Here is a 56,636-nt window from a genome sequence, read left to right as displayed (position 1 = left end):
CGACCGTGTCGTTCATGAGCACGGCGGCGGAGCCGAGCAGCGCGACTGATCGGCCGTCGACCGTCGTGGTCACGAGGGAGTACCGGTCGCCGCTGCCGAAGCATCCGGTGGCCCCGCCGTCGACGATGCGGAAGGTGCCGCCCGCGCTCACCGAGCTCTCGTTGCCGGATGGCCGCGGATCGATGCTCTCGGCGCGAACCGCGGCCGGAACGGAGCACTCGGCGTCGACCGGACCGGATCCCGCGACGCCACCCGCCGCCCGCACGCCGGGAGCGAGCCGCTGCAGTGCCCGGTAGTCGGGCTCGACGACCACGATGGACGAGGCGATGGAGGTCAGCGCGTCGTAGCCGCTGTCGTCGAGGTTGGCGTCGGGATCGAAGACGAGCACCGTGGTGTCGTCGGTCGCCCCGTCGCGCACCTCCGCCAGGGTTCCGGCCGGCCGGACGTCGACGCCCTGCTGACGGAGCACCTCCGCGACCGCCTTGCCACCGACGAGCCCGGCGTTCGCCGGGTCGAGCGGCACGCCGGCCGAACGGTCCGCGCCGGTGAGCAGGATGCCCAGCAGCGCGACGAGCACCGCGATCGCGCCGAGCACGAGCCACGGGATGCTGCGGCGGCCCACCTGCCGCACCGACGGCGACAGCGCGTCCGCTTCGGTCGGCGGGGGAGCGTCCTGGCGCTCGAGGAGGTCGCTCATGCGCCCACCGGCTCGACCGGAGTGAAGGCGGGCCGGATCCGCTGCAGCGCGTCGTCGAGCGCGACGAGCTGCTGATACTGCCCCTCGGTTCCGGCTCGGCCGAGGTAGCGCACGTCGTCGAAGGAGCGCGCAGCGGCGACGAGCCGCTCACGTTCGGCAGGGACCGCGGCCGCCGCTCGCAGCGCGAACTCGGTGGCCGTCGTGCCGGGGCTGACCGTGACGATGGTGCGCTCGTCGAGCCCCTGCGCGACGGCGCGGAAGAGCTCCTCGATCGCCAGCACCCAGTCCGCCGCGCGGGCCGCCGCCGCCGCGGAGGCGCGGAGCTCCGCGGCCGACCGCAGATCGTCGTCGCCGAACAGCGAGCGTCGGCCCTCGGCGCCCCTGCGGTTCAGGCGCGGCACGCCGAAGATCACGAAGGCGGTGACGATGAGAGCGACGATCAGCACGATCACGACGGTCAGGAGCACGGGGCCGAACGCCCCGCCCGACCCCTGGAACAGCGAACCGAGCCAGTCCTGCACCGCTTTCGAGGCGATGTCGAACCAGGTGGGTTTCGCCGCCTGGTATTCGGGTTTGGCGAGCTCGCCGTCGATCCAGGACTTGGCCTCGGGAGAGCTCGGATCGACCGGCAGGTCGGCTCTGACGAGCATGAGCAGCACTCCGGTCATGCGGCGGGCGGCGGAGGCGGCGGGGGATACCACCCGGACGGCGGCTGCTGCCCGTAGGGCTGCTGTGCGAAGGGCTCCTGCGGCCGCGCCGGTGCGAGATACGGGTCGGGCACGTCGGTCCGGCCCGTCTGCCGGGCCTCCACGAAGCGGACCAACTCGAGGTCGAGTCCCTCTTTGCGCATCCGGAGATCGATGTAAAGGAGCGCGAGGGCTGAGGTCTTCACCACGGACATGATCGCACCGACGATCGAGGTGACGATGCTGGCGAGCACGTTGACGCTCAGCTGGCTCACGATCACCTGCGACACCTCGTTCGCCTGCGGATCGCTCATCGACGTCGGGGCGGCGATGCCGCCGATGATGCCGCCGATCAGCCCGAACGGGAAGGAGATGATCTGCGCCACCATGTAGGCGATCAGCGTGATCAGCGCGACGACGCCGAACGTCTTCCAGAAATATCCGCGGGTCAGCGACCAGGAGCGGGCCACGGCGGCGCGCAGGCTCAGCCGCTCGAGCACGAGGGCGCTCGGCACCATGACGAGCTTCGTGTTCACCCAGATGGCGAGCGCGGCGATGCCGAGACCGCCGATGAACAGCACCAGGATGCCGCCGACGATGGCGGCGGGGCCGCCGAGCGAGAACAGGACGACCGCGACCACGATGAGGAGCCCGACGACCACGCCCCAGCCGATCGCCAGCAGGAACGTCCAGCCGATCAGCGCCCCGATCCGGCCCTTCACCAGCTGCCAGAGTGCCCGGAAGGTGAGCTTCTCGCCGACGGTGCCACGGGCGACCTCACCGACGACGACGCCCTGGAGCAGCGCCTCGGAGACCGCCGAGACCACCAGCGACAGGAGGCCGAGCACGATGGAGCCGCCGATCGCGCCCGCCGTGAGGGTGCTCTGGTCGGCCTGATCGGCGTTGTTCAGCCGGCCGAGGAGCAGCGCGGCGCCGCCGAAGATGAGCAGGCTCGCCACGATGGCCGGGATGCCCTGGATCAGCAGGGCAGCACCGACGGTGATCTTGGGGTTGCGCCGCAATGTCTGGAACGGTGCGCCGATCAGGGTGCCGAAGCTGAGGGGGCGCAGCGGGATGAGACCGGGCTTGGGCGGAGGCGTCCAACTCGGCGGGGCATAACCGTAGGGGTTCTGCTGACCGTACGCGGGGAACTGCTGCCCGAAGCCGGGCGATTGCTGCCCGTAGACGGGGGGCGCAGGAGGCGGGACCGGCGGCGCGGCGCTGTGCTGCTGGTCGGATCCGGAGGCGCTCGGACGCGTGCCAGGCGCCTGCCAGTTCTGCTCGTCGGTCACGCCGTGCTCCTCTGCTCCCCGTGCGCGGTGCGTCGTCTCCCATGCTGGCATATCCGGGGCTCGCGCACTGCCCCACCCACAGGGCACGCAAGGCTCGTATTCACGGGCTCTGCAGGTGTCTCCACTACTCTTGTGGCGAGACTTGTGCGGCGTGCGCCGCGAGACGGACGTTGTGGGAAACGGGGAAATGAACAGTCGCATCCTGGTGGTCGACGACGACACCGCCCTCGCCGAGATGATCGGCATCGTTCTTCGCACCGAGGGATTCGATCCCGTGTTCTGCGAAGACGGGGCGCAGGCCGTCGACATCTTCCGTTCGTCGAAGCCCGATCTGGTGCTCCTCGACCTGATGCTGCCCGGTCTCGACGGCATCGAGGTGTGCGCCCGCATCCGCGCGGAGTCGGGCACGCCCGTCATCATGCTGACCGCCAAGTCCGACACCGCCGACGTGGTCAAGGGGCTCGAGTCGGGCGCCGACGACTACATGGTCAAGCCGTTCAATCCCAAAGAGCTCGTCGCGCGCATCCGCACCCGCCTCCGGCCGGCGAGCAGTGCGCCCACCGCCGAGCAGCTCCGCATCGGCGACCTCACGGTCGACGTCGCCGGTCACGAGGTCAAGCGCGGCGAGAGCCGCATCAACCTCACGCCGCTCGAGTTCGATCTGCTGCTGGCGCTCGCCTCGAAGCCCCAGCAGGTCTTCACCCGCGAGATGCTCCTCGAGCAGGTCTGGGGCTATCACTACAAGGCCGACACCCGACTGGTCAACGTGCACGTGCAGCGTCTGCGCGCCAAGGTCGAGCAGGACCCGGACAACCCCAAGATCGTGATGACCGTGCGCGGGGTCGGTTACCGCGCCGGCGCCGTCAGCTAGGACAGAGGCCGCGAGAGCGATGCGGTACCGGTGGTTGGACGCACAGTGGTGGCGGCAGGTGCCGTCGCACCTGGCGCGACTCTGGCGCACCTCGCTCCAGGTGCGCACCGTCGCGATCACCCTGCTGCTGACCGGCGTCGCCATCCTGGTCACCGGCGTCTACATGTCGCTGAGCATCAGCAACGACCTCTACCAGTCTCGGCTCGACCAGGCGCTGCGCGACTCCAGCCGCGCGACGACGGCCGGGCAGTCCGCGCTCAACGCCGCCGACGTCTCGCCGGGCGACTCCGGCAAGAACCTGCTGAGCAGCGCGCTCACCGCCGTTCTCGGCTCGACGTCGAGCCGCCTGATCGCCGCCTATCGCGTGCCGGGTCAGGACACGACCACGATCGCTCCGCCCGACCGGGGGAGCCCCAGTCTCAACGCGGTGATCACCGATCAGCTGCGCAAGCAGGTGCAGAACGGCGGGACGAAGCAGTACTACCAGTCGGTCGCGCTGCCCGCGGGGAACGGCTCGACGGATCCGGGGATCGTGGTGGGGACCCAGCTCACGCTGCCCGCCTACGGGCATTACGAGCTGTACATCGGGTACAACCTCAGCGACGCGGAGAGCACCCTTGTCTTCGTGCAGGGCACCCTGCTGCTCGCCGGCCTCGCGCTCGTGCTGCTGATCGGCGCGATCACGTACGTGATCGTCCGCTTCGTGGTGCAGCCCATCCGGGTAGCCGCCGAGACCAGCGAACGTCTCGCCTCCGGCGACCTCGCCGTGCGCATCCCTGAGCGCGGTGAAGACGTCTTCGCCTCGCTGGCCCGCTCGTTCAACGGCATGGCCGACAGCCTGCAGAGCCAGATCAACCAGCTCGCTGCGCTGTCGCAGCTCCAGCAGCGCTTCGTCTCCGATGTGTCCCACGAGCTCCGCACGCCGCTCACGACCATCCGGCTGGCCGGCGACGTCATCTACGACCAGCGCGAGTCCTTCCCGCCGGCGACGGAACGCACCGCCGAGCTGCTCCACACGCAGATCGAGCGGTTCGACCGCCTCCTCTCGGACCTCCTCGAGATCAGCCGGTATGACGCCGGCTCCGTGGTGCTCGACCCTGAGCCGACGAACCTCGTGCGGCTCGCCGACGACACGGTCGACGAGATGCGCACCCTCGCCGAGCAGAACGGGACGGAGCTGCGGCTCGAGGCGCCGGGCGGGTACTTCGACGTGGGGATGGATCCGCGGCGCATCCGGCGGATCGTGCGCAATCTGCTGGGCAACGCGATCGAGCACGGGGAGGGGCGGCCGGTGGTCGTCACGGTCGACAGCAACGAGAGCGCCGTCGCGCTCTCGGTGCGCGATTACGGCCTCGGCATGAGCCAGGCCGACGTCAACCACGTCTTCGATCGCTTCTGGCGCGCCGACCCGTCGCGCAAGCGCACGATCGGGGGCACCGGACTCGGTCTCGCGATCTCGCTCGAGGACGCGACGCTGCACTCCGGCTGGCTGCAGGTCTGGTCGTCGCCGGGGGCGGGCTCGTGCTTCCGGCTGACGCTCCCGCGCGTGCCGGGGCGTGAGATCACGTCGTCCCCCCTGCCGTTGCCGCCGCTCGACGCCGGCACCGCGCCGCATCCCTCGGCCGGTGCGGGTGCGCTGGACAACGGTGCCGAAGGGGCCCTCGAGGCCGAGACGGAGGCGCACGCATGAGCGTTCGAACCGCGCCGCGCAAGAGAGGGCGCATCCGGACTGTCGTCGTCGCCGCCGTCGCGATGGCCCTGCTCGGTGTGCTGGCCGCTTGTGCGAGTATCCCGGACTCCGGCGCCGTGCGCCAGGGCGGCCCGATCGCTCAGGTGAACGATCCGCTCGACCTCGACTTCAATCCGTCGCCGCCCGCCAAGGGAGCGACCCCCGAGCGCATCGTGCAGGGATTCATCGATGCGGCGTCGAGCCCGAAGAACGGCTTCTCGATCGCCCGTCAGTACCTGACCAAATCGATGTCGGCGACCTGGAACCCCGACGAGTCGGTGACCGTCGACGACGGCCGCAACCGCAGCTACGACCACGAGGGGAACCAGTGGACCGTCGATGTGAGTCCGGTGGCCAACGTCGACAGCGTGGGGGCCTACCATCCGGTCAGCAGCACGGCGCCGGTCAGTCTGCGCTACGAACTCCAGCGTGAAGACGACGAGTGGCGGATCGCCGTCGCCCCGAACGGTGTCGTCATCGACGACCCGACCTTCCACGCGGTCTACGCGCAGCAGACGCTCTACTTCTACAGCCCCGACTTCGCCTACCTGGTGCCGGATGCGCGCTGGTTCCCCGCCCGCGTCGCCAGCGCCGCCACCCGCGTCACGTCCGCCGTGCTCGACGGGCCGTCGAAGTGGCTCTCGCGGGCGGTGACGAACGCATTCCCCGACGGCACCAAGCTCGCCTTCCCGTCCGTCACGACGGAGGGCGGGGTCGCGAAGGTCGATCTGAGCTCTCAGGCCGGGCAGGCGGACACCCTCGGCCTGGAGCGCATGCAGCTGCAGCTGGAATCGAGTCTCGGGACCCTCGCGCAGTCGGTGCAGCTCTCGATCGAGGGCAACGTGCAGCAGATCCCGCCGATCAGCGAGAGCAACCGGCCGACGCAGGATCCCCCGGTCGACTCCCACCCCATCGTCGCGCGCGCCGGGGAGTTCGGCCTGCTCAACGGGTCGACCGTCACCCCGATCAGCGGGCTGAGCGACAAGATCGTCGCACTGCAGCCGTCGTCCGTCGCGCTCACGGCGTCGCGTGACGCCGCGGCCGTCCTCTCGCACGGCGCTGCATACCTGGTGCGCCGAACGTCGGATGCGCTGCGAGTGGACACCAGACCCGGCCTCATCGCGCCGTCGATCGACGGCGGCGGGTGGGTGTGGACCGTGCCCGGGAATGCGCCGGGGGCGGTGCAGGCGACGGGTTCCGACGGCGCGCACCACGCGGTGAAGACCGCCTGGCCGGCGGCGTCTCAGATCCTGTCGCTGGCCATTTCACGCGACGGTGCGCGCCTGGTCGCGCTGCTGAAGTCGGGGTCGTCGTACTCGCTGGTGGCGGCCGGGATCACCCGCGGCGAAGGCGGGGTCCCGACGACGCTCAGCGAGCCGCTCGAGCTCGCGCTCGGCACCGGCACGCCGCGATCGGTGACGTGGATCGGCGAGCTCGATGTCGCGGTGCTGAGCACCACCACCGGCAGTGGGACGTCGATCGCCGAGCAGACCATCGGCGGTCAGCTCGTGACGACGTCGGGGCCGGCCGGCGGCGTGACGATCGTCGGAGCCGGAGGGCTCTCCCGGTATCTGGTGCTCACGACGACCCAGTCGTTGCAGGCGCCGACAGGCACCGGATGGCAGGCCCAGACCGACAAGGTCAGCGCCGTGGCGGTGCAGCTGGGGCAGCCCTAGGCGACTCCACGTGGGCAGGCGACTCCACAGGGGGCGCTCGGCCGATGCTGTGCACGGAGCCGGTCGGAGGCGCACTGCGCAGAGCGCGGTGACGGGATGCTCGTCGCATGACCGTTGCCGAGCGACTCCGTCCGCACCTCCGTGCGCTGCTCCCCGTTCTGCTCCCTCCGCTGCGGGAGGCCCTGCTCGACGCCCTCTCCGTCGTCTCCCCGGTGACCTGCAGCGGGTGCGGCGCTCCGGACCGGTCCCTCTGCCGCGCGTGCCGCCGCGACCTCGAGCCGCGGCCGGCGCGGGTGCGCGACGTCGACGCGCCCGCACCGGTCTGGACCGCGCTGGGCTACGCGGGCGCCGTGCGTTCGGTGGTGCTCGCGTACAAGGACCACGGCAGAACGGACGCCGGCCCGACGCTTGCGCGCGCCCTCCGGGCATCCGTGCTGGCCGCGCTCGCCGATGCCGGGGTGGAGCGCCGGGAAGGCCGCGTGGTTCTGGTGACGATCCCGTCGACGCGGGCGGCCTTTCGGCGGCGCGGATATCACCCGACGGAACTGCTGCTGCGCCGCGCGCGGCTGCCGACCGCCCAGCGGCTCAGGCTCGTGCGGAAGAGCGCCGACCAGGCCGGATTGTCGGTCGCCGACCGTGCGCGGAACAGGTCGGGATCGTTCTCCGCCCCGCGCCGCTTGGCGGGTTCGGACTGCATCGTGGTCGACGACATTGTGACGTCCGGCGCGACGGTGCGCGAGGCAGCACGCGCCGTCGAGGCCGCCGGAGGAGTGGTCGTCGGTATCGCTGTGGTGGCCCACACGGCGCTTCGGGGACGGCGTCGCGGCCTTCGGTAGAGCCTCAGCGATTGCACAGCGAACCGATCGGCTCTACCTGTTCACATTCGAGCGGGACGGCACTACGGTGGTCGAAAAGGCGTGGATGACCCGCCCTTCGTGATCGGGCGAGTGACACGTCAGATCAGGGAGGTCGCAATGGACATCAACATCATCGGACGAAACCTGGACATCACTGATCGCTTCCGTGAATACGCCACCGAGAAGGCGGCGAAGGTCTCGCATCTCGCAGAACGGGCCATCTCGTTCGAGATCAAAGTGAGCCGGCACAACGAGAAGTCTGGCGGCCAGAACGGCGACGACCGGGTGGAACTGACCCTGGTCGGACCGAAGGCCGTCGTGCGGTCGGAGGCGACGGGAACGGACAAGTACGCGGCGTTCGACATCGCTCTCGGGAAACTCCTCGAGCGGGTGCGTCGTGCGAAGGACCGCCGCAAGGTGCATCGCGGGCAGCATCGCCCGACGTCGCTCCGCGAGGCCAGCACCGACGGCTTCAGCACCGTCGGCATCTCTGCTGCGCCGGTCGCCGTTCTCGACCAGGTTCGCACGGGGAGCATCCCCGTCGTGTCCGATGAGGCCGAGGCGGCCGTCGAGGCAGAGGACGAATACTGCCCGGTCGTGATCCGGCAGAAAGTGTTCGCCTCCGTGCCGATGACCGTCGACGACGCTCTCTACTACATGGAGCTCGTCGGCCACGACTTCTACCTCTTCATCGACCAGGAATCCGCGCGCCCGAGCGTCGTGTACCGCCGCAAAGGCTGGGACTACGGTGTGATCGCGCTCGATGAGGAGGCCGAGGAACTGCAGGAGGTGGCGACGGCCAGCCGCAAGCTCGGCAGCTGATCGGCTGCCTGCCCGACGCGCCGATGGGCGCCGCCCAGGCGGCGGTGCCCATCGGCGTCCGTTCTCAGGAAAGCACCTGGCCAACCCACTAGCATTGTGAGAGTTTCGTTCCCGGTCGAGCAGCGTCCGGACCGGCAAGATAGACAAGTGGAGTGCATAGGTGGCCTCAGTACTGGAAAAGGTCCTCCGAGTCGGTGAGGGTCGCACCCTCCGTCGGCTGGAGGCGTATGCCAAAGCGGTGAACGCGCTCGAAGACGACTTCAGCGAGCTGACCGACGAAGAGCTGATGCATGAGACCGTCGAACTGCGCGAGCGGTACAGCAACGGCGAGTCGCTCGACGACCTCCTGCCCGAGGCGTTCGCGGCCGTGCGCGAGGCCGCGAAGCGCACCCTCGGGATGCGTCACTTCGATGTGCAGATCATGGGCGGCGCCGCGCTTCATCTCGGCAACATCGCCGAGATGAAGACCGGTGAGGGCAAGACCCTGGTCGCGACGACCGCGGCCTACCTGAACGCCATCGCCAGCCGTGGCGTGCACGTCATCACGGTCAACGACTACCTCGCCAGCTACCAGTCCGAACTGATGGGCCGCGTCTACCGCGCCCTCGGCATGACCACCGGCGTGATCCTGTCCGGTCAGACGCCGGAGGAGCGCCGCGAGCAGTACGCGTCCGACATCACCTACGGCACCAACAACGAGTTCGGCTTCGACTACCTGCGCGACAACATGGCGTGGCAGGCGAGCGACATGGTGCAGCGCGGCCACTTCTTCGCGATCGTCGACGAGGTCGACTCGATCCTCATCGACGAGGCCCGCACGCCGCTGATCATCTCCGGTCCGTCCTCAGGCGAGGCCAACCGCTGGTTCAACGAGTTCGCGAGCCTGGCGAAGCGCCTCGAGCCCGACGTCGACTTCGAGGTCGACGAGAAGAAGCGCACCGTCGGTGTGCTCGAGCCCGGCATCGAGAAGGTCGAGGACTACCTCGGCATCGACAACCTGTACGAGTCGGCGAACACCCCGCTCATCTCGTTCCTGAACAACGCCATCAAGGCGAATGCGCTCTTCAAGCGCGACAAGGACTACGTCGTGATGAACGGCGAGGTGCTCATCGTCGACGAGCACACCGGCCGCATCCTGATGGGCCGTCGCTACAACGAGGGCATCCACCAGGCCATCGAGGCCAAAGAAGGCGTCGAGGTCAAGGCGGAGAACCAGACGCTCGCCACGGTCACCCTTCAGAACTACTTCCGCCTCTACAAGAAGCTGTCGGGCATGACGGGTACGGCCGAGACCGAGGCCGCCGAGTTCATGAGCACCTACAAGCTCGGTGTGGTCCCGATCCCCACCAACAAGCCGATGAAGCGCATCGACCAGTCCGACCTCGTCTACAAGAACGAGCAGGCCAAGTTCGCCCAGGTCGTCGAAGACATCGCCGAGCGGCACGAGAAGGGCCAGCCGGTGCTCGTGGGCACCACGAGCGTCGAGAAGAGCGAATACCTCTCGCGTCTGCTCGCCAAGAAGGGCGTGCGCCACGAGGTTCTGAACGCCAAGAACCACGCGCGTGAGGCGGCCATCGTCGCCCAGGCTGGCCGGCTCGGCTCGGTCACGGTCGCCACCAACATGGCCGGCCGTGGAACGGACATCATGCTCGGCGGCAACGCCGAGTTCCTCGCGGTCGCCGAGATGAACAGCCGCGGACTGTCGCCGGTCGACACCCCCGACGAGTACGAGGCCGCGTGGGATGAGGTATTCACCGCGGTGAAGGACACCGTCGCCATCGAGGCGGACAAGGTCATCGACGCCGGCGGACTCTACGTTCTGGGAACGGAGCGCCACGAGTCCCGGCGCATCGACAACCAGCTGCGCGGTCGTTCCGGCCGTCAGGGCGACCCCGGTGAGAGCCGCTTCTACCTGTCGCTCACCGACGACCTGATGCGCCTCTTCAACGCCGGTGCGGCCGAGAGCCTGATGGGCCGCGGAAACGTTCCGGACGACCTGGCCATCGAGTCGAAGGTCGTCAGCCGCGCGATCCGCAGTGCGCAGTCGCAGGTCGAGGCCCGCAACGCCGAGATCCGCAAGAACGTGCTCAAGTACGACGACGTCCTGAACCGCCAGCGCGAGGCGATCTACGGCGACCGTCGCCACATCCTGGAGGGCGACGACCTCCACGAGCGCACGCAGCAGTTCCTCACCGACGTGATCGACGACATCCTCGACTCGCACACCGGCGAGGGCAACGGAGACGACTGGGACTTCGACGCCCTGTGGGCCGAGCTCAAGACGCTCTACCCGGTGGGCGTGACCATCGACGAGGTCATCACCGAGGCGGGCAACAAGGGCAAGATCAACCGCGAGTTCATGCGCCGCGAGATCCTCTCCGACGCCCGCATCGCCTACCAGAACCGCGAGGAGTCGCTCGGATCGTCGGCGATGCGCGAGCTGGAGCGCCGCGTCGTGCTCTCGGTCATCGACCGTCGCTGGCGCGACCACCTGTACGAGATGGACTACCTCAAGGACGGCATCGGCTTGCGGGCGATGGCGCAGCGCGACCCGCTGGTCGAGTACCAGCGCGAGGGCTACGCCATGTTCCAGCAGATGATGGGATCCATCCGCGAGGAGACCGTCGGCTTCCTGTTCAACCTCGAAGTCGAGGTCAACCAGGCTCCCGGTGAGGTCGAGTCGCCCAGCGTCGCGGCCAAGGGTCTCGGCCGGGGTGAGAACGAGCCGCGCCTCAGCTACTCGGCTCCGAGCGACGCCGGCGGTGTCGAGGTGCGCAATCAGCGCGGCCAGATCGAGCAGGGCGCCACCGCCCGTGCACAGCGCGCAGCGCAGCAGGCCAACGAGCCCGCCGCGCCTCCCGCGCAGGGCGCCACGCAGCGCGGTGCCTTCGGTCAGAAGATCGACGGCGACCAGGCGGCTCCGACCAACCGCGCCGAGCGCCGGGCGCAGGAGCGCAAGCGCTAGAGAACGTCCACGTAGACGGGGTCGTCATCGGTTCAGCAACCGGTGGCGGCCCCGTTCTTTCGTTCCTCCCCTGCACGGAACCCGGCCGCCGCCGGGTGTGACGCGCCCGCCGCTGCCTAGCGTTGAGGCTAGGACGAGTGGCTCGTCGCCCAGCGAGACGGCGGGCGTCGCTCGCCCCGCAGCGTTGCATCGTGGGGTGAATCCGTCCCCGCGGGAACGCACGATCCCACGAGGAGGGCGAAGAACCATGAGCATCGTCGAGCACACCGGAACGCGTGCCGGAACAGACGCGGGGAGTGACGAGACGGGCGTCGCGGCGGCCTGGGAGGGCTTCGTCGCAGGGCCGTGGCGCGTCTCCATCGACGTGCGCGACTTCATCCAGCGCAACTATCAGCCCTACGACGGTGACCACCACTTCCTCGAAGGGGCGACGGCGCGCACACGGGGCATCTGGGGCAGGCTCTCCGAGCTGTTCCCCGAGGAGCGCGAGCGCGGGGTGTACGACGTCGACCCCCACACTCCGTCGACGATCACCTCGCACCTCCCCGGTTACATCGACCAGGAGAACGAGCTGATCGTCGGCCTTCAGACCGACGCGCCGCTCAAGCGCGCGATCATGCCCAACGGCGGCTGGCGCATGGTCGAGGGCGCGCTCAAGACATACGGCTACGAGGTCGACCAGGAGGTCGCCTCGATCTTCACGCGCTACCGCAAGACCCACAACGACGGCGTCTTCGACGTGTACCCGTCGTCGGTGCGGCGTGCGCGCAGCAGCCATCTGATCACCGGACTGCCGGATGCCTACGGCCGGGGCCGCATCATCGGCGACTATCGCCGCGTCGCCCTGTACGGGGTCGATGCCCTCATCGCGGACAAGAAGCGGGAGCGCGCCGAGCTCGACGAGGAGTTCACCACCGAGACCGTGATCAGGCGCCGGGAGGAGAACGCCGAGCAGATCCGCGCTCTGAAGGAGCTGACGGTGATGGCGGCGGACTACGGCTTCGACATCTCCCGCCCGGCCGAGACGGCGCACCAGGCCGTGCAGTGGCTGTACTTCGCGTACCTCGGTGCGGTCAAAGAGCAGAACGGCGCGGCGATGTCGTTCGGGCGTAACGCGGGATTCCTCGATGTCTACATCGAGCGCGACCTGGCCCGCGGTCTGCTCACCGAGAACCGGGCGCAGGAGCTCATCGACGATCTCGTCATCAAGCTGCGGATCGTGCGCTTCCTGCGGACGCCGGAATACGACGCCCTCTTCAGCGGCGACCCCACCTGGGTCACGGAGTCGATCGGCGGCACCGGCGACGACGGTCGCACCCTGGTCACCAAGACGGCCTTCCGGATGCTGCAGACGCTCTACAACCTCGGGCCGGCGCCAGAGCCGAACCTCACCGTGTTCTGGTCGGCAGCGCTCCCGGAGGGGTTCAAGCGGTTCTGCGCACAGGTCTCCATCGATACCAGCGCCATCCAGTACGAGTCGGATGCGCTCATCCGGTCGGCGTGCGGAGACGATGCCGCGATCGCCTGCTGTGTCTCACCGATGACCGTCGGCAAGCAGATGCAGTTCTTCGGGGCGCGGGTGAACCTCGCGAAGGCTCTGCTGTACGCGCTGAACGGCGGTCGCGACGAGCTGACCGGCACGCAGGTCGCTCCGAAGTCGGCGCCGTACGCCGGTGACGTGCTGGACTACGAGAAGGTGCGTCCGGCCTTCAACCGCACGATGGAGTGGCTCGCCGAGACCTACGTAGACGCCCTCAACGCCATCCACTACATGCACGACAAGTACGCCTACGAGCGGCTCGAGATGGCGCTGCACGACGGAGACGTCAAGCGCACACTCGCCTGCGGCATCGCCGGGCTGTCCGTCGTGGCCGACTCGCTCTCCGCGATCAAGCACGCCACCGTCTCGCCCGTTCGCGACGAGAGCGGCCTCATCGTCGACTACCTGATCGAGGGCGAGTTCCCGGCCTTCGGGAACGACGACGACCGTGTCGACACCATCGCCGTCGAGCTGGTCGAACAGTTCATGGAGATGATCCGCCGCCATGAGACGTACCGCCAGGCCGAGCACACCCAGTCGGTGCTCACGATCACTTCGAATGTCGTGTACGGCAAAGCGACAGGCAACACCCCCGACGGCCGCCGTGCCGGGGAGCCGTTCGCTCCGGGCGCCAATCCGATGAACGGCCGCGATTCGCACGGGATGCTCGCCAGCGGGCTGTCGGTGGCCAAGCTGCCGTTCGAGTCCGCTCAGGACGGGATCTCTCTGACGATCACGGTGGTACCCAGCGGGCTCGGGCGGGAGCGGGACGAGCAGGTGGACAATCTCGTCGGTGTCATCGATGCCTACACGGCGTCATCCGGGTATCACATGAACGTGAACGTGCTCGATCGGGAGACGCTGATCGACGCCATGGAGAACCCGGGGGAGTACCCCCAGCTCACCATCCGGGTGAGCGGGTACGCGGTCAACTTCGTCCGCCTCACCCGTGAGCAGCAGCTGGACGTGCTCAACCGCACGTTCCACGCGGGAGTCTGAGGTGGGGCCCGGGCCGTCACCGGATGCCCTCTCCCGCAGCGAGGAGCTGGCCGCGCGCCGAGACGGTCGCGTGGCCAGCATCCACTCCTGGGAGCTGGTCACCGCCGTCGACGGCCCGGGTACCCGCATGACGCTGTTCCTCAACGGCTGTCCGCTGCGGTGCCGCTACTGCCACAACCCGGACACGTGGAAGATGCGGGACGGTGTCACCACGACGTTGGACGAGGTCGTGCGACGGGTCGAGCGGTATCGCCGTATCTTCCAGGCGACCGGAGGCGGGCTCACGATCTCCGGCGGCGAACCCCTGCTGCAGTCGGCCTTCGTCGCACGGCTGGCTCGGGCCACGCGGGCGATGGGCGTCCACACCGTCCTCGACACGAGCGGGAACCTGGGCCGCCGCGCGTCGGACGCCTTGCTCGACGATCTCGACCTGGTGTTCCTGGACGTGAAGTCGGGTATCGCCGGCACCTATCGGGAGGTGACGACGGCCGAGCTTCAGCCCACCATTGACTTCGGCGATCGGCTGGCGCGCGCCGCCGTGCCGGTGTGGGTGCGCTTCGTGCTGGTCCCGGGGCTGTCCGACGACCCGGAGAACGTCGAGGCCGTCGCCGACATCGTGCAGCGGTGGCCGAACGTGCAGCGCGTCGAGGTGCTGCCCTTCCATCAGCTCGGCGCGGGAAAGTGGGAACGCCTCGGGATCGATTACACATTGACAGACACGCAGCCGCCGACGGCGGAGCTGGTGGCGCGGGTGGTCGCGCAATTCCGCCGTCGGGGGCTGCTCACGTTCTGACGTGCCGTCGTGACCGCCGGTTCGCGGCCGTACGGCTCACAGCACCGTGATGGCGCTCGCGCGCCATCGCCCTCCCAACTCGTCGAGCCGGATCGCCACCGCGCGCGACCGCGCCGGCTGATGAACCATCACGACGGCTTCGATCACCCCGTCGCTGGGTCGTGAGACGATCGGCTCTCCGACGACGAGCCGTGGGCGCTGCGCCTGGGCGCCGCTCATCGCCCGCGCGCGTGCCGCGATCGTCACGCGGCGCACGAGGTGGGTGTGCACGTCGTCGGTCACCCAGCGCGACAGCTGGTCGAGGTTGCGCACGCCGGCGAGGATCTCGACGACGCAGCGGGTGAGGTTGACCAGGAGCGGGGCCGGGTCGAGCGCGACATCGCCGGCCGCGGCATCCGGATACGGGCGAACCGGTGTCACAGCGGCCAGTGCGGTGTTCGCGGAGGTCGCGGGAGCAGCCTGTTCCGGCTCGGCGGCGCCGGGCGGCGGAGTGACATGCCGCCAGCGTCGCTGCCGAGATGTCCGATCGCCAGCGGCCCGCAGGGGTGCTGCCTCCGGTGGTTCTCGGACGTCGTAGTCGACAGCTGTGCTCATGGTGGTCCCCTCGTTCTTCCAGCGGCGGCACGGCATTCTCCGGCCGACGTCCCGCACGTTCTCCCCGCCGCGCCGGCCGTCCTGGGTGCCACTCAACCAGGGGCGGGATGATGAGTCCAGGGCACCAACGCGCTGTGGATAACTTTCGTGATGCTCTCGGGGTTCTGCCTAGACTGGGTGGGTGTCGACGCTCAGTGATCTCGTGCTTGCCCAGGGCCGCTCTTCGGAGGCCGACGTCGATTGGCTGCACGGACTGGTCGGCGACTGGCAGTTGCTCGCCGACCTCGCGTTCGCCGACATCGTGCTCTGGGTGCCGACGGAAGACGACGACTTCGTCGCCGTCGCTCACGCTCGGCCATCGAGCGCCGCGACGCTGTTCTACCGGGACTTCGTCGGCCAGCGCATCAAGCCGGAATGGCGGCAGCAGGTCACCGAGGCCTACGAGACCAAGCAGATCATCGACACCTCGGCGCCCGACTGGTTCGAGGAGACGCCGACGCGCGTGCGGGCGGTGCCCGTCATCCGGCGCATCAATGTCAACTCGGCCCAGACGGCGGAGCTGCCGGTCGCGGTGATCACGCGGCACAGCAACCTCAGCGAGGCGCGCACCCCCAGCCGCCAGGAACTCACGTTCAACGACTGCGCCAACGACCTCTTCAACATGATCGCCACCGGCGACTTCCCCGACCTCGGCGCCCCGACCGGGCCGCGCCGAGGCGCTCCGCGCGCGTCCGACGGCCTCATCCGCCTCGATGTCGACGGCATCACCACGTTCGCCAGCCCGAACGCCCTCTCGGCGTTCAACCGGATGGGCTTCACCGACGAGCTCGAGGGGGAGTCCCTCGCGGCCGTCACCACGCGACTGCTCACCGGCCGGATGACCGTCGACGAGTCGCTCCCGCTCGTCGTCACGGGCCGTGCCCCCTGGCGCACCGACATCGAAGCGCGCGGCGTGACCGTCTCGCTGCGGGCCATCCCGATCCGCAACCGGGGCGAGCGGGTCGGCGCGATCGTGCTCTGCCGCGACGTCAGCGAGATGCGCCACCAGGAGCGCGAACTGATCACGAAAGACGCGACCATCCGCGAGATCCACCACCGGGTCAAGAACAACCTGCAGACGGTGGCCTCGCTGCTGCGCATCCAGGCGCGCCGCACGCACTCCGAGGAGGCGCGTGAGGCCCTCAGCCAGGCGATGCGGCGCGTGGCGGCCATCGCGGTCGTGCACGACACGCTCTCGACCGGTCTGGCGCAGATCGTCGACTTCGACGACGTGTTCGATCGCGTGCTGCTGCTGGTGGCCGAGGTGGCGTCGAGTCACAACACGACCGTGCATCCGAAGTCGTCCGGCAGCTTCGGCGAGCTCCCCAGCGAGTACGCCACCCCGCTGGCGCTCGCGCTCACCGAGCTGGTGACCAACGCCGTCGAACACGGGCTCGCCGGTCGCGAGGGTCAGGTGGAGATCATCGCCCACCGGTCGAAGGAGTCGCTCACGGTCAAAGTGGTCGACAACGGCTCCGGTCTGCCCGAGGGCAAGGTCGGCAGCGGACTCGGAACGCAGATCGTGCGCACGCTCATCCAGGGCGAGCTGGGCGGCACGATCGACTGGCACACCTTGATGGGACAGGGCACCGAGGTAACGATCGAGATCCCGTTGCGCTACCTCAACAAGTCCTGAGCGGCCCCGCCGGTACGCGCGGCGCGCGATCCGGACACAGAAAAACCGAGGTCCCTCTGCGCTCCTCCATCTGCTAGGTGTAGGGAGGAGCGGCAGAGGCCTCGGTGGCGCCGGGTGACGATACTAGGACGCGCGGCGGGCGCGAGCGGCGCGGCGCTTGAGAGCGCGACGCTCGTCTTCGGAGAGGCCGCCCCAGACGCCGGAGTCCTGGCCGGTCTCGAGTGCGTACTGCAGGCAGATCTCGGTGACGGTGCAACGAGCGCAGACGGTCTTCGCCTTGTCGATCTGGTCGACGGCGGGCCCGGTGTTGCCGACAGGGAAGAACAACTCGGGGTCCGCGGTGAGGCAGGCAGCTTTGTCGCGCCAGTCCATGGTTAGTGCTCCTTTAATTGCTGAGTGCATGGCCGATCGGCCTAGAATGCGTGGTAAGCAGTCGAGTTCAGGGTGCGTTGATCCGAGGGGATAGACCTGCCCACGACCCTGTGAGCGCTAACTCGACCTCAAATATGCTCCCATAGCGCATAATCTGAATCAATAGTTTTGTATGGGATAACGCTGTGAACACGAGTCGGAAACGCATGGATGATATAGTTCCCGCCCCCTCGGAGGGCGAGCCCACCGACCCGGACCGCACCTCCGACGGCGTGAAGGCAGGCGCCGTGAGCCGGCCTCCTCTGCTCGTCGCCCTCGCCGTTCTGATGTTCCTCGAGGCGGCTCTGGTGGCCGCACTGGCGGTCTGGCTCCTCGTCGACCTCCTGACGCTGAAGCCGCAGTCGTTCGCGAGCGCCGTCGCCATCGTCGTACTCGTCGTCGCAGCGGCCGTGTGGGTCACCGGTACCGCGATCGGCGTCCTGCGCGCACGCGGCTGGTCGCGGGCCTCGACCGTGACCATCCAGATCCTGCAGATCGCGGTGGCCGTCGGCTCGTTCCAGGGCCTGTACGCACAGCCGGCGCTGGGCTGGGCGCTGCTCGTGCCCGCGGTCGTCGCGATCCTGCTCGCGCTCAGCCCTCAGGTGGTCAGAGCGACCACTGGCGGGGCGCCACGGCCTGAATAGGCGATGGGGCGACCGATTGGTCGCCCCATCACTCCGACGGCGCCAGAGCGCCACTGAGGCGTGCCGCCCTCGCGTTCCCGCTGTCGCCGCGGCAGCACGCCTATCGCTCTACGCGCGCGGCCAGACCGGCAGCACCGAACGTTTCCAGGTGGCGTTCATGACGCCGGCCCACGCGGTGTACAGGGCGGCTGCTGCGGTCAAGAGACCGAACCAGCCTCCGACGCGGGTCAGCCCCACCGTGCCGGTGAGGTCACCGAAGGCCAGGATCAGGAGCGTCACCGTCAGGAGGCTGAAGGTGGCCAGCGTCGCACCGTCCGTCTTGGCCGAGGCGATGGTCATGAGCACGGTGAAGAGCCCCCAGCAGAGCAGGTAGATGCCGAACCCGGTGCCGCCCGCCTGTTCCGCGACCCCCGCGGTGGATTGCAGCCACCAGTACGACAGCCAGAACGCCCCGTACGCCGAGAACGCCGTCGCGCCGAAGGTGTTCCCGCGAGCGAACTCCCACATTCCCGCGACCAACTGCGCGAAGCCGCCGCAGAACAGCCCCATGCTCACGGCGACCACGGCGGCTTCGGGCACGATGCCCGCGTTCGCGAGGTTCAGCAGAACGGTGGTCAGGGCGAACGCCGTGAGTCCGAGCGGGGCGGGATCTGCGATACGTGATGTGGGAAGGGGTTGGGCCTGCTCGGCGACTGCGTTCATCTGGTGGAGCTCCTTGTGACGATATGCGGCGAGGATCCGCCGCGTTGTCGACTCTAGAATCCAGAATCACGCATTGTAAATATTTGTATTTTTCAGTCGATGCCGAGCTTCTTCCGGAGGCTGGCGACGTGTCCGGTGGCCTTGACGTTGTACAGCGGAAGCCGCACGCTCCCGTCGGGGTCGACCACGAACGTCGAGCGCAGCACGCCGGTCACGGTCTTGCCGTAGAGCTTCTTCTCGCCGTACGCGCCGTAGGCCTGATGGACCGCGAGGTCCTCATCGGAGAGCAGCGGGAAGTTGAGCCCGTCCTGCTCCTGGAACTGCTTGTTCTTGGCCGGCGCGTCCTTCGAGATGCCGATCACCTGGTAGCCGGCGGACTTCAGCGAGTTGAGGTTGTCGCGGAAGTCGCACGCCTCGGTCGTGCATCCGGGTGTCATCGCGGCCGGATAGAAGTAGACGATCACGTTCTCTCCGGAGAAATCACCGAGCGAGACGGTCGCGCCGTCCTGGTCCTTCAGCGAGAACGCTGGTGCCTTCTCGCCTGCTTCAAGTCGCACATCACTCATGCTCCCATTCTGTCGCGCTCGAGGCGGTCGCGGGCGCGTCGGCCGGGATCAGTGGGCGAACGTCGTGAGCAGGCGCTGCAGCGAGTCGAGGCGCGCCCGGCCGATGTCGCCCAGTCGGCCGGCCCTGACCGCCTCGTTGATGGCGCAGTCGGGGGCATCCGGCAGATGGGTGCAGCCGCGGGGGCAGTCCTCGGCGAGCTCGGCCAGATCGGTGAACGACTTGAGGATGCTGTCGGTGTTGATGTGCCCGAGGCCGAACGAGCGCACGCCGGGGGTGTCGATGACCCAGCCGTGCCCTTCGCCGTTCTCCACGCGCAGCGACACCGTCGACGACGAGGTGTGGCGGCCGCGGCCCGTCACGACGTTCACATGGCCCGTCGCCCGTTTCGCTCCGGGGACGATCTGGTTCACCAGCGTCGACTTGCCGACGCCCGAATGCCCGACCACCACGGTGTCGTGGCCGACGAGCGCCGCCTTGATGGCGTCGACGGGGATGTCGTCCTCCCGGCTGGTGAAGACGGGGAGGTCGAGCCCGGCGAAGTTCTCCAGGAACGGCCCGGGGTCGGCCAGGTCGATCTTCGTCACGCAGAGCATCGGCCGGATCCCGGCGTCGAAGGCTGCGACCAGGTAGCGGTCGACGAGTCGCGTGCGCGGTTCCGGATTAGCGGCGGCGACCATGATCAGCATCTGGTCGGCGTTGGCGACGACGACCCGCTCGACCTCGTCGGTGTCGTCGGCGCTCCGGCGCAGCAGGGTCGTGCGGGGCTCGATGCGCACGATGCGTCCGAGCGTCCCGTCTTCGCCGGTGGTGTCGCCCACGACGGCGACACGGTCGCCCGTAACGATGGCCTGGCGGCGCAGTTCGCTCGCCCGCGCGGCCGTCACCTGCCGTTCGTCGGGCGTGTCCTCGTCGAGCAGCACCGTGTACCGGCCGCGATCGACGCCGAGCACGCGCGCGATCCGCGCATCCGTGTGTTCGGGCCGGGTCTTGGTGCGCGGGCGGTTGCCCTTCGGGTTGGGCCGGGAACGGATGTCGGCTTCGTCGTACTCGTCGTACTCGTCCGGCTCGTCCTCGTCGTCAGCCCACCACGACATCTAGGCGGTGCCTTCCTCGACCAGCCGCGCCCAGAGCTGCGTGAACTGCGGCAGCGTCTTGGCCGTCGTGGCCACGTTCTCGATCTCGACGCCGGCGACGGCGAGGCCGATGATGGCGCCGGCCGTGGCCATCCGGTGGTCTTCGTAGCTGCGCCAGACCCCGCCCGTGAGCGGGCGCGGTTCGATGCGCAGGCCGTCCGGCAGCTCGGTGACCGCGCCGCCCAGGCCGTTGATCTCGGCGACGAGGGCGGCGAGCCGATCGGTCTCGTGGTGCCGGATGTGGCCGATGCCGGTGATCTCGCTCGGCCCGTCGGCCAGGGCGGCGATCGCGACGAGGGCCGGCGCGAGCTCGCCTCCGGTGGTGAGATCGAGCGTCACGCCCTGGATCGTGTCGGCGCCCGTGACCGTGAGGCGGTCGCCGTCGCGGGTGACGGTCGCGCCGAAGAGGGGGAGGAGGTCGGCGAGGTCCGCTCCGACCTGCGTGGTCAGGGACGGCCATCCGGTGATCGTCACGGAACCGCCTGTCACCACGGCGGCGGCCAGGAACGGTGCCGCGTTGGAGAGGTCGGGCTCGATGTCGACGTCGAGTGCGGCGATGGGGCCCGGATGCACGATCCAGCGCCCGACCTCCGGTGACTCGACCGTGACACCGCGCGCCGCGAGGGTGGCGATGGTCATCGCGATGTGCGGGAGGCTCGGCAGGCGCTCGCCCTCGTGCGTGAGGTCGAGGCCGGCGTCGAAGCGGGAGGCGGAGAGGAGCAGGGCGCTGACGAACTGGCTCGACGACGACGCGTCGATCGTGATGGCGCCGCCGGCGACGGATCCCGTGCCGTGCACGGTGAACGGCAGCGAGCCGCGACCGTCGTCGTTGATGTCGACGCCGAGGTCGCGGAGCGAGCGGATGATGGAGCCCATCGGGCGGCCGCGCGCCGAGTCGTCGGCGTCGAACATGGTCGGTCCGAGCGCCAGCCCGGCGATCGGTGGCACGAAGCGCATCACGGTGCCGGCCTGGCCGCAGTCGATCGTGGTGCTCCCCAGCAGCTCCTCGGCCGGGGTGACGAGCAGGTCGGGGCCGAACTCGCCGGCGCCCGCCTTCTCCTCGATGCCGACCCCGAGGGCGCGCAGGGCCTCGACCATGTTCTGGCTGTCGCGCGAGTGCAGGGGCGCGCGCAGGAGCGACGGGCCGTCGGCGAGGGCAGCGAGGATCAGCTCCCTGGCCGTGAGCGACTTCGACCCGGGAAGCGACACCGACGCGTTCAGGGGACCGCTGGCGACCGGCGCGGGCCACAGCGTGTTGGGCTCATCGTGCGTGTTGTCGCCGTACGGATCGAACTCCGGCGCGGAATATTTGGAGATCAGCATTGTTCTCAAGATTATCCGCGTTTTCAACCGAAGGAAGGACAGTCCGTGGCATCCCTCACCGCCGTTCTGGACTCTCCCAGTGTGGATGCACTGGCAGAACTAGACTGGCCACTGATGACCACCGACACAGACGCGCCCGAAACCGGAGACCTCGGTCCCCTCTTCGAGGAGCAGGCACTTCCGTACATGGACCAGCTCTATGCGGCAGCTCTTCGCATGACCAGGAACCCTGCCGACGCGCAGGACCTGGTGCAGGAGACCTTCGTGAAGGCGTACGCGGCGTTCCGCCAGTTCCAGCAGGGCACCAACCTCAAGGCCTGGCTGTACCGCATCCTGACGAACACGTTCATCAACACCTATCGCAAGAAGCAGCGCGAGCCCTATCAGGGGACGATCGACGAACTCGAGGACTGGCAGCTCGGCGGGGCGGAATCCACCACCGCGTCGTCCAGCCGTTCCGCCGAGGCCGAGGCGATCGACCACCTGCCAGACAGTGCCGTCAAGGACGCGCTTCAGGCCATTCCGGAGGACTTCCGGATGGCCGTGTACTTCGCCGACGTCGAAGGGTTCTCCTACCAGGAGATCGCCGACATCATGAAGACCCCCATCGGCACCGTGATGAGCCGCCTGCACCGCGGCCGCCGGATGCTGAGGGAGCTTCTCAACGATTACGCGCACGAGCGGGGACTCACCGCCGTGCAGACCCCCAGGAGCACGAAATGACCGACTGCGGCTGCGACAAAGCCAAGCAAGACCTCGAGGAGTACCTTCGCAACGAGTTGTGCCGCGAAGATGCAGCCGACATCCGCGAGCACCTCGCCAACTGCGACGGATGCTCCGACGAGGCGCACCTGAGCGTGGTGCTCACCGAGGTGGTGCAGCGGGCATGCAAGGAGACGGCTCCGGCCACGCTGCGCACCGAGGTGCTGCTGCGGATCCGCGCGATCCAGGCCACGCACTGACCGACCGCTGCTGACGATCCAGCGTCCCGAATACCTGGGCCCTACGCGGAGGGCGCGCCCCCGCTGCCGATGTGGTGCAGCAGGAACATGCCGCCGAGCGGATCGTTCACCTGCGCGAACCGCCCGAACTCGCTGTCCCACGGGTCGCGGATGACGGTGCCGCCGAGTTCCAGGACGCGCGCGCAGGCCGCGTCGGCGTCGTCGACGCCGAAGTAGATCGTCCAGTGCGAGGGGACGCCGTCGGGCAGCACCTTGTCCGCGTCGTAGATGCCGCCGGTCGGGGCGCCCTCGGGTCCGAATGTCGCATAGCGGAAGTCGGCCGTGTCGCCCAGGATCTCGGTGTGCCAGCCGAACACCGACGTGTAGAAGTCGAACTGCGCGGGATAGTCACGGGCGTACAGCTCGTGCCAGGCGGGTGCGCCCGACTCCGCCACGACCTCGAAGCCGCGGAAGAGTCCCGGCTCCCAGAGTCCGACCGCGGCGCCGCCCGGATCGCCGAGCACGGCCATGGCGCCTTTGTCGCCGACCGTCATCGTCGGTGCCCGTACCTCAGCGCGTGCGTCGACGGCGGACGTCACCGTCGCCTCTGCGTCTTCGACCAGCAGGTACGTCGTCCAGAGGTTCGGCTGCTGCTCGCCCATCACGCTGCCCATCCCGGCTACCGCGCGGCCGTTCGACCGGAACGTGAGATAGCCCCCGTACTCGGCCGGCCCCTCCTCCGCTTCCCAGCCGAAGAGACCCGTGTAGAAGGCCCGTGACGCGGGGAGATCCGAACTGGAGTAGTCGACCCAGCAGGGCTCGCCCAACCGATGGTGCGTGATGACGGTCATGACGTCACCATACGCCCGCCGTTCGCCACGAAAGAAGGGTGCCCGCCGCATCCGGATCGTTGGATCCGGCGCGTCGGGCACCCTTCGGTGCGCCGTGGATCAGAGGGTGAGAGCCCGCTGAATGAGCAGGCTCTGCTCCTGCGCGTGGCGCTTGGCCGAGCCGGCGGCGGGCGCTGCCGACGGCGGACGCGAGATGACACCGAGCGGGCGCGGGCCCAGCTTGGAGGTCTCGAGGATCATGTACGGCCAGGCACCCTGGTTCTCCGGCTCGTCCTGCACCCAGACGAGCTCGGCGTTGGGGTAGGACGCGACGACGGCCTTCAGGTCGGCGGCGGGCAGCGGGTAGTACTGCTCGACGCGCACGAGCGCGATCTCCGGGTTGGGGTTCTTGTCGAGCTCGTTCAGCAGGTCATAGTAGATCTTGCCTGCCATCAGCAGCACGCGCTTCACGGCGCCGCGGTCGCTGATGCGCGCGTCGTCGATCACGGGCTCGAACTTGCCCTGGGTGAAGTCCTCGACCGCGCTCGATGCGCCGCGCAGCCGCAGCATCGCCTTCGGGGTGAAGACCACGAGCGGACGACGAGGCCGGGCATACGCCTGGCGGCGCAGCAGGTGGAAGTACGACGCGGGCGTCGAAGGACGGGCGACCGTCATGTTGTTCTCGGCGCACATCTGCAGGTAGCGCTCGATGCGGGCGCTCGAGTGGTCCGGTCCCTGACCCTCGTAGCCGTGCGGCAGCAGCAGCACGAGCGACGAGCGCTGGCCCCACTTCTGCTCGGCCGAGGAGACGAACTCGTCGATGATTGTCTGGGCACCGTTGGCGAAGTCGCCGAACTGGGCCTCCCACAGCACCAGGGCATCCGGGCGCTCGACCGAGTACCCGTACTCGAAGCCCATCGCCGCGTACTCGCTGAGCAGCGAGTCGTAGATCCAGAATCGCGCCTGGTTGTCGCTGAGGTTCGCCAGCGGCAGCCATTCCTGCCCGTTGGTGCGGTCGTGGAGCACGGCGTGACGCTGCACGAACGTGCCGCGACGCGTGTCCTGACCGGCCATGCGCACGGGGGTCCCCTCGAGCAGCAGCGAACCGAGGGCGAGCAACTCACCGAACGCCCAGTCGATGCTGCCGTTGCGGCTCATGTCGCCGCGCTTGGCGAGCAGCTGCTGCAGCTTGGGGTGCACGGTGAAGCCGGCGGGCGGGTTGTTGAACGCGTCGCCGATGAGGTGGACGACCTGCTCGCTGACACCGGTGGTCTCCGGCTCGCCCGAGCCGTCCTCGCCCTGCTGGGCGACGGGGCGCTCCAGGTCGGCGACGGCGTCGGGGTCGTCTGCGATGACCGGGGTGGAGTGGGTCTGCGCGGCATGCGTCTCCATGAACGCACGCTCGAGGCGCTCCTGGAAGTCGCGGTGCGCCTGCTCGAACTCGTCCTGGGTGATGTCGCCGCGACCGACGAGGGCCTCGGTGTAGAGCCGGCGCACGGAGCGCTTGGCCTCGATGAGGTTGTACATCAGCGGCTGCGTCATCGAGGGGTCGTCGCCCTCGTTGTGACCGCGGCGGCGGTAGGCGATGAGGTCGATGACGACGTCGCGCTTGAACTCCTGGCGGTACTCGAACGCGAGCTGGGCGACGCGCACGACGGCCTCGGGGTCGTCGCCGTTCACGTGGAAGATCGGCGCCTGGATCATCTTGGCCACGTCGGTGGAGTACACCGACGAGCGGGACTCCGTCGGGGGCGTGGTGAAGCCGACCTGGTTGTTGATGTTCACGTGGATGGTTCCGCCGGTGCGGTACGCACGCAGCTGCGACATCTGGAGGGTCTCGGCGACGACGCCCTGACCGGCCATCGCCGCGTCGCCGTGCACCAGGATCGGCAGCGTGAGGAAGGTCATCGGGGGACGGCGGTCCTGCTTGGCGCGGACGACGCCCTCGAGCACGCCGTCGACGGCTTCGAGGTGCGACGGGTTGGCCGCGAGGTAGACGGGGATCTCCTCGCCGTCGGCCGCCTTGAAGGTGCCCTCGGTGCCGAGGTGGTACTTGACGTCGCCGGACCCCTGCACGGTGCGCGGGTCCTGCGTGCCCTCGAACTCGCGGAAGATCTGACCGTAGGTCTTGCCGGCGATGTTGGTGAGCACGTTGAGCCGGCCGCGGTGCGCCATGCCGATGGCGACCTCGTCGAGGCCGGACTCCGCCGCTCCCTGAAGGATGGCGTCGAGCAGCGCGATGGTGGACTCGCCGCCCTCGAGGCTGAAGCGCTTCTGACCGACGTACTTGGTCTGCAGGAACGTCTCGAAGGCCTCGGCCTCGTTGAGCTTGCCGAGGATGCGCAGCTGCTCGTCGTGCGACGGCTTCTCGTAGCCGCGCTCGACCTTGTCCTGGATCCACTTGCGCTGGGCCGGGTCCTGGATGTGCATGTACTCGATGCCGACGGTGCGGCAGTACGAGTCGCGCAGCACGCCCAGGATGTCGCGCAGCAGCATCTTGCGCTTGTCGCCGCCGAACTGGCCGGTGACGAACTCGCGGTCGAGGTCCCAGAACGTGAGGCCGTGGCTGGCGATGTCGAGGTCGGGGTGCGACCGCTGCTTGTACTCGAGCGGGTCGATGTCGGCCATCAGGTGGCCGCGGACGCGGAACGAGTTGATGAGCTCCTGCACGCGGGCCGTCTTGTCGACGGCGCTGGCGAGGTCGACGCTGATGTCGGGCGCCCAGTGGATCGGGTCGTAGGGGATGCGCAGGGCGGCGAAGATGTGCTCGTAGAAGTCGCGCTTGCCGATCAGCATCTCGTGCACGATCTTGAGGAACTCGCCCGAGCCGGCGCCCTGGATGACGCGGTGGTCGTAGGTGCTGGTGAGGGTGATCGTCTTGCCGATGGCGAGGCCCGCGAGGGTCTTCTCGCTGGAGCCCTGGAACTCGGCGGGGTACTCGAGGGCGCCGGCGCCGATGATCGCGCCCTGGCCCTTCATCAGACGCGGAACGGAGTGCACCGTGCCGATCCCGCCCGGGTTCGTGAGCGAGATAGTGGTGCCGGCGAAATCGGCGGCCGTGAGCTTGTTGTTGCGGGCGCGGCCGACGAGCTCTTCGTAGGCGGCGAGGAAGTCGCCGAAGCCCATCGTGTCGGCGCGCTTGATGCTGGGGACGAGCAGCGAGCGGGTGCCATCCGGCTTGGGCAGGTCGATCGCGATGCCCAGGTTGACGTGCGCGGGGGCGACGACCGACGGCTTGCCGTCGACCTCGTCGTAGTAGACGTTCTGGCTCGGGAACTCCTTGAGCGCCTGCACCATCGCCCAGCCGATGAGGTGGGTGAACGAGACCTTGCCGCCGCGGGCGCGCTTGAGGTGGTTGTTGATGACGATGCGGTTGTCGATCATCAGCTTGGCCGGGATGGTGCGGACACTGGTCGCGGTGGGGACCGTGAGGCTCGCATCCATGTTCGTGGCCAGCGTCTTGGACATCCCGCGCAACGGGGTGACCTTGTCCTGCGGCTCCTCGGCGGGCTCGCCGTCGGCGGAGACGACCTGCTGGGGCGAGGTGACGGGCGCATCGGCCGGAACCGGCTGCGGCTTGGGCGCGATCGAGGTCGTGCGGGCCACGGGCTGGGCGCCGATCACCGGGATGGGTGCGGTGAGCGGGGCCGAGCCGGAGATCGGCGTGTTCGGCTCCGCCGGGGCAGGGGTGCTCGGCTCGGTGGGCGATGGCACGGTGGGCTCGGTGGGCGACGGGACGGTGGGCTCGGCCGGGCTCGGCACGGTCGGCTCGCTCGGAGTCGGCGCGGCCGGTTCGGCCGGGCTGGGCGCCGGGGCTTCGTCCGGCGACGGGATCGAGGACTGCGCGCCGTCGTCTTTCACGGTCGGCTGGTAGTTCTCGAGGATCGGCCACCAGGACTTGTCGACAGAGTTCTTGTCGACGATGAACTGCTCGTACAGCTCATCGACCAGCCATTCGTTGGCTCCGAACTCTCCCGACGATCCGTCGTCGGTTCCCACTCCGGTCAATTGGCTCGACACAGCCGATCGCCCACTCTCTCCGTTGATTCGTCTCGACCGGGCGGCTCTGACCACCCGTTTCCATCCAGTGATCAAGCCTAATCCCATCGAGCGGCGGGTGCAGGCGCTCAGGCGGGAGGGATAGCGTTATTCCCATGCAGTTCTATGGAACGACTCCGCGCCACGATCTCACCTACTCCGACGTGTTCCTCGTCCCCTCCCGGTCGTCCGTGACGAGCCGCCTCGACGTGTCGCTCGCGCCCGACGACGGCACGGGCGCGACCATCCCGATCATCTCGGCGAACATGAACTCCGTCACCGGCAAACGCCTCGCCGCCACCCTCGCGCGCCGTGGCGGGCTCGGGGTGCTCCCGCAGGACATGCACCTGCAGGATCTCGACGACGCCATCCGCTGGGTCAAAGACCAGCCGGTCGCGTTCGACACCCCGTACGCGCTCGCTGCCGACGAGACGGTGGCGGACGCCCTCCGGCACGTCCCCGCCGTGGAGGCGCACGGCATCGTGATCCACGATGCCGACGGCAAATTCTTGGGCGCCCTCTCGGCAGGCCAGCTCGGCTCGGCGCTCCCGGATGCCCGGCTGGGCGATCTGCTGCACGGTGCGCTCACCGCCCTCGACGCCGAGGACATCCCGGACGGCCGCGCCGCCTTCGAGGTGATGGATGCCGCGGGCCTCGAGTTCGCGCCCGTCCTGGAGCACGGCCGCGTCGTTGGCACCCTCAGCAAGCGCAGCGCACTGCGTTCGACGATCTACCAGCCGGCGCTCGACGCCCACGGGCGCCTGCGCGTGGCCGCCGCCGTCGGGATCAACGGCGACGTCGCGAGCAAGGCGAAGGCACTGGCCGCTGCCGGTGTCGACGTGCTCGTCATCGACACGGCCCACGGCGATCAGGACGGCATGCGTCAGGCGATCCGCACGGTCAAGAGCCTCGACCTCGGGCTGCCGATCGCCGCGGGCAACGTCGTGACCGACCAGGCCGTGCGCGACCTCGTCGAGGCGGGCGCCGACATCCTGAAGGTGGGCGTCGGACCGGGCGCGATGTGCACGACCCGGATGATGACGGCGGTCGGCCGTCCGCAGTTCTCCGCCGTCCTCGAGACGTCGCAGGCCGCGCGCGAGCTCGGCGCGCACGTCTGGGCCGACGGGGGAGTGCGCTACCCGCGCGACGTGGCGCTGGCGCTCGCCGCCGGTGGCGCATCGGTGATGATCGGCTCGTGGTTCGCCGGGACGATCGAGGCACCGGGTCTCCTCGACGCGGATGATTCCGGTGCGCTCTACAAGGAGAGCTGGGGGATGGCGAGCACCAAGGCGGTCAAGGGGCGTTTCGAACGCCTCGACGCCTACGAGCTCGCCCGCAAGACGCTGTTCGCCGAGGGCATCTCGAGCTCGCGGATCTACCTCGACCCGCTGCGGCCGTCGGTGGAGGACCTGCTCGACATGATCACCACCGGCCTGCGCAGTTCTTTCACCTACGCGGGTGCGCGGTCGCTGTCGGAGTTCCACGAGCGCGCGCTGGTGGGCATCCAGTCGGCGGCCGGCTACGAGGAGGGCAAGGCGCTGCCGGTCTCCTGGTAGACGCCGCGTTCGGCCGCCCCGCAGCGGCGCGACGTTTTCCCAGAATCGAGGCCCGGCCGTCGGTATACTTGGCGGGACAATGGACGACCCTCCTTCTGCGTACTGCCCATTCGATACGGCGAGGCCGATGGCTTCGCCGGCCCTCTGCGGCCAGCTGAGCCTCGCTCGCCCGGCACACGCTGCATCCGCTGCTCTGAAGCGCGGTGACCGTCGTGCTGTATGAGTGGATCATGCTCGGGGTCGGCCTGCTGCTGACCGCCGGGACCGGCCTCTTCGTCGCGAGCGAGTTCGCGCTCGTCAACCTCGATCGCGGTGACCTCGAGGCGCGCCGCGAGCGCGGCGAGTCGCGGCTCAGCATGACGATCGCCGCTCTGAAGATCACCTCGACGCACCTGTCGAGCGCCCAGCTGGGCATCACGCTGACCACGCTGCTCACCGGTTACACGATGGAGCCGGCGATCAGCACCCTGCTGGATGCGCCGCTGCGGTCGATCGGTCTCCCGGAGAGCTTCGTGGCGCCGATCGCGACCACCGTCGCCATCGTCGTCGCCACGCTGCTGTCGATGATCCTCGGCGAGCTGGTCCCGAAGAACTTCGCGCTCGCGCTCCCCATCGCCACGGCCAAGCTGGTCATCCCGTTCCAGACCGTGTTCACGGCGATCTTCAAGCCCTTCATCGCCCTTCTGAACGGAACGGCCAACGGCGTGCTGCGCCTGTTCGGCATCGAACCCAAGGAGGAGCTCTCCGGGGCGCGCACCGCGGAGGAGCTGTCGTCGCTGGTGCGGCGCTCGGCCAGTGCCGGCGTGCTGGAGGCCGACACCGCGACCCTGCTCAGCCGCACACTGTCCTTCGCCGGGCACACCGCCTCGGACGTCATGACCCCGCGGCCGCGCATCGTCACGGTGCAGCGCGGCGCGCCGGCGCAGTCGGTGCTCGACCTCGCCCGCCGCACCGGCTTCTCACGGTTCCCCGTGATCGATGACGACGTCGACGATGTCGCCGGAATCGTGCACGTCAAGCAGGCGGTCGCGGTGCCTCGCGCCCGGCGGGCGCGGGTTCCGGTCTCCGCGCTGTCGACCGACGCGCTGCGGGTTCCGGAGACGATGCATCTGGACACCCTGCTGGGCGAGTTGCGCGCACGCGGCTACCAGATGGCAGTCGTGGTCGACGAGTACGGCGGCACCTCGGGCATCGCGACTCTCGAAGACCTCGTCGAGGAGATCGTGGGCGAGGTCGCCGACGAGCACGACCGCACGCGGGCCGGTGTGGTGCGCGGCCGCGACTCCCTCACCTTCCCCGGCATCCTGCGCCCCGACGAGCTCAAGGAGCGTGCCGGGGTCACCGTTCCCGACGACGGCCCGTACGAGACGGTCGCCGGCTTCGTGATGAACGAGCTCGGCCGGCTGCCCGTCGTCGGCGACGAGGTGCAGATCGACGGCGGCACGCTCCGTGTCGAGCGCCTCGAGGGGCGACGCGTGGATCGGATGCGCTACACCCCGGACCCCGACGCGACGGGGGAGGCCGACAATGAGTGACTGGGCAGGCATCGTCTGGTTGGTCGTGCTGCTCGCGGTCAACGCCTTCTTCGTCGGCGCGGAGTTCGCCGTCATCTCGGCGCGACGCTCGCAGATCGAGCCTCAGGCCGAGCGCGGCAAGCGCAGCGCGAAGACGGCGCTGTACGCCATGGAGCACGCGACGCTCATGCTCGCGACGACGCAGCTCGGCATCACCGTGTGCTCGCTGCTGATCCTGAACGTGTCGGAGCCGGCGATCCACCACCTGCTCGAGGGGCCGCTGCACCTCACGGGCTGGCCGGACGAGGTCATCGGCACGATCGCCTTCATCGTGACGCTGGTGCTCGTGTCGTTCCTGCACGTGGTGTTCGGCGAGATGGTGCCGAAGAACCTGTCGTTCTCCATGCCCGACCGTGCGGCTCTCCTCCTCGCTCCTCCGCTGGTGGCGATCGGGCGCGCGGTGCGGCCGATCATCGTCGCGCTGAACGCCTCGGCCAACGCGGTGCTCCGCCTGTTCGGGGTGGAGCCGAAGGACGAAGCCGCGAGCACGTTCACGCTCGACGAGGTCGCCACGATCGTGAGTCAGTCGACTCGCGAGGGTCTGCTGATGGATCGCACCGGTGCCCTGACGGCGGCATTCGAGTTCACCGAGAAGAAGGTGCGCGACATCGCTCTCGGACTCGACTCGTTGATCACGCTCCCGCCGTCGCCCACGCCGGCCGACGTCGAGCGGGCCGTCACGAAGAACGGGTTCTCGCGCTACGTGGTTCCGGATGCGTCGGGCGAGCCGACCGGGTACCTCCATCTCAAGGATGTGCTCGATCTGGAGGAGACCGGGTTCGAGCTGCCCGTGCCGGCCAAGCGCATCCGCCGCCTGGTCACGGTCTTCACGGACAGCGACCTCGAGGATGCGCTCGCCGCGATGCGGCGCTCCGGGGTACACCTGGCGCGCGTCGTCGATGCGAGCGGGGAGACGACGGGCGTGCTGTTCCTGGAGGACATCATCGAGGAGCTGGTCGGCGAAGTTCAGGATGCGACCCGGCGCTCGTAGGCGCTCGAGCTAGAACCTCTTTTCCAGTGTCGGCGCCCGCGGGGGCCGAGTAGCGTAACGCGCAGAAGCGGAAAAGGAGCAATGCTCATGTTGGAGAAGTTTCCGATCTACGCGGTCCTTCCTGCTTCGGACCTGCAGCGTGCCACGGAGTGGTTCCGTGACAAGCTCGAGCTCGAACCAGAGGAGACAGGGGACGGCTACGCCGTCTTCGGCACGAACAGTGCCGCGAAGATCCAGATCTACGAGACGCCGAACGCGGGAACGGCGCAGAACACCGCGCTGGGATGGTCGACCGACGACCTCGACGGCACGATGGCGCACCTGCGGGAGCGGGGCGTCGTCTTCGAGGACTACGACTTTCCGGGGTTGAAGACGGAGAACGGGGTGGCCACGTCACCGCGTGACAGGGCGGCCTGGTTCCTCGACAGCGAGGGCAACATCCTCTGCGTCTCGCAGCGGTTGTAGCCGTCGGATTCGCCGATGTCAGCGCCGGCGTGTTGGCGGCGCCCTGTCGGCGTCAGTCGCGCCAGCGCGCTCGCTCGTACTGCGGCGGCCAGTAGGTCAGCTGCTCGCCGAGTTCGTGCGCGGCGCGGAGCGGGAAGTGCGGGTCACGGAGGAGCTCGCGCGCGAGCATGACCGCGTCGGCCTTGCCCGTCGCGACGATCTCCGCGGCCTGTTGCGGTGTCGTGATGAGCCCTACTGCGCTCACTTCGACCTCGGCCGAACTGCGGACGTGCTCGGCGAAGGGCACCTGGTAGCCCGGGCCGAGCGGGATGCGGATGCCGCCGGCGATGCCACCGCTGGAGATGTCGAAGAAGTCGGCACCCGCGTTCTGCGCCCAGCCGGCCACGGTCGCCGTCTGCTGCTCGTCCCAGCCGCCCGGCGTCCAGTCGCTGCCGGAGAAGCGGACGAACAGGGGCAGCTCGTCGCCGATCTCGCCGCGGACGACCTCGACGATCCGCAGCAGCAGGCGGGCCCGGTTCTCGAGCGATCCGCCGTATTCGTCGGTGCGGTGGTTGGCGATGGGGGAGAGGAACTGGTGGAGCAGGTAGCCGTGCGCGGCGTGCAGCTCGATCGCCCGGAATCCTGCCTCGACCGCACGGCGGGCCGCGGTGCGGAAGTCGTCGACGATGGCATCGATGCCGGCCACGTCGAGCTCGCGCGGAACGTCGAGGTCGCCGAACGCCTCCGGCGATGGAGCGACGGCGGTCCATCCGCCGTCGGCGACAGGGACTGTTCCCGTGCGCCCCGTGAAGCCCCAGGCCGGCCAGCTCGAGGCCTTGCGGCCGGCATGCCCGAGCTGGATGCCCGGCACGGCGCCCTGTGATGCGATGAACTCCACGATCGGCTTCCACGCGTCGCGCTGCTCGTCGTTCCAGATGCCGGTGTCGCGCGGTGAGATGCGGGCCTCGGGGCTGACGCCGGTCGCTTCGGTGAACACGAGCCCGCTGCCGCCGACGGCGAAGGACGCCAGGTGCACGAGCTGCCATTGCTGCGGTACGCCCGACTGGTCGAGCACCGAGTACTGACACATGGGCGAGGTCCAGATGCGGTTGCGCATCGTGACGCCGCGCAGCGTGAGGGGATCGAAGAGGGTGGGCATGCAGACTTCCCGTCGTGATGGTGCGAATGGTCGCCGAACGCGAGCGCCCTCGTCGCCGAAAGCGCCCGTCGAGAGTGTTAAGCCGCGAGGGACTCCAGGTATGCCCGGAGATCGGCGGCGTCGGTGTAGACGTGTCCGGCGATGCCCAGGGCTTCGGCGCCCCTCACATTCACCTCTTTGTTGTCGATGAAGACCATGTTCTCGGCGGTGATGCCCAGCTCGGTCAGCACGATCTCGAAGATGTCGGCGCTCGGCTTGATGGTGCCGAGCTCCCCGCTGACGAAGACCTGTTCGAACAGGTCGCCGAGGGTGCCGTGTCGGAAGTACGACCCGAAGTCGCGCCCGGCGTTCGAGAGCAGCGCCATGCGCGTGCCTCCCGCCTGCAGATCGAGGAGCACCTGGAGGGTGTCGTGGTCGATGCTCAGCCAGCTGCGGAAATCAGCCAGCCAGAGGCGATGGATCGTCGCATCGCCCCACTGCTCGCCCATCTCGTGCTCGATGCCGCGCCAGTACTCGCGGATGCTCATCGTGCCCTGGTCGAGGGCGTCGCGGTGCCGCCAGTACGCCGGCCAGAACACTTCGGCATCACCACCGGCGACTCCGGCCAGCGCCGCACGGTCGGCCTCGCTCGGCGTGACCGAGATGACCTCGCCGTAGTCGAACACGATGACCTTGCCCGGGATGCTGATGCCCATATCGCTGACCTCTTTCCTCGGACTTCAACCTATCGTGGAGGGATGGACGCACAACGGCGGAGCGGTGCAGCGGTGGAGAACTGGTCGGCATGGGGCGCTGTGGAGTCTGCGCCCTGGATCGCCGTGCCCGACAACGCCGGCGACAAGTACACGCGGGGCGTGCTCGGCGTGGTCACCGGCTCGGAGCAGTATCCGGGGGCCGCCGTGCTCGGCGTCGAGGCCGCGGTGCGCACGGGCCTCGGGATGGTGCGCTACGTCGGCGCCCCTCGCGCCGCGGACTTCGTGCTGCACCGCCGCCCGGAGGTCGTGACCGCCGTCGGACGGGTGCAGGCGTGGCTGATCGGCTCGGGCATGGATGCAGGCTCCCGGCCGCAGGAGGACGCGGTGCGGTTGCGCACAGCGCTCCGCGACGGCACCCCGCTCGTGATCGACGCCGGTGCGCTCGACCTGGTCGGGCAGGCGACGGGCCCGGTCGTGATCACTCCGCACTACCGCGAGCTGGCGACCGTGCTGGCCGCGGCCGCCGACGACGACTCGGATGCCGTCACCGCCGACGACATCGCTGCCGATCCCGGTGCGTGGGCCGTGCGCGCCAGCGAGAGCCTGGGTGTCACCGTGCTCCTCAAGGGCCACACCACGTACATCGCGGGCACCGACGGTTCGCGGTTCTCGGTCGAGGCCGGGCCGGCCTGGCTCGCGACGGCGGGCAGCGGGGACGTGCTCGGCGGCGTGCTCGGGGCGCTGCTGGCGACGCACGCCCGCGAGATCGCGGCGAGCAGCGCATCCGCCGTGCCTGCGCTCGCGGCGACGGCCGCCTTCGTGCACGGACGGGCCGGGCAACGGGCGTCCCAGGGCGGTCCGATCGCCGCCCTCGACGTCGCGGAGGCGCTCCCGGCGACGGTGCGCGAACTGCTCGCCGGGCGCTAGCCGGCGCTGACCCGTTCCCGACAGCGCGGCCCGCTACGATGGGCGACTATGGGGATCGATCCGGCACCGGCTCCGGCGCCGGAGGTGCCGAGCGACGCGCGCCGCTTCTTCTCGAATCCGCTCACGCTGTGGATCGCATTCCTGCTCGTGCACCTGATCGTCGGCTGGCTGAGCCTCGACACGAACAGCATGCCCCTCGGCGACGTGTACCTCGTGTACAAACCCTGGGCGCAGCTGGCGGCGCAGGGCACCTCGGTCGTCGGCATCCAGACGGATTGGGTGTATCCGCTCGGCGCGCTGGTCCCGATCATGCTGCCGTTGCTCTTCGGGGCGGACGGCTACACCGGCGGATGGCTCACGATGGTGCTGCTGCTGGACGCCGCCGCGTTCGCCGTGCTGATCATCGGCCGGGACCGCCGCCGCATCGCGGTCGCGTGGTGGTGGCTGGCGTTCCTGCTCCTGCTCGGGCCGATCGCCATCGGACGTCTGGATGCGGTGTCGGCTTCGCTGGCGATCATCGGACTCCTCTGGCTGACCTTCCATGAGAAGGCCGCCGTCGTCATGCTCGCCGCCGCCACCTGGATCAAGGTCTGGCCGGCAGCCCTCATCGCGGCCGCGCTGGTCGCGTTCCGCACGCGGTGGCGCATCCTGGGCTACGCGGCCGTCACCAGCCTGATCCTCGTCATCGTGGCGCTCGCGCTGGGTTCCGGCGCTCACGTATTCAGCTTCATCACCATGCAGACCGGTCGCGGGCTGCAGATCGAGGCGCCGGTCAGCACCATCTGGATGTGGCAGGTCGCGCTCGGCGTGCCAGAGGCGGTCATCTACTACGACAGGGAGCTGCTCACCTTCCAGGTCACCGGGGCGGGCAGCACGACAGCGGGCGCGCTGATGAACCCGCTGCTCGCGGTGAGCGTCGCCGTGGTGCTGCTGATCGGCATCCGGGCCGTGCGTCGTGGAGCGCCGGTCACGCGCATCCTGCCGGAGCTGTCGCTCGCGTTCGTCGCAGCATTCATCGCCTTCAACAAGGTGGGCTCGCCGCAGTACGTCACGTGGCTCGCGGCGCCGATCGTCATCGGTCTTGTGTACCAGGGGCGCGGCTTCCGGACGCCGGCGGTGCTCGTCACGGTGACGGCGGCGCTCACGCAGATCATCTACCCCTATCTGTACGGGCTCGTGCTCACCGCGCAGCCGGTCATGCTGGTCGTGCTGACGGCGCGCAACCTGATGTTCTTCGTCATCCTGGGCTGGGCGGTGGCGGCGCTGTGGCGCGGCCGGCGTGGTGCCGAGTTCGACGAGCTGCCGCGCCATGTCTGGCCGTTCCGGTCGGCGGAGCGTTTCGCCGACGAACCGGAGGACGTGCCCGCCGAACGCTGACCGCGCACGCGTGCACCCGGCCACGGGATCGAGGGGTCCCGGCACGCCGCGTCGCGTGACAGAGCCCGGCGTGTCTGGACCCCTCGATCGGCGGCCTCGACGCTGGATAGGCTGGAAGCGATCCGAGGAGGAACGATGCTGGTTGCATTCTCAGTGGCGCCGAGCGGCGGAGAGGGCGCGGACGCATCCGTGCACGACGCGGTCGCGGCGGCGGTCGCGATCGTTCGCGAGTCGGGGCTCCCGAATCGCACGACGTCGATGTTCACGGAGCTCGAGGGTGAATGGGACGAGGTCTTCGATGTCATCCGCCGCGCCACCGAGGCCGTCGGGGCCTACGGGTCGCGGGTGTCGCTGGTGCTCAAGGCCGACATCCGGCCGGGGTACTCTGGCGAACTCGACGCGAAGATCGAGCGACTCGAAGCGGCGATCGACGAGAAGGGCTAGCACGCAGCTGCTCGATCGTGCCGAAGCGCACGACGCGCGGCGCTGGCGACGCGATAACGCACGACCAGCGCCCCGGCCGCGCCCGGTCGAATCGATTCGACTCGGTTCGATATAGGCTAGGCGAGTGAATCCCGTTATCGACGGGCCGACGCAGTTGTCGTCGGCCCGTATTCGTCTTGCGCTCCTGGCCCTCGCCCTCGGCGGCTTCGGCATCGGCTCGACCGAGTTCGTCGCCATGGGCCTGCTGCCCAACATCGCGCACGACCTCCTGCCGTCGGTGTACGCCACGTCGCCCGACGCCGCGAATGCGCAGGCGGGCTGGATCATCTCGGCCTACGCGCTCGGCGTCGTCGTCGGTGCTCCGACGATCGCAGCCGTCGCCGCCCGCTGGCCGCGCAAGAAGCTGCTGCTCTGGCTCCTCGTCGCCTTCACCGTCGGCACCGTCGCGTCGGCTCTGGCGCCGACGTTCCAGCTCGTGCTGCTGGCCCGCTTCATCAGCGCGCTGCCGCACGGCGCCTACTTCGGCATCGCCTCGCTCGTCGCCGCCACGCTGATGGGGCCGGGCAAACGCGGGCAGGGCGTCGCCTTCGTGCTCTCCGGCCTCACCATCGCGAATGTCATCGGCGTGCCGCTGATCACCTGGCTCGGGCAGGAGCACGGCTGGCGGGCGGCCTACCTCGTGGTCGCGGGGATCTTCGCCTTGACCTTCGTCGCAGTCGCCTTCCTCGTGCCGTGGCAGGCGGGCGACCCCAAGGCCACGATGGCCAACGAGCTCAAGGCGTTCAGCCGGCTCCAGGTGTGGCTCGCACTCCTCATCGGCGCGATCGGGTTCGGCGGCTTCTTCGCCGTCTACACCTACGTCGCTCCGCTCGCCACGACCGTCACGGGGCTGAGCCCGTCGGCTGTGCCCCTCGTGCTCGTGCTGATCGGTCTCGGGATGACCGTCGGCAACCTCTTCGGGGGCTGGATGGCCGACCGCGATCTCAAGCGCGGGATGCTCGGCTTCTTCGGCCTGCTGCTGGTCGGCCTCGCGGTGCTCTTCCTCACCGCCTCGACGGTGGCGGGGCTGCTGATCTCCCTGTTCGTGATCGCGGCTGCCTGCGCGGCACTGTCGCCCGCCATCCAGACCCGGCTGATGGATGTCGCGCACGACAGCCAGTCGATCGCGGCGGCGCTCAACCACTCGGCGCTCAACATCGCCAATGCGATGGGAGCCTTCCTCGGCGGGCTGACGATCGCCGCCGGTTTCGGCTACCTGTCGCCGGTCGTGGTCGGAGCCGTGCTCGCCCTCGCCGGCATCGCGATCGCGCTGATCTCGTTCTCGATCGACCGTTCCCGCGAACGCCGCGGCGTCGACACCGGCGTCGTGCACGCCCAGCGTCCCGCCCCGCTGCCCATCGACTGAGCTCTGCGCCGCCCGCGCCGCGCCGCGCCGCCCGCTCCGCGCCGCCCCCGCCGCGCCGCCCGCGCCGCGAACCGTTGAGGGGCGGCTAACGCATCGTCCGGGCATCCGGAAGCTGCGTTAGCCGCCCCTCAACGAAACACGCGGCGAACCGCGAGACGGCGGTCAGTCGCCCTGCAGCAGGATGCCGTCCTGGATCGCCCGCTTGCGCAGCGCGACCTTCGTGCCGACGTCGTATCCGGCCACGCGGTACTTCTCACGGATGCGCTTGAGGTAGCTCTTCGCCGTCTCGTCGGAGATCCCGAGCTGGAAGGCGACCGCCTTCACCGGCTCGCCCGCGCCGTACAGCGCCATCACCCGGCGCTCCTGCGCGCTGAGCTTCGGGGCTCCTCCGACCTCGCCGGCGTTGAGCGCCAGGTCGAGCTCGGCCGAGATGAACGACTCGCCCTTGCTCGCCGCGCGGATCGCCTCGACGATCATCTCGGCGTCCTCGCTCTTCACGAGATATCCGAGGGCACCGGCTGCCAGAGCCTCGCGCACGACCGCCGGCTCCGAGTACGTGCTCATCAGCACCGTGCGAACGCCGGTGGTCTTGAGCGTGGAGAGCTTGAGGGAGACCGGGATGTTGTCTTTCAGGTCGAGGTCGAGCAGCACGACGTCGACCGGGAACTCCGGGTGCGTCAGCAGCTCGGGCCAGCTGGCGACGGCTGCGACCATCCGGATGTCGTCCGCAGCATTGCGGATCCATTCGGTCAGTGCGCCGAGCAGCATCTTGTGATCGTCGACGATCGCGATTCTGATGGGAGGTGCCTCGCTCACGAATGGCCTTTCTCGCGGTATCAGGGAGCCGACCGCTCGGCAGTTAGAGGTCGGCCGGGTTGTCTGTGACGCTCTCGATCTCGATCCGCAGGGTCGAACCTGAGAAGGTCTCGACGTAGCGGCCCACCTTACGGATAGCTTGCCACGCCGCAGGGTCCACTCTGTTTCGCGGCACACCGGTGGCGGAGATCACGATTGGAATTCTGACACCCGCATTGGGGTCTCCCGTCTCCGCCGCGCGGGGGCGTTCGACAGAGAGCTGCAGACTGCGGGTCTGCACGGCCCCCTGGCGCACCGGATCGCTGATCAGCAGCCAGACCGCGGTGAGCAGTCCATCGCGCTGATCGCGGGTGAGCACTCCGGCCAGGCCATCCGGATCGCTCAGCGTGACCGACGGGCCGAGCAGAGCCGACTCGGTGATCGCGTGATAGAGCCAGGTCTCCCGGCGGCCCTGGATGAGGTGCAGGCGCAGCTCGGTGGCGATCGAGGCCGCGTGGGAGGCCGTCTCCTCGTCGAGGGGGAGGGCGGTGCGTCCGCTCGCGACGCCGTCAAGAAGGCGCTCGGCCGCGAGGTCGAGGCGTGCCAGCTCTTCCGACGCCATCATTCCGACGGCGAAGCGCGGCGAGCTGACCGTGCTCTGCACCTGCACCAGGTCGAGTTCGAGCTGCACCAGCGTGCGCAGCGAACGGACGATCTGCACGCCGAGCAGGGGAGGCGCGACGGCCAGCGCGATGGTCACGAACGCCGGTCCGAGCGCGGTGACGTCGTGCTGCCCGCGCAGCGCGAAGGCGGTGGCCAGTGCGACTCCGAGCGCGATCGACGGGATGACGATGTCGCGCGCCGGCCGAACGGTGGCGCAGAGCAGCAGCATCGATCCCACCGCCACGGCGGCCGTCGGGGGAGCGCCGTTGTCGCCGGGACCCCAGGTGCCGGCGATGTCGAGCGCGGCGACGACCGCCCAGAGGCCGAGACCGGTGAAGAACATCCAGTCGGGCAGGTCGCCCGGCAGCCGCGGATGCACGATCAACGTCACGACGAGGCTCAGGATCAGGATGACCCACGCGGCGCAGCTCAACGGCAGCGACGTGTACGTGGTGAGGTTCAGCACCATCACCACCAGCTGGTACGCGATGAGCGCGATGGAGGCGACGTTGAAGCCGAGGTCGAGGCGGGCGCGACCGAGCGCATCCCGCTCGCTCGATCCCGTCGAACGGGGCACGGTCGGCTCGGCGGTGCGCGTCACTTCGGCACCTCCAGCACGACGGTGGTGCCGGACCCGGGCGACGAGAACAGCCGGGCGTTGCCGCCGACATCGCGCAGCCGCGCGACGATCGACTCGGTGAAGCCGAGCCTGCCCTCTTCGATCGTCGAGACGTCGAATCCCTTGCCCGCGTCGGTCACCATCGCGCGAACAGTGGTCTCGTCGTCGGTGATCGTGACGTGCGCCTCAGCGACTCCGGAGTGCCGGCGCACGTTCTCCAGGCACTCCGCGAGGGCGAGGAGGAACGAGTCGAGGATGTCGCTCGGCAGCAGCACCTGGCCGGTCCCGTGCCAGTTGACCTCCAGGCCCATGCGGCGGAAGCGCTGCTTGACCGACTCGAGGGTGTTCCCGAGCGTCGACTCCTCGACGGGCTTGAGCTTGTAGTCTCCCGACGATGTCGGGTCGGGCGTGAATCCGAGTCGCAGCTGACGGAGGAGCGCTGCGTCCTCCGCCGCCTGCTCGCGGAGGGCTCCGACACTGACGCCGACCCCCGAGTGCGCGAGGAGCGTGAGCGTCGCCAGCACCGTGTCGTGCAGCAGGCGGGCGCCCTGACGGCGCCTGGCCTCGGTCTCGCTGGCCTGGCGCTCGACCCGGTACGCCCTGCTCATCGTCGAGATGCGCTTGAGCGTGCGCGGAACCGTGCGGGCGAGCCAGATGCCGGCGGCGATCATGGCGACCCAGCAGGCGACGGCGAAGACGGTGGGCTCGCCGATCCGGGAGCCGGTGAGCAGCAGCGTGGCGGTCAAAGTGCCGAGCGTGAGCACGAAGCCGGCGGCGAGAAGCACGATGCGTCTGGTGGAGGTCACGCAGAGGAAGGAGACCGTCGCGATGGAGCCGGCCGCGATCATCCCGACGGCGCTGAGCGCGGCCGGATCGAGGGCGCTCTGCGGCAGGAGGTGCAGCGCGATCAGGGCGTTGCCGGCGATCAGGATCGTCACGATCCACACGATGGGGCTCGGCGAGGTGAGCTGGAACTGGGCCCAGGCGAGCCCCGCGAGCAACACGATCGAGGCCAGATAGAGCGGAAGCGGAAGCGTGCCGGGGATGCTCAGGCAGAGCAGGGCCGTCGCCGACGCCGTGAGACCGATGTTGCGCGCCGTGACGGAGAGAAGGCGATCACGCTCCTTCTGGATGCGTGACATGCGTCTCCGTTCTGCTCAGGCTGCGAACAGACGGCGGAGCTGTTCGCTGACTGCATCGTCTTCGATCAGGAAGCCGTCGTGTCCGAAATCCGACTCTATTACGACGGGAACCGAACCGTCGACGGTGTCGGGCAGGTGTCGCGCGATCTCTTGCTGACCTTCGACGGGGAAGAGGCGGTCGCTGTCGATGCCGACCACCAGTGTTCGTGCCGTCACGCGCGACAGCGCCTTCGCGACACCGCCACGGCCGCGGCCCACGTCGTGCGAGTTCATCGCCTGCACCAGCGTGAGGTAGCTGTTGGCGTCGAAGCGCCTGGTGAACTTGTTGCCGTGGAAGTCGAGGTACGACTCCACCGCGAAGCGGCCACCGGCGCCGAGGGGGCTGATCCCGCTCTGCCAGGTGCGCTCGAACCGCTCATTGAGCTCCGAGGGGCTGCGGTAGTTGAGCAGGGCCATGCGCCGCGCGAGGGCGAGACCCTGATGCGGGCCCTCGCCGTCGGCGGCGTCGTAGTAGAGGCCACCGCGGAACAGCGGGTCGGTGCGAACCGCCTCGATCTGCACGGAGTTGAGCGCGATCTGGTCGGCCGTCGAGAACGGGGGAGCGGCGATGACGGCGAGGCGCTCGACCCGCTCCGGATACTCGACCGCCCACTCCAGCGCCTGCATGCCGCCCATCGAGCCGCCGATGACGCCCGCCCACCGCTCGATGCCGATGGCGTCGGCGAAGGCGGCCTGCGCGTTCACCTGGTCCCGGATGCTCGTGAACGGGAAGCGCGCTCCCCACTCGGTGCCGTCGGGTGCGATCGATGCCGGTCCGGTCGTGCCCTGGCAGGCGCCGAGCATGTTCGGGGCGACCACGAAGTACTTCTCGGTGTCGATCGCTTTGCCGGGCCCGATGACGCCCTGCCACCAGCCGGGGGTTGGATGCCCGGGGCCGGCCGTACCGACCGCGTGGCTGTCGCCCGTCAGGGCGTGGAGTACGAGCACGGCGTTGTCGCGCCCGGCGGAGAGTTCGCCCCAGGTCTCGTAGGCGATGCGCACGTAGGGGAGCGCTTCGCCGCTCTCGAAGGTGAACGAGCCGATGCCGGCGAACTGCCGCGCACCGACCGGGTCGCTCTCCTTCCACGCGCCGCTGGCCGGCGGCTTGCCGAGGAGCGACCGTGCTTGCGCCTCCGTGATGAAACTCGACGGGGCCGTATCGGCGGATGTCTGCCACTCCATAGGGCAATTCTGTCCGAGTACGGGAGTGCGCGTGACTGTGTTACGCCGTCGGCTGCTGCGGCGGGCCGCCGGTGAGGTCGTCCCTCGTGGTCCCCGCCGTCCGGGTGGACGTGCTCGTCTCCGAATCGTCGGAGAAGTGCAGTTCCGGGGTGTGTCCGAACTGCCGCCCGTGGGCCTGGTCGTCCTGGTGGTTCTGCCGCAGGTGGGCGGTGCGATCATTCAACGCGGTCACGATCGTCGCGCTCGCGGTTCCGACGATCCCGATACCGCCGATCATCAGCAGCACGGCCAGGATGCGCCCGGTCACGGTGACCGGGACGTAGTCGCCGTAGCCGACGGTCGCCATCGTCACGATCGCCCACCAGACGGAGTCTCCGAAGCTCGTGATCGACGCACCGGGTGCGTCGCGTTCGACTGAGTAGACGGCGAGCGAGATCACGTAGATGAACATGATCACGAAGGACGACGCGATGATCACCACTCGTCTCCGCAGGTGCTTGCCCGTGTTGCCGCGCAGCAGCGGCACCTTGGCGAGCTCCTTCAGAAGCCGGAACGGCCGCGCGAGCGGGAGCAGCACCGAGGCGAGATCGATCGGATTACGCCGCACGAACTCCCATTTGCGAGGGCTGAGAACCAGTCGCACCACGAAGTCCCCGACGAAGAGCACCCAGACGAGCACGAGCACGGCCGCGAACGTGACCGTGAGCCAGCGGGGCTTGTGCTGCTCGAGGATGCCCCACGAGTAGGCGATCAGGAAGAGCACGCTCGCGGCGATGAGCGGCCACGCGGTCGCGTCTTCCCAGCGCTCGCGCGCCCGCACATTCCCGTGGCCGGCCATGTCAGTCGGTCCGCACCTGGAGGTCGCCCTTGTGGAACCGGTACGGTGCGGCCTGTGCGACCGGTTTGATGACGATCAGGTCGAGGTCGACGTGCCGGGGTCTCTCCAGCGCGTCGACGATGGTCGCCGCCACGTCGTCGGCCGTGAGCGGCTCGGGCACGTCCTCGTAGACGGCGTCTCGCCTGGCCTGGTCGCCGCCGAACCGCACCAGCGAGAACTCCTCGGTGGCCACCATGCCGGGAGCGACCTCGATGACGCGGATGGGCTCGCCGTTGAGCTCCAGCCGCAGCACCTCGGTGAGGGCGTGCTCGGCGAACTTCGCCGCGTTGTACCCGCCGCCCCCGACGTAGGCGGTGTGCCCCGCGATGGAGGTGACGTTCAGGATGTCGGCGTGGCCGGTTTCCGCCGCGCCGGCTCGCAGCAGTGGGAGAAGTGCGGTGATCACGCGCTTGGTGGCGATGACGTTGATCTCGTACATCCACACCCAGTCGTCGATCGTGGACTTCTCGACCGAGTCGAGCCCGTGAGCGCCGCCGGCGTTGTTGACCAGAGCGTGGATGGGGCCGGAGGACGCGAGGTGCGCACTGAGGGCATCCACGTCGTCCTGCTTCGTGAGATCGGCGACGAAGGTCTCGGCGCCGGTCTCGGCGGCGAGTGCGTCGAGTCGGTCGGCGCGGCGCGCGACGCCGACGACGTCCCACCCGCGGGTGCGGAACAGCCGCACGGCCGCCGCCCCGATCCCCGAACTCGCACCCGTCACGACCACACGTCTCGTACCCATGGCGTCTATTCTGGCCCGACCGCGCATCCGGTGGGGTTACGCCGTGTTTCGCGCGCGTTGCCCGCCCGGAGGCGCGAGCCTACTCTGCTGGTGAGGCGGTGGCATGCCGCACGCCCCAACCAACCCGAAGGAGTGACGCCATGACCGATGCCGCCGACTGGCAGTTCGAGACCAAGCAGATCCACACCGGTGCTGCACCCGACCCCGTGACCAACGCCCGGGCGACGCCGATCTACCAGACCACGTCGTACGTGTTCAACAACGCCGAGCACGCCAAGAACCTGTTCGCGCTCGCCGAGTTCGGCAACATCTACACGCGCATCCAGAACCCGACCCAGGCGGTCGTCGAGGAGCGCGTCGCCGCGCTCGAAGGGGGCACCGGCGCCCTCCTCGTCGCCTCCGGCCAGGCCGCTGAGACGTTCGCCGTGCTCAACATCGCGCAGGCCGGCGACCACATCGTCTCGTCGAGCTCGATCTACGGCGGAACGTACAACCTCTTCAAGTACACGCTGGCCAAGCTCGGCATCGAGACGACCTTCGTCGAGAACCAGGACGACGCCGACGAGTGGCGCCGTGCCGTGCGCCCGAACACCAAGCTGTTCTTCGCCGAGACCATCGGAAACCCGAAGATCAACATCCTCGACATCGAGCTCGTCGCCGAGGTCGCGCACGAGGCCGGCGTGCCGCTGATCGTCGACAACACGATCGCCACGCCGTACCTCATCCGCCCGTTCGAGTTCGGTGCCGACATCGTCGTGCACTCCGCCACCAAGTTCCTCGGCGGCCACGGAACGGTCATCGGCGGCGTCGTCGTCGACGGCGGAAAGTTCGAGTGGTCGAAGAACGTCGAGAAGTTCCCCGGCCTCACCGAGCCCGACCCGTCGTACCACGGCGCCAGCTACACGGCCGCGGTCGGCGACGGACTCGCCTACATCATCAAGGCCCGCGTGCAGCTGCTGCGCGACCTCGGCTCGGCGATCGCCCCGGCCAGCGCTTGGCAGCTCATCCAGGGGATCGAGACGCTGTCGCTCCGCGTGGAGCGTCATGTGCAGAACGCCCAGGAGATCGCGGAGTTCCTCGAGAGCCACCCGGATGTCGCGTCGGTCAACTACTCCGGACTGCCCACCAGCCCGTGGTACGCGGCGGCCAACAAGTACGCCCCGAAGGGCGTCGGCGCCGTGCTCTCGTTCGAGCTCAAGGGCGGCGTCGACGCCGGCGCCGCGCTCGTCGACAGCCTCGCGCTGTTCAGCCACCTCGCCAACATCGGTGACGTGCGCAGCCTGGTGATCCACCCGGCGTCGACCACCCACTCGCAGCTCACCCCCGAGCAGCAGCTGACCGCGGGCGTCACGCCGGGTCTGGTGCGTCTCTCGGTCGGACTCGAGAACATCGACGACCTCAAGGCCGACCTGCAGGCCGGCCTCGCGGCCGCGCGCTCGGTCGTGGAGGCCGCGCGCGTCTGACGCTCGTCGCAGAAGGGCCCCGTCGGCGATGCCGGCGGGGCCCTTCTCGCGTCGAGTGCCCGAGTGCCCGAGTGCCCGAGTGCCGGTGGTGCGTTTCTGCACCACACGCCCGCCGAGTCGTGCGCAAGCGCACGATCGGCGGCGACCGGCTAGGCGCCGGAGGCGACCCGGACGCAGGCGCGCAGCAGCTCGATCGCCTGGCGAGCGTCGCCGACGGTGAACTCCTGGCGCTCGCCGGAGCGATCGAGCACCGCGCGCCGCAGAAGCTCGGCATGCTCGGGCCAGCGTTCGGCGGCGAACGCGGCGGCCTCCGTCTTCGAGAGGATCTCGCCGGTCTCCATCGTCGCCACCAGGCGGGACGGCCCGAGCGCGATCCAGCGGACCGTCTCCGACCGCACCGGGGCGTCAGGAGCGCGATCGGCGAGTTCCGCCTCCGCCTGATCGCCGATCGGCTGCCAGTAGTCGACGAGGTTGTCGCGCGAGAACGAGACCGCGCCCCGCGCGGCATCCGGATGCTTGTCGGCCACGGGCGTCCAGATCACGTCGCCGCCGTCGGCGATCCCCTGCACGCCCTGCTCCAGCTCGCGCCAGGTCACCCAGCTGAGTTGAGCGCCGGCGAGGGAGGAGACCAGCACGCCGTCGATGACCTGCGGCGCGGTCTGCACGGCATCCGGCCCGCGGGCGATCTCGGTCTCGGTCAGATAGACGCCGTCGATGTGCGGTCGGGATGCGGCGTGCAGGCCCGCGAGAAGCTCCAGCTCGGCGGCGGGGTCGCGCGTGACGACGAAGACGACGTCGATGTCGCTCGCGCCGTCGTGCCAGTCGCCGGCGGCCGCCGACCCCGTGACGATGGCGCGGCTGACGAGCCCTGGCGCGATGCGTTTCTGCTCCAGCAGGAATGTCGTCAGCGCCTCCGAGACGGCGGGCGGGAGTTGGGCGTCCATCAGATCACCTGCGATTCTGCAGCGGCGGCGTCGGTGCCGGCATCGGCGTCGCCATCGGTCGTACCCGGGTCATGCGCCTCGGTCGCAGGGTCGGCATCCGCGAACGCGAGCTTGGGTACGAAGAAGAGCAGCACGGCGGCGACGAGCGCGCCGAGACCGCAGATGGTCCAGACGAGCATGTAGCCGAAGAGGCTCGCGGCCGTGGTCGTCACGGTCGCGGCGCCCGCGAGGAGCACGACGCCGAAGACGGCCGACGCGAACGATCCGCCGATCGTCTTGGTCGTGTTGGTGAGGGCGGTCGCGACACCGGTCTGTCCCCGTGGAGCGGCGGCAGCGGCGGCGGCGGGGAGTGCGCCCACCAGCGCGCCGGAGCCGAGGCCCGCGATGGCCATGTTCGTGAAGACCTGCCACGTCTCGAGGTGGAACGGCAGGAACAGCAGGTAGCCGATGGCGACGAGGAACGACGCGACGATCAGGGCTCCGCGCGGGCTGGCCAGGCGCGACAGCAGTGGAAAGAGCAGGGCGCCGACGATCATCGAGATCAGATACGCGCCGATCAGGATGCTGCGCTGACCGGCCGAGAGACCGAGACCGTAGCCGTTGACCGGATCGGTGCCGGCGAACGTGCTGAGCGGCGCCTGCGCGCCGAGCAGGCTGATGCCGATGAGGCCGGCGGTCAGCTGCACCGGCCACATGTTCGGGCGGCGCAGCACGCGCAGGTCGATCGCCGGGTCCTTCTGTTTCAGCTCGTACCGGCCGAACGGGATGAACGTCAGGATGCCGGCAGCGATCAGCACCCACACCCACCAGGTGCCGACGCCGTTGATGCGCAGGAAGGTGAGGCCGGAGGTGATGAGCAGCAGCCCGAGCGTCAGGATGCTGAAGCCGACGCCGTCGAGGCGGCGCACGCCCGGCGCGGGCTGGGACTCCGGAACCCCGAACAGGATGGCGAAGAAGACGAGAGTGACCGCGATGGCCGGAACGATGAGGGTGAGGGTCACGTTCTGTGCGAACGCCTCGAACAGCAGGCCTGCCCCGATCGCGCCGACGATGGCGCCGGCCTCGAGGGCGACGACGAGGAGGCCGGCGGCCTTGCGGGTCTGCGATGCGGCCGTGCCCGTGCGACGCCCGCGGTCGAAGATCAGCGCCACCTCGAGCGGCAGCCAGACGACGTAGAAGCCCTGCAGCGCGAACGCGATCAGGAAGGTCGTGAAGTTCCCGGCGAACGCCAGGGCCCAGGTGGAGAGCGCGGTGAGCACGGTCGCGATCAGCAGGATGCGCTTGTGCCCGAACATGTCGCCGAGCTTCGCGAGCACGGGGACGACCAGAGCGGAGACCAGCAGCTGCGCAGCCTCGAACCAGTTGTAGTCGGCGTCGTGGATGCCGAGATGCTTCACCACATCGGAGATGAGGGGGACGTAGTACCCCTGCAGGATGCCGCTGGTCACCTCGACGAAAGCGAGCCAGCCGATGAGGCCGGCAGTGACTCCGAGAGCCACGGATCCGCGGCGAGAAGTGGGGATGGCGCTGTCGGGTGCGCCCGTCCTCTGTGACGTCATTTGTGGATGCTAACACCGCCGAAGCCCGGGTACGGTAGATGGATGGCCAGCGAACTCGACGACTCCGGATCAGCCGTTCTCAGCGAGACGGAGCGAGAGGTCCTCGGCTGGCTCGAATTCGGCGAGGCGTCCCGTCATCTGGCCGGCGAGGTCGTCGAGTCGGGCTTCGAGCCGGACATCGTGGTCGCCATCGCCCGCGGCGGTCTGCTCCTGGCCGGAGCGATCTCCTACGCCCTGGGCATCAAGTCGTGCGGCTCCCTGAACGTCGAGTTCTACACCGGGGTCGACGAGCGCCTGCCCGAGCCCGTGCTGCTGCCCCCGATGCTCGACGAGGCGGCCCTCAACAGCAAGCGCGTGCTCCTGGTCGACGATGTGTCGGACTCGGGTCGCACCCTGGCCATGGTGGTCGACCTGATCGCGGCATCCGGCGCGGATGTTCGTACGGTATGCCTCTACAGCAAGCCCCGCACGGTGCTGGAGCCCGACTTCGTCTGGCGCAAGACCGACCGCTGGATCACCTTCCCCTGGTCGGCGCTGCCGCCGGTGACCGCGGGCGAGTAGCGGCATCGAGCTGAGCGCCGTGCCGAAGACCCTCGCCGAGCTGGTGGCCGACGGTTCGATGGATGCCGGCTGGGCAGCCGCACTCGAGCCGGTCGCCGACCGCATCGCCGACATGGGCGACTACCTGCGCGCGGAGGTGTCGGCCGGACGTGGCTACCTGCCGGCCGGAGAGAACGTACTCCGGGCGTTCCGTGCTCCGCTCGCCGACGTGCGGGTGCTGATCGTCGGGCAGGATCCGTACCCGACGCCCGGTCATCCGATCGGGTTGTCGTTCGCTGTCGACCGTCACGTGCGGCCGCTGCCGCGCAGCCTGCAGAACGTCTACCGCGAGCTGCGGGACGACCTGCAGCTCACCCCGCCGCAGCACGGCGACCTCAGCGCGTGGTCGCGCAACGGCGTCATGCTGCTCAACAGGGTGCTGACCGTGCGGCCCGGCGAGCCCGCCTCCCACCGCGGCAAGGGCTGGGAGCCGGTGACCGAGCACGCCATCCGCACCCTCGTCGCGCGCGACCGACCGTTCGTCTCGGTGCTCTGGGGGCGGGACGCGGCCACGCTCGAACCGCTGCTCGACGGCAACCCGTCGATCGAGTCGGCGCATCCGAGCCCGTTGTCGGCGTCGCGCGGCTTCTTCGGCTCCCGTCCGTTCTCGCGCGCGAACGCTCTGCTCGTCGAGCGTGGCGAGAAGCCGGTCGACTGGTCGCTCGAGGCCTGAGCCCTAGGCGCTGAGGGTTTACGCGGACGAAACGCTGCGAGCGTAGGCTTGTGGCCGTGCTTGAAGAGGAATACGAGACGCGCCGGCAGCTGCCGCCCCATCTGCGCAAGAAGGAGCCGGCCGAGTCGCCGTTCGAGTACAGCATCCGGGATGCCGAGGCCGGCGATCTTCCGTGGGTGCGCGAGATCTACAACCACTACGTCGCCAACAGCACCGTCACGTTCGATGAAGACAAGATGACGCTGCGCGAGTGGAAGTCGAAGTACGCCTACCTGCAGAAGCTGGGGATGCCGTTCATCGTCGCCGTGTCGCCGAGCGGGCAGATCCTCGGCTACGCGCTCGTCTCCCCGTGGAAGCAGAAGCGCGCGTACCGCTTCACGGTCGAGAACTCGATCTACCTCGGCGCCGCTTCGACCGGCAAGGGTCTCGGGCCGGTGCTGATGCAGGCGCTGATCGACAAGTCGAAGGAGGCCGGGCTCAAGGAGATGATCGCGGTCATCGCCGACAAGGGCGCAGAGGCCTCGATCAAGATGCACGAGAATTTCGGATTCACCGAGATCGGACGCATGGGCCGGGTCGGCTACAAGTTCGACCGCTGGCTCGGCACGGTGCTGATGCAGAAGTCCCTCAAGTAACGATCAGCCTCGGGTCCGCCTGACACGCAGGCGCGCGGTCGTCGCGCGGCCGGTGGTGGCTGACTAGGGTGTCACCGTGACCACAGTGACTCCAGAGAACGGTCAGGTCGCCCCCGCCGCACCCGCGACGCCGGCGAACCTGCCCCTGCGCAAGCGTCCCGTCGACATCTTCTTCATCTGCATCTTCTCGCTGTTCATCGTGACCTGCATCATCAGCGATGCGATCCCGACGCTCGGCATCCCGCAGACCTCGACGACGACCAACCTGTTCGCGCAGTGGAACTACACCTACTCGTCGCAGTACGACCCGCTGTACCAGAACCCGCCCATCTGGCTCCGATTCATCACCGGCACCTCGGCGTTCATCTACCTCCCGTTCTACGTGCTGCTCGTCATCTGCCTGTCGAAGGGTTACAACTGGATCCAGCTCTACGCCGTGATCTACGCGACGATGATCATCAGCCTCACGGGCATCCCGATCTTCGGTGTGGAGTTCTTCGGCGACGCGGCGCAGCGCACGCCGCAGCCGTTCATCTTCCTGCTCTACAACGGGCCATATGTGCTCGTGCCGTTGCTGCTCCTGATCCGGATGCGCAAACCGATGCCCTTCACGCGGAAGTTCTAGCGCGCTTTACCAGTGGCTCGATCGGGGGATGGTGGGTCGAGAATGCCTCCCCCTCGGGGATGCTCTGCGTGCCTGTAGCCGATGGGCCCATGCACCCTTCACGCCCACGTTCGGGGCCGTTCCGGATCAGGGGTCCCGACACGCCGATCGCTGGTGAATACGACGGCGTGGCTGGACCCCTCATTGCGGGCTAGGCGTGCTTCCCGCCGAGCTCGAGGAGCCCGACGCCGACGATCACGAGCACGATGCCCGCGATCTGCACCCAGGTCAGCGACTCCTTGAAGAAGACCCACGAGATCAGCACGATCGCCACCACGCCGACGGCCGACCAGATCGCGTAGGCGATCCCGAGGGGAACACCACGGGTCAGCGACTGCGACAGCGCGACGAACGATGCGATGTACCCGACGACGACGATGACGAACGCCCACCACTTCGGGTTCTCTCCCGAGGTGAACTTGAGGAACGTCGTGGCGACCACCTCCGTGGCGATCGCGATGGCGAGGAAGATGTAGCCGAGCACGGCGGTTGCTCCTGTCAGCCGGCCGGCGCCGGACGCTTGCGACAACCGTACCGATGGAGGAGGACACCGTGGCCGATGCGACACAGGTGAGGCAGTTGAGGATCGTGGTGGAGGCCGACGACTACGACGCGGCGCTCGCCTTCTACCGGGATGTGCTGGGGCTGCCCGAGGCGGAGGCGTACGCCGGCGATGGGGGAGCCCGGGTCGCGATCCTCGATGCCGGCCGCGCCACCCTGGAGATCGCGAACCCCGCGCAGAAGGCGATGATCGACGACGTCGAGGTCGGGCGGCCTGTCGCTCCGCGCATCCGGCTGGCGTTCGAGGTGGGCGATGGACGCACGGTCACCGCGCGGCTCGTCGAGGGAGGCGCCGAACTGATCGCGCCGCCGACCGTGACGCCGTGGAACTCGCTGAACTCCCGGCTGGCGGCTCCCGCGGACCTGCAGCTGACGGTGTTCCAGGAGCTCGGCGGCGACGTAGGGCCGGCTGCCGGCGACGCCGAGCCGGCAGCCGGCGACGCGTCCTGAGCGTTGGCTTTGCGTCGGTGCTGGATGCTGTGGGAGTCCGTTCTGAGCGGCGTTCGCGCGTTCTAGGGTGAGACCGACGTCATCAGCGGCCGGCACCGAGCGAGTTCAGGGTCCGGTCGTGACGAGGCAGATGAACAACCGTGGCCGGGAACCCGAAGGTTCCCGGCCACGTCCATGCCAGCCCGGCTCCGAACCGGTCAGCTCTTGGGTGTCGACCGGCGCAGGATGAAGAACCCGGCGACCGCGGCGATCGCCGTCGGCACGAGCAGCCAGGCGACCACTCCCGTCGGGCCCATCGTCATGAACCAGGATCCGACGGCCGGCCAGTTGCCGGTGAAGGTGATCAGGGCGACGAGGCCGACGAGCAGCAGCACGAGGATCGCCATCGCGATGAGCAGGCCGTTCACCCGCCAGCGCATGAAGATCGTGCCGCTGGTGGAGCCGACGAAGAAGAAGAACAGCATCGACACGAACACGATGAACAGGCGCTCCCAGAAGCCGCCGCCGCCGAAGTACACCGAGGTGAACAGGTGGCCGCCGAGGCCCCAGCCGCCCGTGGCCTCCTCGAGCATCGACAGCACCGAGAACCCGATTGAGTACCCGGCCGCGAGCATCCCGAAGGTGAGCGCCGATCCCAGGTAGAAGTCGCGCCTGGTCACGCTGTAGCCGAGCGCGAACGGGAACGTCATGCTGATCACCTGGATGCCGACGACCAGCATGTAGACGAAGATGTAGAACCCTCCGCCGCTCCACTGCGTGCCCTCGAGGGCGTGCGCGCGGTCCTTCGGCTCGGTGGCGGCGAAGATGATCCACCAGATCAGGTAGTTCACCAGCCAGATGAAGCCCATGATCATGATGGGCACCCAGATGGTCGTGTACTTGTTGACGAGGTTCAGCCTCACCACGCGCCAGATGCGCTGCGCGGAAGCGGGGGTGGTGCGGAGGTTCACGGCCTCCGGCGTGATGGCGGTCATGCGCTCTGCTCGAATTCTGTCGCTCGGACGTTGGTCTTGCGGACGATGAGTTGCTGGAGGGAGACCGGGGAGAGCTCGAGGCCCGCGGAAACGGCCTCCGCCCGGTCGGACGGGGTGAGGGACCCGACGGTGACCGACGCGAGTCCGCCGATGCCGTCGCGGTGCAGCACGTCGCGCCCGGTCACGAACGCCTCCACGGCGCCGCGCTGGCCGACGACCGTGGTGGCCGAGCTGCGCATCTCCTCGGCATCCTGGTCCATCAGGATGCGGCCCTGGTCGATCACGATCACGTGCTCGAGAAGGTTGGCCACTTCGTCGATGAGGTGCGTCGAGAGGATCACCGTGCGCGGATGCTCGGCGTAGTCCTCGAGCAGGCGGTCGTAGAAGATCTGCCTGGCCACCGCATCCAGCCCCAGGTAGGGCTCGTCGAAGAAGGTGAGCGGGGCGCGCGAGGCGAGGCCGACGATGACGCCGACGGCGGAGAGCTGGCCTCGCGACAGCTTCTTGATGCGGCGGTTCAGTGGGAGCCGGAACTCGCCGATCAGCTGCTCGGCGAACTCGGTGTCCCAGTTCTCGAAGAACCACGGCGCGCTGCGGAAGACGTGCTTCGGCATGAAGTCGTCGGGGTAGCGCTGGCTCTCTTTGATGAAGCAGATGTTCTGCAGCACCCTGGCGTTCTCGACCGGCTTCTCGCCGAAGACGCGCACCTCGCCGGAGGTGACGAAATCCTGCCCCGTGAGCAGCTGCATGATGGTGGTCTTGCCCGCGCCGTTGCGGCCGAGCAGTCCGTAGATCTTGTTGGGCTTGACGGTGAAGCTGACGTCGTCGATGGCCGTGAACGAACCGAAGCGCTTGGTGAGCCCTTCGACGCGGACGGCCGGCGCGATCGACGTGGGAGTTGCTGTGCTGGTCATGCGCTGACTCCTTCCGTGGAGATCATCTCGGTGAGTTGCTGGGGATCGATCCCGAGCTTCGCGGCTTCGGCGAGCAGGGGGCGGAGGTATTCGTCGCGGAACGCATCGCGACGCTTGACGATGAGGCGCTCACGGGCGCCGTCGGCGACGAACATGCCGATTCCTCTCTTTTTGTAGAGAATCCCGTCATCCACGAGCAGGTTCACACCCTTGCCTGCGGTGGCGGGGTTGATGCGGTAGAAGGCCGCGAATTCGTTGGTCGACGGCACTTGGGTCTCGGGGAGGTAGACGCCGTCGATGATGTCGTTCTCGATCTGTTCGGCGATCTGCACGAAGATCGGCTTTCCTTCTTCGATCATCCGCACCTCCTCGGGGTTGCTCCAACCTCATGGGTTAGTTGGTGATGTAACTAACCAACCAGCCGGGACCGATTTTGTCAACACTTTTCTTCATCCCCTTCATCCCCTTCATCCCTTCACCCCTTCGGCGTCACCGCCAGGTCCGGCGCCGCGCGAGTCGGGGATCAATCACGCCGCTCGCGCGCTGGGCGTGATTAATCCCCGACTCGATCGGAGGGGGCGCACGGCAGGGCGCGGCGGGGGCGCGGCGAGGCGCGCGGCGAGGAGGGCGGCGGGGCGCGGCGAGGAGGGCGGCCGGTGCGCGGCGGGCGACGCCCGGCGGCAGCGGAGGAACGCCTCAGAGGAGGTTGAGCGTGACGTCGTCGACGTAGAGCAGCAGCGCGATCAGCACAGCGAACGTGCCGGTCGCCGCGAGCAGGGCCGGATGCGCCAGCCCGACGATCAGCCGGTGCGTGCGCGGCGCGTCCGCGAGGAACGCCGTCGGGATGCGTGTCTTGCGCGGCCGGGCCTGCCAGCCGCGCAGCCGCGACAGGTACCAGGCGTACCGGACGATCAGCAGCAGCCAGAGGAACAGGATGACCACGGGGGCGGTCGAGACCAGCAGACCGAGGCCGACGCCGAGAGTGTCGACCTCGTTGTTCTTGCCCTCGGACTGCAGCTGCGTCGCGATGGTCGCGCTGAGCACCACCGACAACGTCCAGGCGACGAAGGCGCCGACGTAGGCGGCGAACCGGCTGAAGAAGTGGCCGAGGACCGATTCCGGCCGGCGCAGGTGGGAGTGCGGCGTCTGGCTGAGCACGATCACGGTCGCCACGAAGGTCGGGAGCACCGCGAGGATCACGATGACGAACCAGTACGCGGCGTGCCAGCTGTAGTGGTCGGCCGGGATGAGCAGCGCGATCCAGAACGCGGCCCAGACCCAGCCGGCGGTCAGAGCGTGCTCCACCAGCCAGGCCGGATGACGCTCCTCGTAGTGAGCGGCCGCCCGGATCACCGATCGCCGGGCGACGACCTGCTCCACGGGTTCCCGCTCCTCCATGGCATCACTGTAGTGCGGGCGATCCGGATGGCGCGGGGCCCCGGCACGCGAGCCCTGGCACGCGCGACCCAGCACGCCCGCGCGCCGCCGCCCCGCCCCGCCCGCGCGCGCGGTGGGGATAGCCTCGATGCATGGCCGACCTTCACGAGCTCACCGCCTTGGCCCTCTGGCAGGAACTTCAGAGCGGAAACGTCTCCCCCCGCGAACTCGCCGCCCATTACCTCGGCCGCATCGAACGGCTGAATCCCGAGCTGGGCGCCTTCGTGACCGTCACGCGGGATGCGGCACTCGAGCGAGCCGACCGCGTCGCCTCCGAGGTGCCCCGGACCGCCCCGCTGTGGGGTCTCCCGTTCGGCGACAAGGATCTCTGGCAGCGCGCCGGGGTTCCGACCGGCTTCGGATCACGTCTGATGGCCGGCTTCGTGCCGGACTCCTCCGACGAGATCGTGCAGACGATGGACGACGCCGGTGCGGTGAGCCTGGGCAAGACCAACGCGCCCGAGTTCGGCCTGCCTGCGTACACCGAATCCCTCGCGGCGCCTCCCGCGCGCAACCCGTGGAACCCCGGGCTCGGCGCCGGCGGCTCCAGTGGAGGAGCGGCCGTGGCGGTCGCGAGCGGCATGCTGCCGTTCGCGCCCGGCTCCGACGGCGGCGGTTCCATCCGCATCCCCGCCGCTGCCTGCGGTCTGGTCGGACTCAAACCGTCGCGCGGACTCGTCCCGGCCGGCAGCGGGATCGACTCGCTGGCCGGGCTGGTCGTCGACGGTCCGCTCGCCCGCACCACGGCCGACGCCGCCCTCCTGCTCGACGGGATGATCGCCAAACGCGACGGCCGCATCGACCACCACTACACGCTGCGTGCGCCTTACGACGATGACGGTCCCTTCCTCGGCACCGCTGTGCGCGGAGAGGGCCGGTTCCAGCTGGGGGTGATGACGACCTCGGCATGGGACGACGCTTACGAGATCACCATCGACCCGGAGGCGCTGGCCGCGCTCGACGCCGCGGTGGACGCGTTCACCGCGATCGGCCACGGGATCGAGCAGACCGCGCTCACGCCGGACCCGACGTACGCGCCCGCCTTCCGCACGATCTGGCAGGCGGGTGCGGCGCGCATCCCCGCCGAGGGGGAGGCCCTCGACCTGCTGGAGCCGCTGACGAAGTGGCTCGTCGGCCGTGGCCGCGCCCTCTCGGCGCGCGAACTGAGCGAGGCGCTCTCGGCCCTCACCGCCTTCGAGCGGTCGCTGATCGCGCAGCTGTCGTCGTTCGACGCCGTGCTGACCCCGGCCATGGCGATGACGCCGCGACCGGTCGGCTGGTACGACCAGGATGACGGGGAGCGCAACTTCGCCCAGCAGGTGCAGTACACGCCGTTCACCTCGATG

53 protein-coding genes (2 of these 53 cut by a window edge) are annotated in these 56,636 nt (G+C 69.0%); 27 read left to right on the top strand and 26 right to left on the bottom strand.

Annotated elements, in window-relative coordinates:
• The 3 genes in view from AC1DB1_RS10885 to AC1DB1_RS10875 are tightly spaced (each overlapping or abutting the next) and all read right to left on the bottom strand, a layout consistent with a single transcriptional unit that may run on beyond the window.
• Positions 1–697: the 5' portion of a DUF4350 domain-containing protein gene (locus tag AC1DB1_RS10885; RefSeq protein ID WP_477200778.1), read on the bottom strand. It extends 569 nt beyond the left edge of the window; the window shows 697 of its 1,266 coding nt (coding positions 1–697); the start codon lies at positions 695–697; its stop codon lies off the left edge, out of view.
• Complete coding sequence (locus AC1DB1_RS10880) at positions 694–1,398, bottom strand: DUF4129 domain-containing protein (RefSeq protein ID WP_477200777.1); 705 nt, start codon at positions 1,396–1,398, stop codon at positions 694–696. The genes AC1DB1_RS10885 and AC1DB1_RS10880 overlap by 4 nt, the downstream gene beginning before the upstream one ends.
• A complete protein-coding gene (locus AC1DB1_RS10875; protein WP_477200776.1) occupies positions 1,362–2,675 on the bottom strand; it encodes a hypothetical protein in 1,314 nt (437 codons plus the stop codon). Before AC1DB1_RS10875 ends, AC1DB1_RS10880 begins: the two co-directional genes overlap by 37 nt.
• A 187-nt stretch (positions 2,676–2,862) precedes the next feature.
• Here AC1DB1_RS10875 and mtrA point away from each other — a divergent pair, with 187 nt between their 5' ends.
• From mtrA to pflA, 8 genes are all read left to right on the top strand, one after another.
• Positions 2,863–3,546: an MtrAB system response regulator MtrA gene (gene mtrA, locus AC1DB1_RS10870; RefSeq protein WP_271176283.1), complete on the top strand. Its 684-nt coding sequence runs from the start codon at positions 2,863–2,865 to the stop codon at positions 3,544–3,546.
• Between the two features lie 19 nt (positions 3,547–3,565).
• Positions 3,566–5,236: an MtrAB system histidine kinase MtrB gene (mtrB, locus tag AC1DB1_RS10865; RefSeq protein WP_477200775.1), complete on the top strand. Its 1,671-nt coding sequence runs from the start codon at positions 3,566–3,568 to the stop codon at positions 5,234–5,236.
• The gene (locus AC1DB1_RS10860; protein WP_477200774.1) at positions 5,233–6,951 is read left to right on the top strand and encodes an LpqB family beta-propeller domain-containing protein; all 1,719 of its coding nucleotides are present in this window, start codon (positions 5,233–5,235) and stop codon (positions 6,949–6,951) included. The genes mtrB and AC1DB1_RS10860 overlap by 4 nt, the downstream gene beginning before the upstream one ends.
• A gap of 107 nt (positions 6,952–7,058) precedes the next feature.
• Positions 7,059–7,787: a ComF family protein gene (locus AC1DB1_RS10855; protein ID WP_477200773.1), complete on the top strand. Its 729-nt coding sequence runs from the start codon at positions 7,059–7,061 to the stop codon at positions 7,785–7,787.
• Between the two features lie 138 nt (positions 7,788–7,925).
• Positions 7,926–8,630 (top strand): ribosome hibernation-promoting factor, HPF/YfiA family, encoded by a 705-nt coding sequence (hpf, locus tag AC1DB1_RS10850; RefSeq protein WP_271176287.1) that lies wholly within the window; start codon positions 7,926–7,928, stop codon positions 8,628–8,630.
• Positions 8,631–8,790: 160 nt separating this feature from the next.
• Entirely contained in the window at positions 8,791–11,595 is a 2,805-nt protein-coding gene (gene secA, locus AC1DB1_RS10845) for a preprotein translocase subunit SecA (RefSeq protein WP_271176288.1), read from the top strand.
• 247 nt (positions 11,596–11,842) lie between these two features.
• Entirely contained in the window at positions 11,843–14,134 is a 2,292-nt protein-coding gene (pflB, locus tag AC1DB1_RS10840) for a formate C-acetyltransferase (RefSeq protein ID WP_477200772.1), read from the top strand.
• A gap of 1 nt (position 14,135) precedes the next feature.
• Positions 14,136–14,927, top strand: coding sequence for a pyruvate formate-lyase-activating protein (gene pflA / locus AC1DB1_RS10835; RefSeq protein ID WP_477200771.1), 792 nt, complete (start codon positions 14,136–14,138; stop codon positions 14,925–14,927).
• A gap of 36 nt (positions 14,928–14,963) precedes the next feature.
• Here pflA and AC1DB1_RS10830 read toward each other — a convergent pair whose 3' ends face one another.
• A complete protein-coding gene (locus tag AC1DB1_RS10830; RefSeq protein ID WP_477200770.1) occupies positions 14,964–15,521 on the bottom strand; it encodes an Rv3235 family protein in 558 nt (185 codons plus the stop codon).
• A 181-nt stretch (positions 15,522–15,702) separates the two neighbouring features.
• Here AC1DB1_RS10830 and AC1DB1_RS10825 point away from each other — a divergent pair, with 181 nt between their 5' ends.
• Positions 15,703–17,196 carry a sensor histidine kinase gene (locus tag AC1DB1_RS10825; protein ID WP_271176292.1) on the top strand — a complete coding sequence of 498 codons (1,494 nt, stop codon included), beginning with the start codon at positions 15,703–15,705 and terminating at the stop codon, positions 17,194–17,196.
• A gap of 123 nt (positions 17,197–17,319) precedes the next feature.
• Here AC1DB1_RS10825 and AC1DB1_RS10820 read toward each other — a convergent pair whose 3' ends face one another.
• Positions 17,320–17,568: a WhiB family transcriptional regulator gene (locus AC1DB1_RS10820; protein WP_044442296.1), complete on the bottom strand. Its 249-nt coding sequence runs from the start codon at positions 17,566–17,568 to the stop codon at positions 17,320–17,322.
• A 206-nt stretch (positions 17,569–17,774) separates the two neighbouring features.
• On the opposite strand from AC1DB1_RS10820, the gene AC1DB1_RS10815 reads away from it, so the two are divergent.
• A complete protein-coding gene (locus AC1DB1_RS10815) occupies positions 17,775–18,251 on the top strand; it encodes a hypothetical protein (RefSeq protein ID WP_477200769.1) in 477 nt (158 codons plus the stop codon).
• A 108-nt stretch (positions 18,252–18,359) separates the two neighbouring features.
• Here AC1DB1_RS10815 and AC1DB1_RS10810 read toward each other — a convergent pair whose 3' ends face one another.
• The 4 genes from AC1DB1_RS10810 to aroA all read right to left on the bottom strand — a co-directional run bounded on the left by AC1DB1_RS10810 (position 18,360) and on the right by aroA (position 21,976).
• The gene (locus tag AC1DB1_RS10810) at positions 18,360–18,953 is read right to left on the bottom strand and encodes an acetate uptake transporter (RefSeq protein WP_477200768.1); all 594 of its coding nucleotides are present in this window, start codon (positions 18,951–18,953) and stop codon (positions 18,360–18,362) included.
• Positions 18,954–19,045: 92 nt separating this feature from the next.
• Positions 19,046–19,519, bottom strand: coding sequence for a thioredoxin-dependent thiol peroxidase (gene bcp / locus AC1DB1_RS10805; protein ID WP_477200767.1), 474 nt, complete (start codon positions 19,517–19,519; stop codon positions 19,046–19,048).
• A 48-nt stretch (positions 19,520–19,567) separates the two neighbouring features.
• Entirely contained in the window at positions 19,568–20,614 is a 1,047-nt protein-coding gene (gene rsgA, locus AC1DB1_RS10800; protein WP_477200766.1) for a ribosome small subunit-dependent GTPase A, read from the bottom strand.
• Positions 20,615–21,976, bottom strand: a complete 1,362-nt coding sequence (gene aroA, locus AC1DB1_RS10795; protein ID WP_477200765.1) for a 3-phosphoshikimate 1-carboxyvinyltransferase — start codon at positions 21,974–21,976, stop codon at positions 20,615–20,617.
• A gap of 114 nt (positions 21,977–22,090) precedes the next feature.
• Between aroA and AC1DB1_RS10790 the strand changes: the two genes are divergently transcribed.
• Together AC1DB1_RS10790 and AC1DB1_RS10785 are read left to right on the top strand one after the other, a co-directional pair.
• Positions 22,091–22,699: a sigma-70 family RNA polymerase sigma factor gene (locus AC1DB1_RS10790; protein ID WP_271176298.1), complete on the top strand. Its 609-nt coding sequence runs from the start codon at positions 22,091–22,093 to the stop codon at positions 22,697–22,699.
• Entirely contained in the window at positions 22,696–22,938 is a 243-nt protein-coding gene (locus AC1DB1_RS10785; protein ID WP_271176299.1) for a zf-HC2 domain-containing protein, read from the top strand. The genes AC1DB1_RS10790 and AC1DB1_RS10785 overlap by 4 nt, the downstream gene beginning before the upstream one ends.
• Before the next feature lie 41 nt (positions 22,939–22,979).
• Here AC1DB1_RS10785 and AC1DB1_RS10780 read toward each other — a convergent pair whose 3' ends face one another.
• Both AC1DB1_RS10780 and AC1DB1_RS10775 read right to left on the bottom strand, forming a co-directional pair.
• Positions 22,980–23,768, bottom strand: coding sequence for a VOC family protein (locus tag AC1DB1_RS10780; protein WP_477200764.1), 789 nt, complete (start codon positions 23,766–23,768; stop codon positions 22,980–22,982).
• Between the two features lie 99 nt (positions 23,769–23,867).
• Positions 23,868–27,767 carry a multifunctional oxoglutarate decarboxylase/oxoglutarate dehydrogenase thiamine pyrophosphate-binding subunit/dihydrolipoyllysine-residue succinyltransferase subunit gene (locus AC1DB1_RS10775; protein WP_477200763.1) on the bottom strand — a complete coding sequence of 1,300 codons (3,900 nt, stop codon included), beginning with the start codon at positions 27,765–27,767 and terminating at the stop codon, positions 23,868–23,870.
• Positions 27,768–27,901: 134 nt separating this feature from the next.
• Here AC1DB1_RS10775 and guaB1 point away from each other — a divergent pair, with 134 nt between their 5' ends.
• From guaB1 to AC1DB1_RS10755, 4 genes are all read left to right on the top strand, one after another.
• Positions 27,902–29,341: a GMP reductase gene (gene guaB1, locus AC1DB1_RS10770; protein ID WP_477200762.1), complete on the top strand. Its 1,440-nt coding sequence runs from the start codon at positions 27,902–27,904 to the stop codon at positions 29,339–29,341.
• A 230-nt stretch (positions 29,342–29,571) separates the two neighbouring features.
• Positions 29,572–30,876 (top strand): hemolysin family protein, encoded by a 1,305-nt coding sequence (locus AC1DB1_RS10765; RefSeq protein ID WP_477200851.1) that lies wholly within the window; start codon positions 29,572–29,574, stop codon positions 30,874–30,876.
• Entirely contained in the window at positions 30,869–31,906 is a 1,038-nt protein-coding gene (locus AC1DB1_RS10760; RefSeq protein ID WP_477200761.1) for a hemolysin family protein, read from the top strand. The genes AC1DB1_RS10765 and AC1DB1_RS10760 overlap by 8 nt, the downstream gene beginning before the upstream one ends.
• A gap of 87 nt (positions 31,907–31,993) precedes the next feature.
• Positions 31,994–32,371 (top strand): VOC family protein, encoded by a 378-nt coding sequence (locus tag AC1DB1_RS10755; protein ID WP_271176304.1) that lies wholly within the window; start codon positions 31,994–31,996, stop codon positions 32,369–32,371.
• A 52-nt stretch (positions 32,372–32,423) separates the two neighbouring features.
• Here the strand turns inward: AC1DB1_RS10755 and AC1DB1_RS10750 are convergent, their stop codons facing one another.
• Both AC1DB1_RS10750 and AC1DB1_RS10745 read right to left on the bottom strand, forming a co-directional pair.
• On the bottom strand, positions 32,424–33,509 hold the full coding sequence (locus AC1DB1_RS10750) for an NADH:flavin oxidoreductase/NADH oxidase (protein ID WP_477200760.1): 1,086 nt from the start codon (positions 33,507–33,509) through the stop codon (positions 32,424–32,426).
• 77 nt (positions 33,510–33,586) lie between these two features.
• Positions 33,587–34,204 (bottom strand): HAD family hydrolase, encoded by a 618-nt coding sequence (locus AC1DB1_RS10745; RefSeq protein ID WP_271176306.1) that lies wholly within the window; start codon positions 34,202–34,204, stop codon positions 33,587–33,589.
• A gap of 42 nt (positions 34,205–34,246) precedes the next feature.
• Between AC1DB1_RS10745 and AC1DB1_RS10740 the strand changes: the two genes are divergently transcribed.
• The 4 genes from AC1DB1_RS10740 (at position 34,247) to AC1DB1_RS10725 (ending at position 38,357) form a co-directional block, all read left to right on the top strand.
• The gene (locus AC1DB1_RS10740; RefSeq protein WP_477200759.1) at positions 34,247–35,131 is read left to right on the top strand and encodes an ADP-dependent NAD(P)H-hydrate dehydratase; all 885 of its coding nucleotides are present in this window, start codon (positions 34,247–34,249) and stop codon (positions 35,129–35,131) included.
• 48 nt (positions 35,132–35,179) lie between these two features.
• On the top strand, positions 35,180–36,508 hold the full coding sequence (locus AC1DB1_RS10735; RefSeq protein WP_477200758.1) for a hypothetical protein: 1,329 nt from the start codon (positions 35,180–35,182) through the stop codon (positions 36,506–36,508).
• A 135-nt stretch (positions 36,509–36,643) separates the two neighbouring features.
• On the top strand, positions 36,644–36,952 hold the full coding sequence (locus tag AC1DB1_RS10730; protein WP_477200757.1) for a thiamine-binding protein: 309 nt from the start codon (positions 36,644–36,646) through the stop codon (positions 36,950–36,952).
• A 124-nt stretch (positions 36,953–37,076) separates the two neighbouring features.
• Entirely contained in the window at positions 37,077–38,357 is a 1,281-nt protein-coding gene (locus AC1DB1_RS10725) for an MFS transporter (protein WP_477200756.1), read from the top strand.
• Between the two features lie 162 nt (positions 38,358–38,519).
• Here AC1DB1_RS10725 and AC1DB1_RS10720 read toward each other — a convergent pair whose 3' ends face one another.
• Genes AC1DB1_RS10720 through AC1DB1_RS10695 form a run of 6 tightly spaced genes read right to left on the bottom strand, consistent with a single transcriptional unit; the run spans position 38,520 to position 44,416 of the window.
• Positions 38,520–39,173, bottom strand: coding sequence for a response regulator (locus AC1DB1_RS10720; RefSeq protein ID WP_271177167.1), 654 nt, complete (start codon positions 39,171–39,173; stop codon positions 38,520–38,522).
• A 43-nt stretch (positions 39,174–39,216) separates the two neighbouring features.
• Entirely contained in the window at positions 39,217–40,416 is a 1,200-nt protein-coding gene (locus AC1DB1_RS10715; RefSeq protein WP_477200755.1) for a hypothetical protein, read from the bottom strand.
• Positions 40,413–41,576: a sensor histidine kinase gene (locus AC1DB1_RS10710; protein WP_271177165.1), complete on the bottom strand. Its 1,164-nt coding sequence runs from the start codon at positions 41,574–41,576 to the stop codon at positions 40,413–40,415. The genes AC1DB1_RS10715 and AC1DB1_RS10710 overlap by 4 nt, the downstream gene beginning before the upstream one ends.
• A 15-nt stretch (positions 41,577–41,591) precedes the next feature.
• Positions 41,592–42,797: a homoserine O-acetyltransferase MetX gene (gene metX, locus AC1DB1_RS10705; RefSeq protein WP_477200754.1), complete on the bottom strand. Its 1,206-nt coding sequence runs from the start codon at positions 42,795–42,797 to the stop codon at positions 41,592–41,594.
• Positions 42,798–42,837: 40 nt separating this feature from the next.
• Complete coding sequence (locus tag AC1DB1_RS10700) at positions 42,838–43,635, bottom strand: potassium channel family protein (RefSeq protein ID WP_477200753.1); 798 nt, start codon at positions 43,633–43,635, stop codon at positions 42,838–42,840.
• 1 nt (position 43,636) lies between these two features.
• Positions 43,637–44,416, bottom strand: coding sequence for an SDR family oxidoreductase (locus AC1DB1_RS10695; protein WP_477200752.1), 780 nt, complete (start codon positions 44,414–44,416; stop codon positions 43,637–43,639).
• A gap of 140 nt (positions 44,417–44,556) precedes the next feature.
• Here AC1DB1_RS10695 and AC1DB1_RS10690 point away from each other — a divergent pair, with 140 nt between their 5' ends.
• Entirely contained in the window at positions 44,557–45,879 is a 1,323-nt protein-coding gene (locus tag AC1DB1_RS10690) for a bifunctional o-acetylhomoserine/o-acetylserine sulfhydrylase (protein WP_271177161.1), read from the top strand.
• A gap of 149 nt (positions 45,880–46,028) precedes the next feature.
• On the opposite strand, the gene AC1DB1_RS10685 is transcribed toward AC1DB1_RS10690, so the two are convergent.
• Positions 46,029–46,823, bottom strand: coding sequence for an aminoglycoside adenylyltransferase domain-containing protein (locus tag AC1DB1_RS10685; protein ID WP_271177160.1), 795 nt, complete (start codon positions 46,821–46,823; stop codon positions 46,029–46,031).
• Positions 46,823–48,382, bottom strand: coding sequence for an MFS transporter (locus AC1DB1_RS10680; protein WP_271177159.1), 1,560 nt, complete (start codon positions 48,380–48,382; stop codon positions 46,823–46,825). Before AC1DB1_RS10680 ends, AC1DB1_RS10685 begins: the two co-directional genes overlap by 1 nt.
• A 42-nt stretch (positions 48,383–48,424) precedes the next feature.
• On the opposite strand from AC1DB1_RS10680, the gene AC1DB1_RS10675 reads away from it, so the two are divergent.
• The 4 genes from AC1DB1_RS10675 to AC1DB1_RS10660 all read left to right on the top strand — a co-directional run bounded on the left by AC1DB1_RS10675 (position 48,425) and on the right by AC1DB1_RS10660 (position 50,915).
• Positions 48,425–48,943: a phosphoribosyltransferase gene (locus tag AC1DB1_RS10675; RefSeq protein WP_271177158.1), complete on the top strand. Its 519-nt coding sequence runs from the start codon at positions 48,425–48,427 to the stop codon at positions 48,941–48,943.
• Between the two features lie 19 nt (positions 48,944–48,962).
• On the top strand, positions 48,963–49,655 hold the full coding sequence (locus AC1DB1_RS10670; protein WP_477200751.1) for a uracil-DNA glycosylase: 693 nt from the start codon (positions 48,963–48,965) through the stop codon (positions 49,653–49,655).
• A gap of 56 nt (positions 49,656–49,711) precedes the next feature.
• The gene (locus AC1DB1_RS10665) at positions 49,712–50,290 is read left to right on the top strand and encodes a GNAT family N-acetyltransferase (protein WP_271177156.1); all 579 of its coding nucleotides are present in this window, start codon (positions 49,712–49,714) and stop codon (positions 50,288–50,290) included.
• 76 nt (positions 50,291–50,366) lie between these two features.
• A complete protein-coding gene (locus tag AC1DB1_RS10660) occupies positions 50,367–50,915 on the top strand; it encodes a DUF2781 domain-containing protein (RefSeq protein ID WP_477200750.1) in 549 nt (182 codons plus the stop codon).
• A gap of 190 nt (positions 50,916–51,105) precedes the next feature.
• Here the strand turns inward: AC1DB1_RS10660 and AC1DB1_RS10655 are convergent, their stop codons facing one another.
• On the bottom strand, positions 51,106–51,438 hold the full coding sequence (locus AC1DB1_RS10655; protein ID WP_271177154.1) for a DMT family transporter: 333 nt from the start codon (positions 51,436–51,438) through the stop codon (positions 51,106–51,108).
• 68 nt (positions 51,439–51,506) lie between these two features.
• Between AC1DB1_RS10655 and AC1DB1_RS10650 the strand changes: the two genes are divergently transcribed.
• Positions 51,507–51,965 (top strand): VOC family protein, encoded by a 459-nt coding sequence (locus AC1DB1_RS10650; RefSeq protein ID WP_477200749.1) that lies wholly within the window; start codon positions 51,507–51,509, stop codon positions 51,963–51,965.
• A 197-nt stretch (positions 51,966–52,162) separates the two neighbouring features.
• Here the strand turns inward: AC1DB1_RS10650 and AC1DB1_RS10645 are convergent, their stop codons facing one another.
• The 4 genes from AC1DB1_RS10645 to AC1DB1_RS10630 all read right to left on the bottom strand — a co-directional run bounded on the left by AC1DB1_RS10645 (position 52,163) and on the right by AC1DB1_RS10630 (position 55,251).
• A complete protein-coding gene (locus tag AC1DB1_RS10645) occupies positions 52,163–52,939 on the bottom strand; it encodes a hypothetical protein (RefSeq protein WP_477200748.1) in 777 nt (258 codons plus the stop codon).
• Positions 52,936–53,853 (bottom strand): ABC transporter ATP-binding protein, encoded by a 918-nt coding sequence (locus tag AC1DB1_RS10640; RefSeq protein WP_477200747.1) that lies wholly within the window; start codon positions 53,851–53,853, stop codon positions 52,936–52,938. The genes AC1DB1_RS10645 and AC1DB1_RS10640 overlap by 4 nt, the downstream gene beginning before the upstream one ends.
• The gene (locus AC1DB1_RS10635) at positions 53,850–54,212 is read right to left on the bottom strand and encodes a GntR family transcriptional regulator (RefSeq protein WP_477200746.1); all 363 of its coding nucleotides are present in this window, start codon (positions 54,210–54,212) and stop codon (positions 53,850–53,852) included. Before AC1DB1_RS10635 ends, AC1DB1_RS10640 begins: the two co-directional genes overlap by 4 nt.
• Before the next feature lie 337 nt (positions 54,213–54,549).
• A complete protein-coding gene (locus AC1DB1_RS10630; protein WP_271177683.1) occupies positions 54,550–55,251 on the bottom strand; it encodes a hypothetical protein in 702 nt (233 codons plus the stop codon).
• Between the two features lie 131 nt (positions 55,252–55,382).
• Between AC1DB1_RS10630 and AC1DB1_RS10625 the strand changes: the two genes are divergently transcribed.
• Positions 55,383–56,636 carry the 5' portion of an amidase gene (locus AC1DB1_RS10625; protein WP_477200745.1) on the top strand. 174 nt of this gene lie beyond the right edge of the window, so the window shows 1,254 of its 1,428 coding nt (coding positions 1–1,254); the start codon lies at positions 55,383–55,385; its stop codon lies beyond the right edge, outside the window.

The sequence above is a fragment of the Leifsonia sp. 10N434 genome (genome assembly GCF_056394405.1).
This window is presented reverse-complemented; position numbering and strand designations above follow the sequence as displayed.

Bases quoted from the DNA above. Each gene is read 5' to 3' on its own strand.
- mtrA (WP_271176283.1), top strand. From the start codon at position 2,863: ATGAACAGTCGCATCCTGGTGGTCGACGACGACACCGCCCTCGCCGAG.
- mtrB (WP_477200775.1), top strand. From the start codon at position 3,566: ATGCGGTACCGGTGGTTGGACGCACAGTGGTGGCGGCAGGTGCCGTCG.
- AC1DB1_RS10860 (WP_477200774.1), top strand. From the start codon at position 5,233: ATGAGCGTTCGAACCGCGCCGCGCAAGAGAGGGCGCATCCGGACTGTC.
- AC1DB1_RS10855 (WP_477200773.1), top strand. From the start codon at position 7,059: ATGACCGTTGCCGAGCGACTCCGTCCGCACCTCCGTGCGCTGCTCCCC.
- hpf (WP_271176287.1), top strand. From the start codon at position 7,926: ATGGACATCAACATCATCGGACGAAACCTGGACATCACTGATCGCTTC.
- pflB (WP_477200772.1), top strand. From the start codon at position 11,843: ATGAGCATCGTCGAGCACACCGGAACGCGTGCCGGAACAGACGCGGGG.
- AC1DB1_RS10830 (WP_477200770.1), bottom strand. From the start codon at position 15,521: ATGAGCACAGCTGTCGACTACGACGTCCGAGAACCACCGGAGGCAGCA.
- AC1DB1_RS10820 (WP_044442296.1), bottom strand. From the start codon at position 17,568: ATGGACTGGCGCGACAAAGCTGCCTGCCTCACCGCGGACCCCGAGTTG.
- AC1DB1_RS10815 (WP_477200769.1), top strand. From the start codon at position 17,775: ATGGATGATATAGTTCCCGCCCCCTCGGAGGGCGAGCCCACCGACCCG.
- AC1DB1_RS10810 (WP_477200768.1), bottom strand. From the start codon at position 18,953: ATGAACGCAGTCGCCGAGCAGGCCCAACCCCTTCCCACATCACGTATC.
- bcp (WP_477200767.1), bottom strand. From the start codon at position 19,519: ATGAGTGATGTGCGACTTGAAGCAGGCGAGAAGGCACCAGCGTTCTCG.
- rsgA (WP_477200766.1), bottom strand. From the start codon at position 20,614: ATGTCGTGGTGGGCTGACGACGAGGACGAGCCGGACGAGTACGACGAG.
- aroA (WP_477200765.1), bottom strand. From the start codon at position 21,976: ATGCTGATCTCCAAATATTCCGCGCCGGAGTTCGATCCGTACGGCGAC.
- AC1DB1_RS10790 (WP_271176298.1), top strand. From the start codon at position 22,091: ATGACCACCGACACAGACGCGCCCGAAACCGGAGACCTCGGTCCCCTC.
- AC1DB1_RS10785 (WP_271176299.1), top strand. From the start codon at position 22,696: ATGACCGACTGCGGCTGCGACAAAGCCAAGCAAGACCTCGAGGAGTAC.
- AC1DB1_RS10780 (WP_477200764.1), bottom strand. From the start codon at position 23,768: ATGACCGTCATCACGCACCATCGGTTGGGCGAGCCCTGCTGGGTCGAC.
- guaB1 (WP_477200762.1), top strand. From the start codon at position 27,902: ATGCAGTTCTATGGAACGACTCCGCGCCACGATCTCACCTACTCCGAC.
- AC1DB1_RS10765 (WP_477200851.1), top strand. From the start codon at position 29,572: ATGCTCGGGGTCGGCCTGCTGCTGACCGCCGGGACCGGCCTCTTCGTC.
- AC1DB1_RS10760 (WP_477200761.1), top strand. From the start codon at position 30,869: ATGAGTGACTGGGCAGGCATCGTCTGGTTGGTCGTGCTGCTCGCGGTC.
- AC1DB1_RS10755 (WP_271176304.1), top strand. From the start codon at position 31,994: ATGTTGGAGAAGTTTCCGATCTACGCGGTCCTTCCTGCTTCGGACCTG.
- AC1DB1_RS10750 (WP_477200760.1), bottom strand. From the start codon at position 33,509: ATGCCCACCCTCTTCGATCCCCTCACGCTGCGCGGCGTCACGATGCGC.
- AC1DB1_RS10745 (WP_271176306.1), bottom strand. From the start codon at position 34,204: ATGGGCATCAGCATCCCGGGCAAGGTCATCGTGTTCGACTACGGCGAG.
- AC1DB1_RS10740 (WP_477200759.1), top strand. From the start codon at position 34,247: ATGGACGCACAACGGCGGAGCGGTGCAGCGGTGGAGAACTGGTCGGCA.
- AC1DB1_RS10735 (WP_477200758.1), top strand. From the start codon at position 35,180: ATGGGGATCGATCCGGCACCGGCTCCGGCGCCGGAGGTGCCGAGCGAC.
- AC1DB1_RS10730 (WP_477200757.1), top strand. From the start codon at position 36,644: ATGCTGGTTGCATTCTCAGTGGCGCCGAGCGGCGGAGAGGGCGCGGAC.
- AC1DB1_RS10710 (WP_271177165.1), bottom strand. From the start codon at position 41,576: ATGTCACGCATCCAGAAGGAGCGTGATCGCCTTCTCTCCGTCACGGCG.
- metX (WP_477200754.1), bottom strand. From the start codon at position 42,797: ATGGAGTGGCAGACATCCGCCGATACGGCCCCGTCGAGTTTCATCACG.
- AC1DB1_RS10700 (WP_477200753.1), bottom strand. From the start codon at position 43,635: ATGGCCGGCCACGGGAATGTGCGGGCGCGCGAGCGCTGGGAAGACGCG.
- AC1DB1_RS10695 (WP_477200752.1), bottom strand. From the start codon at position 44,416: ATGGGTACGAGACGTGTGGTCGTGACGGGTGCGAGTTCGGGGATCGGG.
- AC1DB1_RS10690 (WP_271177161.1), top strand. From the start codon at position 44,557: ATGACCGATGCCGCCGACTGGCAGTTCGAGACCAAGCAGATCCACACC.
- AC1DB1_RS10685 (WP_271177160.1), bottom strand. From the start codon at position 46,823: ATGGACGCCCAACTCCCGCCCGCCGTCTCGGAGGCGCTGACGACATTC.
- AC1DB1_RS10680 (WP_271177159.1), bottom strand. From the start codon at position 48,382: ATGACGTCACAGAGGACGGGCGCACCCGACAGCGCCATCCCCACTTCT.
- AC1DB1_RS10675 (WP_271177158.1), top strand. From the start codon at position 48,425: ATGGCCAGCGAACTCGACGACTCCGGATCAGCCGTTCTCAGCGAGACG.
- AC1DB1_RS10645 (WP_477200748.1), bottom strand. From the start codon at position 52,939: ATGACCGCCATCACGCCGGAGGCCGTGAACCTCCGCACCACCCCCGCT.
- AC1DB1_RS10640 (WP_477200747.1), bottom strand. From the start codon at position 53,853: ATGACCAGCACAGCAACTCCCACGTCGATCGCGCCGGCCGTCCGCGTC.
- AC1DB1_RS10635 (WP_477200746.1), bottom strand. From the start codon at position 54,212: ATGATCGAAGAAGGAAAGCCGATCTTCGTGCAGATCGCCGAACAGATC.
- AC1DB1_RS10630 (WP_271177683.1), bottom strand. From the start codon at position 55,251: ATGGAGGAGCGGGAACCCGTGGAGCAGGTCGTCGCCCGGCGATCGGTG.